At 59.1% G+C, this 57,671-nt stretch carries 45 protein-coding genes and 1 pseudogene (2 of these 46 cut by a window edge); 36 read left to right on the top strand and 10 right to left on the bottom strand.

The window, feature by feature from the left end; all coding sequences use genetic code 11:
• The 14 genes and pseudogenes from GT003_RS26715 to GT003_RS26650 all read left to right on the top strand — a co-directional run.
• Positions 1-1,237, top strand: the 3' portion of a protein-coding gene (locus tag GT003_RS26715) for a DUF4091 domain-containing protein (RefSeq protein WP_161703763.1). 431 nt of this gene lie to the left of the window's left edge; 1,237 of the gene's 1,668 nt are visible here — the last part of the coding sequence; its start codon lies beyond the left edge, outside the window; its stop codon occupies positions 1,235-1,237.
• 220 nt (positions 1,238-1,457) lie between these two features.
• Positions 1,458-3,695: an AraC family transcriptional regulator gene (locus tag GT003_RS26710; RefSeq protein ID WP_161703761.1), complete on the top strand. Its 2,238-nt coding sequence runs from the start codon at positions 1,458-1,460 to the stop codon at positions 3,693-3,695.
• Between the two features lie 242 nt (positions 3,696-3,937).
• Positions 3,938-4,861 carry an ABC transporter permease gene (locus tag GT003_RS26705; RefSeq protein ID WP_239566130.1) on the top strand — a complete coding sequence of 308 codons (924 nt, stop codon included), beginning with the start codon at positions 3,938-3,940 and terminating at the stop codon, positions 4,859-4,861.
• A 28-nt stretch (positions 4,862-4,889) separates the two neighbouring features.
• Positions 4,890-5,774 (top strand): carbohydrate ABC transporter permease, encoded by an 885-nt coding sequence (locus tag GT003_RS26700; RefSeq protein WP_161703759.1) that lies wholly within the window; start codon positions 4,890-4,892, stop codon positions 5,772-5,774.
• A gap of 115 nt (positions 5,775-5,889) precedes the next feature.
• On the top strand, positions 5,890-7,467 hold the full coding sequence (locus GT003_RS26695) for an ABC transporter substrate-binding protein (RefSeq protein ID WP_161703757.1): 1,578 nt from the start codon (positions 5,890-5,892) through the stop codon (positions 7,465-7,467).
• 145 nt (positions 7,468-7,612) lie between these two features.
• Positions 7,613-9,751 (top strand): beta-galactosidase trimerization domain-containing protein, encoded by a 2,139-nt coding sequence (locus tag GT003_RS26690; protein ID WP_161703755.1) that lies wholly within the window; start codon positions 7,613-7,615, stop codon positions 9,749-9,751.
• A 257-nt stretch (positions 9,752-10,008) separates the two neighbouring features.
• Complete coding sequence (locus GT003_RS26685; RefSeq protein ID WP_161703753.1) at positions 10,009-10,950, top strand: methylenetetrahydrofolate reductase; 942 nt, start codon at positions 10,009-10,011, stop codon at positions 10,948-10,950.
• 56 nt (positions 10,951-11,006) lie between these two features.
• Positions 11,007-11,615 (top strand): hypothetical protein, encoded by a 609-nt coding sequence (locus tag GT003_RS26680; protein WP_204798987.1) that lies wholly within the window; start codon positions 11,007-11,009, stop codon positions 11,613-11,615.
• A 211-nt stretch (positions 11,616-11,826) separates the two neighbouring features.
• Positions 11,827-13,366: pseudogene (locus tag GT003_RS26675) on the top strand (spore germination protein).
• A gap of 37 nt (positions 13,367-13,403) precedes the next feature.
• Positions 13,404-14,612 (top strand): Ger(x)C family spore germination protein, encoded by a 1,209-nt coding sequence (locus GT003_RS26670; RefSeq protein WP_161703749.1) that lies wholly within the window; start codon positions 13,404-13,406, stop codon positions 14,610-14,612.
• A gap of 1 nt (position 14,613) precedes the next feature.
• Complete coding sequence (locus tag GT003_RS26665) at positions 14,614-14,841, top strand: hypothetical protein (protein ID WP_161703747.1); 228 nt, start codon at positions 14,614-14,616, stop codon at positions 14,839-14,841.
• 26 nt (positions 14,842-14,867) lie between these two features.
• Positions 14,868-15,965 carry a GerAB/ArcD/ProY family transporter gene (locus tag GT003_RS26660; protein ID WP_161703745.1) on the top strand — a complete coding sequence of 366 codons (1,098 nt, stop codon included), beginning with the start codon at positions 14,868-14,870 and terminating at the stop codon, positions 15,963-15,965.
• 282 nt (positions 15,966-16,247) lie between these two features.
• On the top strand, positions 16,248-18,122 hold the full coding sequence (locus GT003_RS26655; RefSeq protein ID WP_161703743.1) for a glycoside hydrolase family protein: 1,875 nt from the start codon (positions 16,248-16,250) through the stop codon (positions 18,120-18,122).
• A gap of 108 nt (positions 18,123-18,230) precedes the next feature.
• Complete coding sequence (locus tag GT003_RS26650) at positions 18,231-19,229, top strand: type I glyceraldehyde-3-phosphate dehydrogenase (RefSeq protein ID WP_161703741.1); 999 nt, start codon at positions 18,231-18,233, stop codon at positions 19,227-19,229.
• 731 nt (positions 19,230-19,960) lie between these two features.
• Here the strand turns inward: GT003_RS26650 and GT003_RS26645 are convergent.
• Positions 19,961-20,596 carry a carbohydrate-binding family 9-like protein gene (locus GT003_RS26645; protein ID WP_161703739.1) on the bottom strand — a complete coding sequence of 212 codons (636 nt, stop codon included), beginning with the start codon at positions 20,594-20,596 and terminating at the stop codon, positions 19,961-19,963.
• A gap of 388 nt (positions 20,597-20,984) precedes the next feature.
• Between GT003_RS26645 and GT003_RS26640 the strand changes: the two genes are divergently transcribed.
• From GT003_RS26640 to GT003_RS26625, 4 genes are all read left to right on the top strand, one after another.
• Positions 20,985-21,785: a ChbG/HpnK family deacetylase gene (locus GT003_RS26640; protein WP_161703737.1), complete on the top strand. Its 801-nt coding sequence runs from the start codon at positions 20,985-20,987 to the stop codon at positions 21,783-21,785.
• A gap of 35 nt (positions 21,786-21,820) precedes the next feature.
• Positions 21,821-23,257, top strand: coding sequence for a glycosyl hydrolase family 28 protein (locus tag GT003_RS26635; RefSeq protein ID WP_161703735.1), 1,437 nt, complete (start codon positions 21,821-21,823; stop codon positions 23,255-23,257).
• A 98-nt stretch (positions 23,258-23,355) separates the two neighbouring features.
• The gene (locus tag GT003_RS26630) at positions 23,356-24,603 is read left to right on the top strand and encodes an MFS transporter (protein ID WP_161703733.1); all 1,248 of its coding nucleotides are present in this window, start codon (positions 23,356-23,358) and stop codon (positions 24,601-24,603) included.
• A gap of 1,005 nt (positions 24,604-25,608) precedes the next feature.
• Positions 25,609-27,129, top strand: a complete 1,521-nt coding sequence (locus GT003_RS26625) for a stalk domain-containing protein (RefSeq protein ID WP_161703731.1) — start codon at positions 25,609-25,611, stop codon at positions 27,127-27,129.
• Positions 27,130-27,348: 219 nt separating this feature from the next.
• On the opposite strand, the gene GT003_RS26620 is transcribed toward GT003_RS26625, so the two are convergent.
• Together GT003_RS26620 and GT003_RS26615 are read right to left on the bottom strand one after the other, a co-directional pair.
• A complete protein-coding gene (locus GT003_RS26620) occupies positions 27,349-28,941 on the bottom strand; it encodes a response regulator (protein ID WP_161703729.1) in 1,593 nt (530 codons plus the stop codon).
• Positions 28,942-28,947: 6 nt separating this feature from the next.
• Positions 28,948-30,687: a sensor histidine kinase gene (locus GT003_RS26615; RefSeq protein ID WP_161703727.1), complete on the bottom strand. Its 1,740-nt coding sequence runs from the start codon at positions 30,685-30,687 to the stop codon at positions 28,948-28,950.
• A gap of 327 nt (positions 30,688-31,014) precedes the next feature.
• Between GT003_RS26615 and GT003_RS26610 the strand changes: the two genes are divergently transcribed.
• The 7 genes from GT003_RS26610 to GT003_RS26580 all read left to right on the top strand — a co-directional run bounded on the left by GT003_RS26610 (position 31,015) and on the right by GT003_RS26580 (position 39,687).
• On the top strand, positions 31,015-31,944 hold the full coding sequence (locus GT003_RS26610; protein WP_161703725.1) for an ABC transporter permease: 930 nt from the start codon (positions 31,015-31,017) through the stop codon (positions 31,942-31,944).
• 22 nt (positions 31,945-31,966) lie between these two features.
• On the top strand, positions 31,967-32,881 hold the full coding sequence (locus tag GT003_RS26605; protein WP_161703723.1) for a carbohydrate ABC transporter permease: 915 nt from the start codon (positions 31,967-31,969) through the stop codon (positions 32,879-32,881).
• Between the two features lie 76 nt (positions 32,882-32,957).
• Positions 32,958-34,607, top strand: a complete 1,650-nt coding sequence (locus GT003_RS26600; RefSeq protein WP_204798986.1) for an extracellular solute-binding protein — start codon at positions 32,958-32,960, stop codon at positions 34,605-34,607.
• 118 nt (positions 34,608-34,725) lie between these two features.
• The gene (locus GT003_RS26595; protein ID WP_161703721.1) at positions 34,726-35,553 is read left to right on the top strand and encodes a ThuA domain-containing protein; all 828 of its coding nucleotides are present in this window, start codon (positions 34,726-34,728) and stop codon (positions 35,551-35,553) included.
• Positions 35,550-36,674: a Gfo/Idh/MocA family protein gene (locus GT003_RS26590; RefSeq protein ID WP_161703719.1), complete on the top strand. Its 1,125-nt coding sequence runs from the start codon at positions 35,550-35,552 to the stop codon at positions 36,672-36,674. Before GT003_RS26595 ends, GT003_RS26590 begins: the two co-directional genes overlap by 4 nt.
• Before the next feature lie 261 nt (positions 36,675-36,935).
• Entirely contained in the window at positions 36,936-37,517 is a 582-nt protein-coding gene (locus GT003_RS26585; RefSeq protein ID WP_161703717.1) for a hypothetical protein, read from the top strand.
• 304 nt (positions 37,518-37,821) lie between these two features.
• Positions 37,822-39,687 (top strand): RICIN domain-containing protein, encoded by a 1,866-nt coding sequence (locus tag GT003_RS26580; protein WP_161703715.1) that lies wholly within the window; start codon positions 37,822-37,824, stop codon positions 39,685-39,687.
• Positions 39,688-39,784: 97 nt separating this feature from the next.
• Here the strand turns inward: GT003_RS26580 and hxlR are convergent, their stop codons facing one another.
• Complete coding sequence (hxlR, locus tag GT003_RS26575; protein ID WP_161703713.1) at positions 39,785-40,153, bottom strand: transcriptional activator HxlR; 369 nt, start codon at positions 40,151-40,153, stop codon at positions 39,785-39,787.
• A gap of 153 nt (positions 40,154-40,306) precedes the next feature.
• Here hxlR and hxlA point away from each other — a divergent pair, with 153 nt between their 5' ends.
• The 5 genes from hxlA to GT003_RS26550 all read left to right on the top strand — a co-directional run bounded on the left by hxlA (position 40,307) and on the right by GT003_RS26550 (position 43,389).
• Positions 40,307-40,939: a 3-hexulose-6-phosphate synthase gene (gene hxlA, locus GT003_RS26570; RefSeq protein ID WP_161703711.1), complete on the top strand. Its 633-nt coding sequence runs from the start codon at positions 40,307-40,309 to the stop codon at positions 40,937-40,939.
• 6 nt (positions 40,940-40,945) lie between these two features.
• Positions 40,946-41,512, top strand: a complete 567-nt coding sequence (hxlB, locus tag GT003_RS26565) for a 6-phospho-3-hexuloisomerase (protein ID WP_161703709.1) — start codon at positions 40,946-40,948, stop codon at positions 41,510-41,512.
• Between the two features lie 314 nt (positions 41,513-41,826).
• Positions 41,827-42,378, top strand: coding sequence for a glutathione peroxidase (locus GT003_RS26560; protein WP_161703707.1), 552 nt, complete (start codon positions 41,827-41,829; stop codon positions 42,376-42,378).
• Positions 42,379-42,556: 178 nt separating this feature from the next.
• Positions 42,557-42,784 carry a hypothetical protein gene (locus GT003_RS26555; protein WP_161703705.1) on the top strand — a complete coding sequence of 76 codons (228 nt, stop codon included), beginning with the start codon at positions 42,557-42,559 and terminating at the stop codon, positions 42,782-42,784.
• Between the two features lie 83 nt (positions 42,785-42,867).
• Positions 42,868-43,389, top strand: coding sequence for a hypothetical protein (locus GT003_RS26550; protein WP_161703703.1), 522 nt, complete (start codon positions 42,868-42,870; stop codon positions 43,387-43,389).
• A 125-nt stretch (positions 43,390-43,514) separates the two neighbouring features.
• Here the strand turns inward: GT003_RS26550 and GT003_RS26545 are convergent, their stop codons facing one another.
• Positions 43,515-43,994, bottom strand: coding sequence for an NTTRR-F1 domain (locus GT003_RS26545; protein WP_161703702.1), 480 nt, complete (start codon positions 43,992-43,994; stop codon positions 43,515-43,517).
• A gap of 400 nt (positions 43,995-44,394) precedes the next feature.
• On the opposite strand from GT003_RS26545, the gene GT003_RS26540 reads away from it, so the two are divergent.
• The 5 genes from GT003_RS26540 to GT003_RS26520 all read left to right on the top strand — a co-directional run bounded on the left by GT003_RS26540 (position 44,395) and on the right by GT003_RS26520 (position 49,213).
• Positions 44,395-45,579 carry a GntR family transcriptional regulator gene (locus GT003_RS26540; protein WP_161703700.1) on the top strand — a complete coding sequence of 395 codons (1,185 nt, stop codon included), beginning with the start codon at positions 44,395-44,397 and terminating at the stop codon, positions 45,577-45,579.
• A 74-nt stretch (positions 45,580-45,653) separates the two neighbouring features.
• Positions 45,654-46,418, top strand: a complete 765-nt coding sequence (locus GT003_RS26535; protein ID WP_161703698.1) for an SDR family NAD(P)-dependent oxidoreductase — start codon at positions 45,654-45,656, stop codon at positions 46,416-46,418.
• Positions 46,415-47,404: a C-terminal binding protein gene (locus GT003_RS26530; protein ID WP_161703696.1), complete on the top strand. Its 990-nt coding sequence runs from the start codon at positions 46,415-46,417 to the stop codon at positions 47,402-47,404. Before GT003_RS26535 ends, GT003_RS26530 begins: the two co-directional genes overlap by 4 nt.
• A gap of 26 nt (positions 47,405-47,430) precedes the next feature.
• Positions 47,431-48,432, top strand: coding sequence for a zinc-dependent alcohol dehydrogenase (locus GT003_RS26525; protein WP_161703694.1), 1,002 nt, complete (start codon positions 47,431-47,433; stop codon positions 48,430-48,432).
• 136 nt (positions 48,433-48,568) lie between these two features.
• Positions 48,569-49,213, top strand: a complete 645-nt coding sequence (locus tag GT003_RS26520) for a cyclase family protein (RefSeq protein WP_161703692.1) — start codon at positions 48,569-48,571, stop codon at positions 49,211-49,213.
• A gap of 79 nt (positions 49,214-49,292) precedes the next feature.
• Here the strand turns inward: GT003_RS26520 and GT003_RS26515 are convergent, their stop codons facing one another.
• Together GT003_RS26515 and GT003_RS26510 are read right to left on the bottom strand one after the other, a co-directional pair.
• Positions 49,293-51,467, bottom strand: coding sequence for a glycoside hydrolase family 36 protein (locus GT003_RS26515; protein ID WP_161703690.1), 2,175 nt, complete (start codon positions 51,465-51,467; stop codon positions 49,293-49,295).
• 195 nt (positions 51,468-51,662) lie between these two features.
• Positions 51,663-52,529, bottom strand: a complete 867-nt coding sequence (locus GT003_RS26510) for an AraC family transcriptional regulator (protein WP_161703688.1) — start codon at positions 52,527-52,529, stop codon at positions 51,663-51,665.
• A 142-nt stretch (positions 52,530-52,671) separates the two neighbouring features.
• Between GT003_RS26510 and GT003_RS26505 the strand changes: the two genes are divergently transcribed.
• The gene (locus tag GT003_RS26505; protein ID WP_161703686.1) at positions 52,672-55,407 is read left to right on the top strand and encodes an alpha-L-rhamnosidase; all 2,736 of its coding nucleotides are present in this window, start codon (positions 52,672-52,674) and stop codon (positions 55,405-55,407) included.
• Positions 55,408-55,860: 453 nt separating this feature from the next.
• On the opposite strand, the gene GT003_RS26500 is transcribed toward GT003_RS26505, so the two are convergent.
• The 3 genes from GT003_RS26500 to GT003_RS26490 form a co-directional block, all read right to left on the bottom strand.
• The gene (locus tag GT003_RS26500; protein WP_161703684.1) at positions 55,861-56,646 is read right to left on the bottom strand and encodes an SDR family oxidoreductase; all 786 of its coding nucleotides are present in this window, start codon (positions 56,644-56,646) and stop codon (positions 55,861-55,863) included.
• A gap of 157 nt (positions 56,647-56,803) precedes the next feature.
• The gene (locus GT003_RS26495) at positions 56,804-57,289 is read right to left on the bottom strand and encodes a DinB family protein (protein ID WP_161703682.1); all 486 of its coding nucleotides are present in this window, start codon (positions 57,287-57,289) and stop codon (positions 56,804-56,806) included.
• 111 nt (positions 57,290-57,400) lie between these two features.
• Positions 57,401-57,671: the 3' end of an HD domain-containing protein gene (locus tag GT003_RS26490; RefSeq protein WP_161703680.1), read on the bottom strand. Its footprint extends 323 nt past the window's final position; the window shows 271 of its 594 coding nt (coding positions 324-594); the start codon falls outside the window, past its right edge; the stop codon is at positions 57,401-57,403.

Here is a 57,671-nt window from a genome sequence, read left to right as displayed (position 1 = left end):
GGCGAACGGCGAGCATCTGGGCGAAGAACGCTTCGAGCTCGACCTTCTTCCGATGTCGCTGCCGGAGCAGCAGCTGATTCATACCGAGTGGTTTCATACGGACTGCTTGGCGACGTATTACAGGGTCGACGTGTTCAGCGAAGCGCATTGGAGCCTCATCGAGAGCTACGCCCGGACGGCCGCCAAGCACGGCATTAACATGCTGCTGACGCCGCTCTTCACGCCGCCGCTGGATACGCAGGTCGGCGGGGAGCGCCCGACCGTCCAGCTCGTGGACGTGCATCGCATCGGCGACGGCGCGTACCGGTTCGGCTTCGATCGGCTGAGCAGATGGGTGGAGCTCTGCCGGCGGCAGGGAATCGCGTATTTCGAATTTTCGCATCTCTTCACCCAATGGGGCGCCCAGCATGCACCCAAAATCATGGCCGTTGTCGAAGACGGGACGACCAAGCGAATCTTCGGCTGGGAGACGGATGCCGGCGGCGAGGAATACCGCGCGTTCATCGGCCAGTTTCTGCCCGAACTGACGGGCTGGATCAAAGCGAACGGCTTGGAACGATGCAGCTACTTCCATATCTCCGACGAGCCTTCGATCGACCATTTGGATTCCTACGCCAGCGCAAGCGGGATGGTAGAGGAACTGCTTCAGGGTTTCCCGGTCATCGATGCGCTCTCGGATTACGCATTCTATGAGAAGGGGCTGGTCAAGAATCCGATTCCGGCGAGCGACCATATCGAGCCGTTTCTGGCGCATGGCGTCGAGCCGCTGTGGACCTATTATTGCTGCGGCCAATACAAGCAGGTGGCCAATCGATTCTTCAGCATGCCCTCGGCGCGCAACCGGATCCTGGGCATTCAGCTGTACAAGTTCAATCTGACGGGTTTCCTCCAATGGGGCTATAACTTCTGGTACTCCCAACATTCCCGCAGCGAAATCGACCCTTACCGGGTTACGGACGCCGTGCATGCCTTTCCTTCCGGCGATGCCTTCCTCGTCTATCCGGGAGACGGCAAGCCCGTCGAGTCGATTCGGCTGGAGGTGCTTCGCGAGGCGCTGCAGGACTTGCGGGCGCTCCGATTGCTGGAGGAACGTTACGGCAGGGACTTCGTGCTATCGGGCTTGGAGGAAGGGCTTGATCGGCCCATCAGCTTCAGCTGCTATCCGCGGGATGCGGAATGGCTGCTGGCCAAGCGCGAATGGGTGAACGCGAAGCTGCAAGAACAGGGGCAGGGTTAACCGGCGTTAACCAAGCGGAAGCGCGAATCGCGCTTCCGCTTCTTCGTCGTGCGGCCTATTGCATGGCATCGATCCGTGGCCCCGCCTGTCACGCTGCGGCTGTTGTCGAACGGCGGCATTCAGCGGCGAGGCGTGACAATCTTTTACAGGATTCTCCATTACTTTCGGAGGGGAGATATGGTACATTTTGGGGAAGGCACATCTACATCGGGGGGTCCCAATGGTTACCAAGCACCTCAGATTCCAGAGCGGCTACGCGAAAGTCTATGCATCGATCGCCGTCGTTATCGTATCGATCGGTCTCATTCTATCCACCGCGCTTTATTACAACTTCAACAACACCGCGTCAAGAATCATTCAAACCTACACCAAAGATCAGCTCTCGCTAATCAAATACAGCACGAATCTCATGTTCGACAATGCTCGGTACACGCTCATGCAGTACAACACGAACCCGGCGGCGCTCAAGCTGCTGAACTACGAGAACATGGATCAAATCGAAATCAACGAGCTGCAGCGCCAAATTCAAGCGGTCAACATCAATATGCCGTACGAAACCAACATTTACATCTATAACCGCAAGGCGAACGCGTTCTACTATAACCGCCTGGTCTACCGCGCCGATGAATTTCCCGACCAGGACATCGTGAACCGGCTGAACGGCAAAGTTAAAAAGCTCGCGCCGATCGCCAGGAGCATGCCGACCTACGAGGCGTTCAAGAAGGAAACGAACCGGACGGAAGACGTCTACACGTTCGTGTACTACGAGGGCAACCCGGAGGTCATCCCGAACGCGATTATCTTGAACCTCTCGAACAACTGGCTGAAGGACACGATCCGATCGATGGATTCGTCCATCAGCAAGGAAGTCATCGTCACGGATGCGAGCGGCGAGGTGATTCTGGGCAACGAAACGTACCGGTACCTGGACAGGGTCGACCGGAATCCCGCGTTCGGGGCGATCTTCGGCGGGACGAACCGGGCGGCCAGCGGCTACTGGATCGGCAAGCTGGACGGCCGGAAGGTGCTGATCTCCTATGCGACCTCCGACGTGCTCGATTGGAAATACATCCGCATCACACCGTACGGACAGATTACGGACCGGATCAAGAGCGACCTGCTGGCGACGTCGCTGATCGTCATCGGCGTCGTCTTGCTCTTCCTGCTGATCGCCTACCTGATCGCGAACAACCTGTTCGGCGCGTTTCGCAAATACGTGGCCGAACTGGAGCGGCGGTTCACGTCCGACAAAAACAAGCGCTACGAGGCGAAGCAGGCCTTCCTGCGAAGGCTGACCGAGCCGGACGGCCGAGGCGCGGCGACGCAGGCGCAGTTCGACGCGCACGGCATCCCGTTCCGGACGGAGGACAGCTTCGAGCTCGTCCTCGTCCGAATCGACCGGTTCCGAGAGCAGGACGCGCCGTACACGTCGCGGGACAAGGAGCTGTTCGCCTACGGCCTGATTAACCTGATGAACGAGCTCGCCGCGGCTTCCCCCTTCCGGGGGGAAGCGTTCGCGCTCGGGGAGCATCGGATCGCCCTGCTGCTGAACGGGAAGTTCGACGACTTCGAGTCCTCCTCGGCCGCGGCGGCGGACCTGATCCGGAGCATCCTGGAGCAGGCCGAACGCGTGCTGCGGCTGAAGCTGTCGGCAGCCGCCGGCGACATCCTCGAGGACGTATCCGAGATCCCGTACAGCGTGGCGGAATGCGCCGACGCCATGAATTACCGCATCTTCGACGGACCCGGTTCCGTCTTGTACGTCTCGCGGCTGCGGGAGCTGAACAAGGAAGCCTTCAAGGTGCCCGAAGCCGAGGTCGATCGTTTGACCAGCCTGCTGCTCCTGGGCAAGCGGGAGGAGGCGATCATGCAGATCCGGGGGCTGCTGGACGGCGCGCGCCTGTATCCGTTCGCGTACCTGCAGCTGACCGTCCTGCAGATCGCGATTTCGCTGAAGGAGGGGCTTGACCGGAAGAACGGCAACCCGTCGCTCGTCAAGATGGACCATTTCTTCGATATCGCGCAGCATCTGTCGCGCTACGAGAGCCTAGGCGTACTCGCGGACGAGCTCGTCATGCTCGGCGACGCCCTGATGGCGGAAATCCAGCACCTGCAGGACAAGAAGACCGACCGGACGAGCCAGCGTCTAAGCGAGATCCTCGCGCTTGTCGAGCAGGAGTACGCCAAGCCGGGCATCAATCCGGACGAAATCGCGCAGCGCTTCGACATCAGCGCGGAGTACTTGCGCAAGCTGTTCAAGAGCGCCACGGGCGAATCTCTGAGCGAGCATATCAACAAGGTGCGGCTCGACAAGGCCAAGGAGCTGCTCGCGAACACGGACGAGTCCATCCAGGAGATCGCGGTCCGGACCGGGTTCAGCAACACCAATTATTTCTACAGCCTGTTCAAGAAGCACAGCGGCATTACGCCGAGCGAGTACCGCAACCTCAACAAGTAGCCGGGATGAGGCGCTGCGCGGAAGTCGCGGCCGCGCAGCGGCAGTCAGACACATCCGCATGATTCACTTCAAAATCGGGATATCGCACTTTGATATCCCGATTTTTGCGTTCGTTTCGGCGTTATTGAAGTGGTTTTGCGGGAATTTGAAGTATACGGCCCCGCTCCGGCGGGGCTATGCTTGCGTTGTGGCCCGGCGAACCGTCCGGCGCCATGCAGCTCATAGAAACGAGGGATCACGCAATGACATCCAGAAGCGGGCGATTCAAACACCTGAAACAGAACGGCGAGATGCTGCTGATGACGCTTCCCGCCTTGCTGAAAATTTTCATCTTCTCGTACATCCCGATCGTGGGCGTCATTATCGCCTTCAAACGATTCGTGCCGTCGAAGGGCATCTTCCACAGCCCGTGGAACGGTCTCGATAACTTCGAATTCTTCTTCAAGTCCCAGGCGGCATGGACCGTCCTGCGCAATACGATTGGACTGAACCTGCTGATGATCCTGATCGGCACGGTAGTCAACGTGGCGCTGGCCTTCCTGCTCTACGAGGTCGTCAACCGGACGAGGCTGAAGGCGTACCAAACGGTCCTCTTCATCCCGTACTTCTTCTCCTGGGTGCTGGTCGGACTGATGCTGACCTCGCTGCTGAGCCCGACGTCGGGCCTGCTGACAGATCTGCTCCACCGCGTGTTCGGCATGGAGATCAACTTCTACGCGAATCCGAGCTCCTGGATCTGGATCCTCACGGTCGTGTCCGTATGGAAAGGCGCCGGCTTCGGCAGCCTGATCTACTATTCGGTGCTCATGAACATCGACCGCGAGCTGTTCGAAGCCGCCGAGATCGACGGCGCGAGCCGGCTCCAGACGATCTGGCGCGTCATGCTGCCGTTCCTGATCCCGATGATCTCCGTGCTCACGATTCTGGCGCTCGGCAACATCATCCGCGCGGACTTCGGCCTGTTCTACTTCGTGCCGCAGAACCAGAGCCAGCTCTACCCCGTCACCGACGTCATCGACACGTACGTATACCGGGCGCTGGCCAAGAACGGCGATTTCTCGATGAGCGCGGCGATCGGACTTTTCCAATCCGTCGTCGGCCTCGTATTGATCCTATGCACGAACAAAGTCGCCAAGAGCGTCAACAAAGACTACAGCTTGTTCTAGACAAGCCGCACCGGAGAGGAGTAATCGCATGCCGCAGCCGAAAGCCTACGCCTTTATCGTCAACGCCATCCTGACCGTCATCTGCTTCATCTCGCTCTTTCCGCTCGTGATGACGATCATGATTTCCATAACGGATACCAAGGACCTCGCGTCCTTCGGGTATTCCTTGATTCCCCGGCATTTCTCCCTGGATGCCTACGTCTACCTGTTCAAGGTGCCGACCGACATTATCAACGGCTACCGGAATTCCCTGATCATTACGGTCGTCGGCACCGTGGTCAATCTATTCATTACGGCGCTCGTCGCCTACCCGTTGTCCCGCAGGGATTTTCGCTACAGGGGCATCGTCTCGGGTTTCATCTTCCTGACGATGATCTTCAACGGCGGCCTGGTGCCGCTCTACATTCTGATCGTGAAATACCTGGAATGGAAAAACACGCTGACGGCGATCATCGTGCCGGCCCTCGCGCTGCCCTTTAATATCTTCCTGCTGCGGGTGCTGTTCCAGGACATTCCGCCCGCGCTGACCGAAGCGGCCAAGATCGACGGCTCCTCCGACTGGGGCACGTTCTTCCGCATCATCCTGCCGCTGTCGAAGCCGGCCATGGCGACGCTGGCGCTGATCTCGGCGCTCGGCTACTGGAACGAGGCGTTCGCGCCGATTCTCTTCATCGACGAGACGAAGAAGTATCCGATTCAGCTGGTGCTGAACAACATCGTCTCCGCGGTCAATTTCATCAAGAAGGGCAACGTCATGCCAGGCAGCGTGCAGGCGATCGACCCGAACTCCGTGCCGTCGGATTCGATCATGTTCGCCATGATGGTCATCGCGACCCTGCCGATGGTGTTCCTGTTCACCTACCTGCAGAAGTACTTCATCAAAGGGCTGACCGTCGGCGCGATCAAGGGCTGATCCGGGGCTGGCATCCGAGGAAGGATGCAAGGCATGGTATAATGGACATTTCTGATGATGGAAATGCGCCTTATGCATAGCATGACAACATGATAAAAAAGGGAGAGTTCAGCAAATGAAAAAAGCAAAGAAATGGGTGGTCGCCCCGGTGATGCTGGCCGCGATGTCCTCGATGCTCCTCAGCGCCTGCGGCAGCAACGGGAACGACAACGCAAACACGAACGCAAATGCCAACGCCAACGCTAACGCAGGCTCGGGCAATGCGGATTCCGCATCCGGCGATACGAGCAATGCGCCTGCGAATACAACGGCGGATCTGGAGCCTGTCACGTTGAAGTATTACTACCCTGCCGCGCCGCAGCCGGACCAACAAGCGGTGCAGGATGCGATGAACAAGATCCTGAAGGAAAAAATCAACGCCGAAATCGAGCTGTATCCGATTCCGTTCGAAAACTACGAGCAAAAAATGAAAGTCATGATCAATACGCAGGAAGAATTCGACCTCGCTTTCACGGCGCCATGGGTATTGAACTACAATGCCAACGCGACGAACGGCGCCTACGCGGACCTGACGGACATCCTGCCGAAGTACGCGCCGAACCTTTACGCGTCGTTGAAGCCGGAGCTGTGGAACGCGGCGAAGGTGAACGGCAAGCTCTACGCGTCGATTAACCAGCAGATCTTTGCGCGCCAGTTCGGCTTCTGGTACAACAAGGAGTTCACGGATAAATACAACGTCGACTATACCAAGATCGAGACGCTCAAGGACTTCTCCGATTACCTGCTGAAGGTCAAAGCCGGCGAGCCGGCCGACCGGACGGACCGGATGACGTGGAAGGCCGATTGGCTCGACCGCATCAAGGAAATGAAGGGCTGGGAAAGCGTGGGCGGCTCGGATACGCCGGGAGCGATCGTGTCCTCGGAGGCGAATCCGAAGGTGTTCAACGAATACGATACGCCGGAGTACAAGGAAACGATCGAGCTTGCTAAAGAGCTGCAAACCGCGGGCGTCATTCCGAAGGACGTGTTGACAGCCGCGAACTGGGACCGTTCCAAAATGTTCGGCGCCGTCACGAGCGTCGCGCCGGGCGCCGAGCAGGCAGAAGCGCAGTCCAACAGCATGAAGGAAGTCGTCATGCACGGCGTAGGCAGCCCGACGCTGACGACCAATAACGTCACCGCGACGATGACGGCCGTGTCCGCCACGTCCAAAAATCCGGAGCGCGCGGCCATGTTCCTCGAGCTGATCAATACGGATAAAGACCTGTACAACCTGCTCTGCCACGGCATCGAAGGCACGCACTACACGAAGGTGGGCGACAACAAGTACGAGAACATCAAGGATTCCAAATATTCGCCGGGCTCGGACTGGATGTTCGGCAACCAGTTTAACGGCTTGATTCCGGTAGCAAGCCCTGACGACGTATGGGAGCAAACGAAGAAATTGAACGAAAGCGCGACGGCCTCCGTCCTCCTCGGCTTCGTCTACGACGATTCCAACATCAAGACCGAAGCGGCGAACTGCGCGGCCGTCATCGCCCAGTACAAAGACGTCTTCGCGGCGGGCCTATACGGCGGCGACACGGACAAGAAATACGAGCAATTCCTGTCGGATCTGAAAAAAGCCGGCTTGGACAAAATCCTGGCCGACAAGCAGGCGCAAGTCGACAAGTTCATCGCGGGCAAGGCGTAAGTCGGGCAAACCGCAGAGGCATCGACATGGCGAGCAATACAGTAATACAGTAATGCGGTAATACAGGGACTAGGCAAGAAAGGCAGGCGTTCCCCGTCCGGGAAAGTAGCCTGCCTTTTCCTATGTCCGCCTAAGAAGGGGAGAGATGAAGATGACATACGAGGCGCCGATCATGCTGCTGCTCGATACGGATACGGTGCTGGACCACGGGCGAATCCGCAGGTCCGTCGCCGATATTCGCGAGAAAGGCTTCGATACGGTCTGCATAGAGTTCCGAAACTGCTTATACGACGCGTTCGATCCGCAGGGCTATGGAGCGTTCGAGGCGGCTGCGCGGGAGGCGGACGCACTTGGGCTGAAGGTCGTCCAGATCGTCCCGAGCCCGGGACAGCAGGGCGTGAAGGACCGGCCGGAGGAGCGCCAGCGCTGGCTGGTCGAGCATGCCGCGGTCGTCTCCGGCGGACGCTTCGAGGCGATGATCGAGGAGCCGGGGTTCGGCGGCTCCGGGGCGACGCGGCCGAGGCTGATCGGGCTCCGGCAGGCGTTTCTCGTCGAGCGGAACGGCGAAGAAACACGCATGATCCGGTTCGCGGACGTCACCGGGGAGCTGGACTGGCGGCTCGAGCTGGACGCGCTGCCGCGCGTCGTCGGGACGTGCGCAGCCTGTCCCGGGGACGGCGAGCTGTTACTGTACGCGGAGTACGGCGTGGACGTCCTGGACTTCGACTCGCCGTCCGCGTACGCGGAGCTGGACCGTCAGGCGGCGGTCTTCGCGGGGCTGCCCGTCGCGGGTTTCGCGATGGACGAGTTCGGCACGGGCACGCGGGCGAAGGACGTCTATCACGCGGGGCCGCATTTCCTGGCGGCCTTCCGCGCGCGGTACGGCTACGAGCTGACGGACAAGCTGCCGCTGCTGCTTCATGAAGACGTAGAAGGCGGAGCGGGCAAGGTTCGCTTCGACTACTACAATCTGACGATGGAGCTGACCTACGCGCTGCAGAAGCATGCCCGCGAGGCGTTCGCGCGCACGCACGGGACGGGCTTGTTCGCCGGCTTCCACCATACGTGGTGGGGCGAGGGCAATTCGGGTGATCTGTGGGCGGGGAACCTCGACTATTTCCGGCTAACGGATAATCTGAGCGGAGGCTTCGTAGATGCCCAGTACGACGCGGAGCGCACGATGACGTCCATGACGCTGCTTGCCGAATCGATCGCCAAATATTCGTCGACGGGCATTCCGTACAATATGTGCTGGGACCGCTACCCGACGCCGGAGAAGATGGACGCGTACCATCGCCTGCTCGCCGTGCGCGGCGTCCGCTGGATCGCGCATACGTACGGGCGATCGGGCGAATTCGGCCCCGGCTATCCGGAGCATCGGACATGGCCGCTGACGGAAGCGTGCACGCGGCTGGAGAAGGAATTCCAGCGCTTCATCGGCCGGGCGGTCAGCAGGCCGAAGGTCGCCATGCTGTATCTATGGGAATCCGTTGCGGGGATGAACGACGAGAATATGCATTATCATCGGATGAGCATGAAGGCGCTGCTCGATAAGCTGCTGCTGCGGCATATCGAAGTCGATGTCGCTCCTTCGTTCGAGACGGCGTACGGCAAGTACGACACGCTGCTCGTTCCTTGGCCGGTCATGCTGCCGGAAGCGGCTTGGAACGCGCTGCAGTCGTATGCCGCTGAAGGCGGCAAGGTGATCTTCATGGGACCGCCTGCGAATTGTACGACGGAGGGCCGGGATATCCGCGAAGAATTCGAGCAATTGACGGGGGCGCGGGTTGTTCCGTACATGGCAGGCATACCTTACGAGGGCGAGCATGAATACGTGGCTTGGGATATGTGGTTTACGGACAAGCGGATCCCGATGCGATGCTATCCGCTGACCTTGCAGGACGGCGAGCCGATCATGGAAGCCGGCGGACGCGTATTGGGGGTTCGGAAAGGGAGCGTCGAATACTTCGCGTTCGAGCTGCCGTTGACCGCGGCATTCGACGAGGTGCTGGATCGGTTGGCGGCCTATCGGGAGCTGGACTTGCCGGAAGGAATGTACTGCAAGACGGCCTATGAAGGGGAAGATACGGCCGTCTTGACATTAACGGGACGCTGGGATGCGAAGCTTCATGCGGCGTTTCGCTTTCGGGGCAACGAAATCGACATTCGGGACGGGAGCATCGCGGGCATCAAATTCCGAGGGGACCGCGTCATCGCGATCATCGGCGATACGGGCGGGTCCGTGTATGTGAACGGCCGGCCGTTCGAGGGCGGGGCAGACTGACCGCCTTAGGGGATAACGTTGACGGGCCGGCGTGGTTAAAAGAGTGATGTGGTTTACAGGGGGATGCCGAAGCGCGGCTGCATCGGACTGACGCAAGGGCCGCCGGACGCCGGCGGCCTCTTTGCCCTTGGATTGTTTCATGCACGAAGGATTTACCCATGCTGTGGTCGAATTCATACGAAGGTGGCAAGTATTCCTCCCGGAGTTGTATAGTAGAGATAGACTAATGACAACACAGCAAGGATGTGACGCAAGCAATGCTGAGCGAGAAAATACGCAACCGGGAAACCGGTATTATAACCTACGGCATGACGCCGCCGAAGGAATCCCATTCGCCCGATAAGATCGCCGAGATCGCGCAGCGGCAATGCGAGCGGCTGGAGGGACTGCCGATCGACGGCTTGATCTTGTACGACGTGCAGGAGGAAAGCGACCGCGTCGATCTGGACAGGCCCTTCCCTTATCTTCGGACGGTCGAGCCCATGGCCTACAGCAGCGAATATTTAAGCCGGTTAAACGTACCCAAGATCATCTACCGCTGCGTGGGCGGGCATTCGGAGTCCGAGCTGGCGGAATGGCTGCAGGCGGATCCCGGACAGGACCGTTTCTCCGTCTTCGTCGGGGCTTCTTCCAGCAAGCAGGCGGTCAACCTTGACCTGCCGTCGGCCTATGAGCTGAGCAGGCGGATCAATCCGAAGCTGGCGTTCGGCGGCGTGGTCATTCCCGAGCGGCATGCCAAGAAGCATGACGAGCATATTCGCATCGCGGACAAAATCAGGCGCGGCTGCGGGTTCTTCATCTCGCAGGCGGCGTACAACGTCGAGGCGGCGAAGGATTTTCTGTCGGACTACTATTACTACTGCCGGGATCACGAGATCGACATGGTGCCGATCTTGATCAATCTCGCGCCCTGCGGCTCCGCCAAGACCCTCGACTTCATGAAGTGGCTCGGCATCAGCATTCCGAAGTGGCTGGAGAACGATCTGAAATATTCCAACGACGTCTTGGACAAGTCCATTACGCTGTCGCACAAGATTTTCGAGGAGATCTTCGACTTCGGGCTGGAGAAAGGCATTCCGCTCGGCTGCAGCGTAGAGAGCGTATCGACGCGGAAGGTCGAGATCGAGGCATCCGTTCAGCTCGTGCGCGATATCAAGTCGACGATCGAGAAGCGCATGCGGCCGGCAATCGCGATTTGACGCATCGGGGCGAAGGAGCAACGATGAAGCAAAGATGAAGGAAGGAGGCGTAACGGATGAAACGAATGCCTTTCGAGCGTCCTGCGGAACACTACGATGAGCGAATCTATCCGATCGACGAACGGATCTGCGAGCTGCTGGGGCAGCGGAAGGATATCGCGCGCGATGATCCGGGCTACCCGCCGTTCGCGTACATTGCGAAATGGGCCGAAGAGCACGGTCTCTTCGAGGATTATCTGAAAGCGGTATTCGGCGTCCTCGGAACGGAGCGGCATTTCAAGCCGCAGGCGGTGCCGACGGGGTTCCGCAAGCATATTCCCGTCCTTCGCTCGGCCGAGCATGGCGGCATGTTCTACGCCGTCAACGCCGTCCGGCAGTATGCCAATGCCAGCGTCGTGACGCTCCATATCGAATGGGACAGCATTGAAGAGACTTTGTCCTCGGCGGATCGGTCGCGTCTTCACTTCGAGCTCTGCGTCGGCGAGGGCTACGACTGCCGTTTCGAAAGCGGAGGGAGCCATGGCGGGAGTTCTTCGTCCTGCTACGTGGTATCGCCCCCGCTGCCGGACGACTTGTCGGGCATCGTCTTCGACTTCCGCGAACGCGCCGGCGCGTATAGGCCCGATTCGAACGACGCGGAGTTCGTCATCCGGTTGGCGGAGTAGCGGAGCGGGTACTTGCTCGGCGAATGGGCGCAATAGCTCCCCGATGATGATGGCATTCATACGAATCTAGAATGTTAGCAGAACGTTTCCAAAAGGCTGCCGGTCACGCAATCCGGCGGCTTTTTTTGCGTTGATACGCAAGCGGATCGCTGTTCGGGAACGGTTGAAACTCCTTTTCCATGGAAATAATGGTAAAAAGTAAACGTACGGGGTGGCAGCCTTGCAGCAGAACGACGAGACGACGACTACGTACGAATTGAAATCCGAGTTAGAGGATACGCTGCGCATCGTGAGAGCCAAGCTGGGGAATAGCACGGATCTTATCATTCGCAGCTTCACGGTCATAACGAATCGGCAGCCCCATGCCGCGGCGATCGTCTATATCGACGGATTGGCCAGCGTGAAGGATTTGCTGGAGTCGCTGCTTGCGGACAGCGGCGATACGCAGGCATTCCTCGAGCTCTCCGACGACAAGGAGCCCTTGCAGCTGATCTGGTCGTACATGCTCAAGATCGGCGAGCTCAAGCGGGTGCTTGATTTCGACGGGCTTTGCCATGCCGTCTTATCGGGCGATACCGTCGTTTTGCTGGACGGCTTTCGGGAGGGCATCGCGGCCAGCACGAGCGATTGGAAGGACAGGGGCGTGACGGAGCCGACGTCCCAATCGGTCGTGAGGGGACCGAGGGAAGGATTCTCCGAAGCCTTGCGCACGAATACCGCCTTGATCCGGCGCAAGATCAAAGATCCGCGCCTGTGGCTGGAAACGAGGCAGATCGGCTCGGTTACGCACACGGACGTAGCGATTATGTACATCGACGGGATCGTGGACGACAAGGTCGTGGAAGAAGTCCGCCTCCGTCTGGACCGCATCGATATCGATGCGATTCTGGAGAGCGGCTATATCGAGGAATTGATCCAAGACGAGACGTATACGCCGTTCCCGACGGTCTACAACACGGAACGCCCCGATACGGTCGCCGGCGGTCTCTTGGAGGGACGCGTGGCCATTATCGTGGACGGAACCCCCTTCGTGCTGCTCGTGCCGGCCTTATTTACCCATTTTCTGCAAACGGCGGAAGACTACTATCAACGCGCGGACATCGGGACGCTGCTTCGGATGCTCCGTTACGTCTGCACGTTCATCGCGCTGTTCGGACCTGCCGCGTATATCGCGATCACGACGTTCCACCAGGAGATGATTCCGACTTCGCTCTTGATCAACATCGTGGCGCAGCGGGAGGGCATTCCGTTCCCCGCGTTCATCGAAGCCGTTCTGATGGAGATCACGTTCGAGATCCTCCGGGAAGCCGGCGTTCGCATGCCTCGGACGGTCGGACAGGCCGTCTCGATCGTCGGGGCGCTCGTCATCGGCCAAGCGGCGGTCGACGCGGGCCTGGTCGGTCCGGCGATGGTCATCGTCGTTTCCATTACGGCAATCTCGAATTTCGTGATTCCTTCGTACAACATGGGCATATCCATTCGGATGATTCGCTTTCTGTTCATGATGCTTGCCGCGACCTTCGGGCTGTACGGCATCCTGGTCGGCACTATTATCATGGTGCTCCATTTATGCAGCCTGCGTTCGTTCGGCGTTCCGTATATGGCGCCATTCGCGCCGTTCATCCTGCAGGATCAGAAGGACAACATCTTCCGCCTGCCCCAATGGACGTTCCTGACGCGCCAGCACATGATCAGTCCCGAATAACCGGAAACGGCAAAAGAAGCGCCCTCCGCGCAAGCCCGCACCATAGAAGCAGTTCACAGATTCGGAAAGGCGATGATCAAGTCATGCTGCTGCGCAAATGGCTGCTGTCCGTGCTTCTTATCCTGACGGCCGCGGCGTTGACCGGCTGTTGGAACCGCAAGGAGCTCAACGAGATCTCCATCGCGACGGCCTTCGGCTTCGATAAGGACAGCGAACAGTACAACGTGTCGGTTCAGCTGATCAACGCGACGGAGATTTCCGCTTCGAACAGCGGCGGCGGACGGGTGCCCGTCATTACGGTGCAGAAATCCAAGGGACGCACGATATTTGAATCGGTCCGGGCGATGACCACGACGACGCCCAGAAAGATCTACTCGTCCCATTTGCGCATCCTCGTCATCGGGGAGGATTTGGCGCGGGAAGGCATCGGAAAGGTGCTGGACTCCCTCTCCCGCGACCACGAATTGCGGACGGATTTCTACATCATCGTAGCCAAGGGCGGATCCGCGAGCGACGTGTTGAAGATCTTGACGCCGCTCGAGAAGCTCCCGACCGACAAAATGTTCTCCTCGCTCAAGGCCTCCCAGAAAAGCTGGGGCGTGACGGCCAAGGTCGACCTGCACCAGCTGATCTATGATTTGGTCGACCAAGGCAAGGATCCCGTGCTCTCCGGCATTCGAATCATCGGCGACGTCAAGGAGGGCGAGTCCAGGGCCAATCTGAGCAGCGCGAGTCCGGGAACGATGCTCAAGTACGAGAGCCTTGCCGTGTTCCGCAAAGACAAGCTCGCCGGGTGGCTGAATGCCAGGCAAAGCAAAGGCTACAATTATATCCGGGGGAACATCAGCAGCACGATCATCCGTCTTCCGTGTCCGAAAGGCGACGATCTGGCTGTTGAGTTGATTCACGCCAGCCACAAAATCAAAGCGAAAATCGTGAACGGAAAGCCTGAAATTCAAGTGACCGTCAGAGCGGAAGGGAATGTCGGGGAGGTGGAGTGCGCCATGGATCTAGGCACGAACGAAGCGATCGCGCTGCTGGAGAAAGAATTGAACGGCGAAATCAAGGCGACCATGGAATCGGCAATCGCGCGGGCCAAGGGGTACAAAGCGGATATCTTCGGATTCGGAGATGCCGTTCACCGGGCGGATTACAGACTCTGGAATCGTCTCAAGGACCATTGGACGGACGAGTTCGTCCGGCTTCCCGTGCATATCACCGTCAAAGCCGATATCAGGCGCACCGGTTCGGTCGTCGAGTCCTTCCTGGAACGAATGGAGGAGGAAGAATAAGGTGGCATGGATCGTGCTGGTTCTCTCCGTTATTGCCGTGGTGTACGAATATCCGCGGCTCAGGCGCGCCAAGCAGTTCAAGGAGCTGTGGCTGTTCATGATCCTGCTGGCGGTAGGCGTGCTGCTCAGCGTCGCCGAAGAGCTGCATCTGCCGATCCCCGACCCGTTGAACTGGCTGACCGCCATCTACAAGCCGATGAGCAGAATCGTTCTATCCGCTCTGAATTAATCCCGCGAAAGAAGGACGTACCGACGATGGGCGAGATCGAGAAAGGCAAAATCAACCCGCGGCAATTTTCGGTGCTGACGCTGTTGTTTTCATTGGGGAGCAGCATCCTGATCGTGCCGTCCGCGCTGACCTCCATCGCCAAGCAGGACGGCTGGCTCGCCGCCATCGCCGGGGTTGCGGGCGGCATGCTGCTCCTGCTCCTCTATCACGCACTCGGCTCGAGATACCCGGGTCAGTCGCTGATCCAGTATTCGGAGACGATCCTCGGGCGATGGCTGGGCAAGCTTGCGGCCGTGCTCTTCCTGGGGTATTTTTTTCTGTTATCGGCTTTGGTGCTTCGAAACGTAGGCGACTTTATTACGACGATCGTCATGCCGGAGACGCCGATTCAAGTGGTGCATACCTTGTTCCTGCTGGCCATCGTCATCGGCGTGGGGCTGGGCTTGGAAGTGATCGCGCGCTCGTCGGAGATTTTCCTGCCATGCATTGTCCTGTTGATCGTCGTGCTCATCGTATTTCTGATCCCGCAGATTCAATTCGACCGCATTGAGCCCGTATTCGAAACCGGCGCGAAAGGCATCATCCATGGCAGCCTGTCGGTGCTCAGCATCCCCTACTTGGAGCTCGTCGTCTTCCTTATGATCTTCCCTTACGTCAATCGTCCGAACAAGATTCGCCCGGCTTTCATGAAAGGCGCGGTGCTTGGCGGTCTGGTCATCGTCGTCGTGACGATGTTCTGCGTGTTCGTCCTCGGCTGGGACTTCACGGCCCGCCATACGTTCCCGAGCTATACGCTGGCCAAGAAGATCCAAGTCGGCGAGTTTCTGCAGCGGATCGAGGTTCTCGTGGCGGTCATTTGGTTTCTGACGATATTCTACAAGCTGGCCATTTGCTTCTATGCCTCGATGCTGGGGATGGCCCAGCTGTTCCGCATGCGCACGTACCGGCCGTTAATCGTGCCGAGCGGCATCATTCTCTGCGTGCTCTCCATCGTCGTCTACCCGAATATCGTGTATTTCAGAGTGTTCGCGGCCGAGATTTGGCCGTTCTACGCGCTTACGATGGGATTCGCCCTGCCAGGCCTGCTGCTGACGGTGTCCGTGTTGAAGTCGGCGTTCAAGTAGCGTCCGGAAGACCGGCTGTTCCCGATCAAGGGGAGTCTGGCTGGAGACGGATCCGAGGGCGCCGGCCTGGGCGAACCGAACCGACAGGCGCGAACGGCGCAGCTGATGAAAGGCCTTGCTCCCGATAGGGAGCGGGGCCTTTTTCGGTCTCCGGCCGTTGTTCCGCGATCTTGTGCGGGCGGGCCGCGATGCATTGCTTTTCTATACTTGATCTACTATGATCTGTATATCTTTTCCCCCGCTGCTGGGCCAATAATCGAAGAAGAACGGAGTGTCGTTGTCATGAGCCAACCATCGAAGGCAAGCGAGCCATCGCAGCTAAGCCGACAATCGCAAACGGCGCCAGCGCTTATCGCCCGGCAGGGCGAAGAGGCCTTAACGCTCGACTGGGGACGCGTGCAGCAATTTTCGGCAGCGTTCGAAACCGCCGGCGTGCCGGAAGGCGAACTGGTCGTCATCGGATCGTCGTCGGCCGTTCCCGGCGTACGTATCTACGTCGGAACTACGACTGATATGAAAGCGCTATCCTTGATCGCGGAGATCTATACGGATGCCAGGGAGCAGCCGCTTTCGCTGTCTATTCCGTGGGCGCGGCTTGGAGACGGCGAGCACCGGGTACTGCTGCAATATGCCGGCTGCGCGGTACGGTTATACGTGGACGGCATCCTCGTGGACGAGGACTGGCCGATGGGCGCAGTCAACCTCGACGGGGCTGCGGTGCATCTGAAGGGTGCCGTCAGCGCTGCCCTCTGGAAGGAAGCAGTCAAGCCTGAGGAGGGCAGGGCGGATCTAGTGGACCGGTACTTGGGCGAGGAACCGGCTACCGTGCAATATTGGCGGCCGCGCGGATTCAATACGGGCGTCGGCGACTGCATGCCGTATTTCGACGGAACGACGTTCCGGCTCTATTATCTCTACGACCGCCGCGGGCATGCCAGCAAATGGGGTCTCGGCGCGCATCAATGGGCGCAGATCGCGACGAAGGATTTTCGGAATTGGGAGCATCATCCCATCGCGGTCGGCATTACGGATCCAGGCGAAGGCTCGATTTGCACCGGTTCCGTATTTCTGAAGGACGGCCTCTATTATGCATTCTACGCCGTTCGCGCGGTCGACGGTTCTCCGGCTCGCCTCACCTACGCGGTCAGCGAAGACGGTATCCGGTTCGAGAAGACCGAAGCCGACATCAAGCTGCCGGATCGCTACACGCTTGCTTCCGTGCGGGACCCGCATGTGTTTGAAGATGCTCACGGAACCTACCATATGCTCGTTACGACGAGCCTTGCGGATCGGATAAAGCCGAAGGGCTGCCTCGTGCACCTCGTGTCTGGCAACCTGACCGACTGGGAGGAAGCGGGGCCGTTCATCGTTCCCGGCTATCACGACGAGCCGGAATGCTCGGATTTCTTCGAATGGAACGGCTGGCATTATCTTCTCTTCAGCAACGACGGGCTGGCCCGCTACCGCTATGCCCGCACGATGGAAGGGCCTTGGCTGCGCCCGGAGATGGACGTGCTCGACTGCGTGCAGTGGCGCGTGCCCAAGACGGCACCGTTCCCGGAGGGCAGGCGCATCGCCGCGGGCTTCCTGTCGTCGCCCGGCGTGTACGCCGGAGAGCTTGTATTCCGCGAGCTGGTACAGCATCCGAACGGAACGCTTGGACTGGCATTCGTGCCGGAGCTGAGAGAAACGGCCGGGCCGGAGCAAACATATGAAGCCGTAACGCTGGAGGACTTCAATGGCTTCCTCTCTCGCGGTATCGGGGCGTTCGGGCCGGATTACGTGCTGACCTTCGACGTCACGCCGCATTATCCGAATATGTACGTCGGCTTCTCCGTCTCCGGGTCGGACGACTTCGCGGACGGTTATGATGTCCGGTTCGAGCCGTCGGCCCGCGAGGCCGGCGTCCATCGCATTCATGCGCGTTCGCTGCAGGAGGACGAATCGTCGTCGATTTATCGGGTGTCCGGTTTGACGGAGACCTTCTCTGTCGAAGCGGTCGTCAAGAAGGGCTGGATCGACCTATGCGTGGGCGGCAGCCGGACGCTGATCTCCAGAATCGAAGGGGAGGGCGGCCATCTGCGATTATTTGCCCAGTTCGGCTCGGCGACGTTCGCTAATCTTGTCGTGCGGAAAGCATTGGTAACGTTTACGTAAACTTTATCGGTTATAAATGGATAAATATGGAATATACCAGTAGACTTGCCTCCAAAAGTGGCGTACACTATCCCCGTCGTCACTTCATTTGCTTAGGAGGCTGAAAGTATGGGAAACATCGCGATTTTCGGATTTGGACGCATCGGCAGGCAGCTGCTGCGCGTCGCGTTGCAAGAGGAGCTTTTCGTGCCTTATTCCATTTCGGATATCAAGGACGAGGCCACGTTGGCCGCATTGTTCGAGGTGGATACCAACTATAAGCGTTGGCATGAGGACGTTGCTTCCCGGGAGGGCGCGATGGTCATCGGCGGACGCGAGATTCGCTACATCAACTCGTCGAGCGAAGTACCGGACTGGGGCGCGCTCGGCGTAGAGCTCGTCATCGATTGCACGGGCAGAGCCGTCACCCGCGGAGTCGCGCAGGTTCATCTCGACCGCGGCGCGAAGCGCGTGCTGGTCAGCGGACCGAGCAAGTCGCTGGACGACTGCGATGCGGTCCTGCTGAAAGGAATTAACCTGGACAGCTTCGACCCCGAGAAGCACCGGATTATCAGCATGGCAAGCTGCACCACCAATGCATTGGCGCCGGTCGTCAAACTGGTGAGGGAGAATTTCGGCATCCAGTACGGCCTCTTCTCCACGATCCATTCCTATACCAATACCCAGTCGCTGACGGATCAGCCGATGAGGGACCGCCGGGATTCATGGGCAGCCGCCGAGAATATTATTCCTTCCTCGTCGGGCGCGGCCAAGGCGCTGAAGTTTATCTGGAACGACCTGCAGATTACGGGCAGAGCATACCGCATTCCGACACGCACCGGCAGTATCGCCGAGCTGAACCTGATCACGGAGAAGCCGACTTCCGTGCAGGAGATCAATGACATGTTCCGGGCAGCCGCCAAAGAAGGCGAACTGAAGGGCGTGTTGGATGTTCTCGAAGGCGAATGGGCTTCTTCGCGGATCGTCGGCGATTCGCATTCCTCGATCATCGACCTGCCGCTTACCCAAGTGCAGGGCGGGCTTCTGTCCATCGCGGCCTGGTACGACAACGAATGGGGCTATGCTTCGCGGTTGGCCGAGGTTGCTGCGTATTTGGCTAAGGCTTAAGGTTTTAAACTTGGATCAAGGCTTCCGAGCAAACAGCTTCCGAGCAAAAAAGCATCCGAGCAAACAGCTTCCGAGCAAACATGCTCGGAGGCTTTTTTTATGCGTGCGAATTAGTTGATCAACACGCAATGCTGCCATCGGCAGGTGCATTTGCGGAATGTAAAATTGTGGCCCGGGATGCTGAGGACAACCAAGGATTTATGAGGACTGAAGAGGACTGAAGAGGACTGCGAGGATTGCTGCGGACTACTACTGCTTACTGCGGAGGGCTGCGAGGGGCTCGCTATGTGAGTTTTATGTACGTTCTACAACAATTCCAGTATGGATTGCGACGTTGAAGGGGTTTTGTTGTACGAAATACATAAATTTTTGCGAAAAGTGGGCTTTCTTGCCCGTATTTGATCGGATTGTTGCATTTCATGCATAAATCCCGATTTTATAGCAAATTATGGGATGATTTGTTTGCAGATTGTGCAAGTTTCTTCAATGACTCAAGGTAATCCAACAAAGATGAGCAAGGTGACCATGGTTGGTGTGAGATGAACTGGCGAGTGTTAGCCATGCATAAAGGCCGATTGAAATGTGCGGTTGCCGCTGCCGGACGCTATTCTATAGCGTTTCAAGCTACCGCAAGATGAAGAGGACCGCAGACGAGACAGTCCTCGCTTCGGTCCTCTTCTCATACAAGGCGTTAGTCGCCCCTATATTGCAGCTTCGTTTCCGAGCAATTCCTATTCCTCCGTAAACCGCAGCCCGCCGAACGACAGCGGTTTGTGGAATTGAGGCTCGCCGGGCGGCGACCAGGCGGAGAACTCGATCGAGCCGTCGCGCGGCCGGTCGATCCGGTACAGGTTGAACCGCCATTCGTCCCCGGGGAGGGGCGGGCAGTGCTGCGCGGTGACGAATTCCGTTAACGGGATGGCCAACTCCGCCGTCCACGCCGAACGTTCCGTGTCGTGACGCACGGCCGTGACGAGGTTCATTTCCGTTCTGGCATACGTCAGGATTCGGCCGCGCAGCGGGTTGTGAACGGAATAGTGAAGACAGGCGTTCAGCGGATTCAGCTCGATCTCGATATACGTGCGGGGGTCGCCGTCATCGTCGATGAAGATCTCGACGACTTCTTCCTCGTACAGCTTGTCGTTGAATCCCTGCATCGTCGCGCGCACGTAGTCGTCCTGGCATTCGAAGGCGACGTAGAGGTAGCGGTCGTTCCAAAGCAGCTTCGCTTCGGTACGTTGAATCGGGGACGCTCCCGTCGCCGCGTCCGTCAGCTGTACCCGCTCGGCCAGCTGCCACTCGGCTTTGTCGAGATCTCCGTCGATTTGCAGATCGGCGTTTATTTTACGGCATGAATAATGGGGCATGCTTGCAGCTCCTCTCGAATGCATAACCGGTAATCGTAAAAATCGATTTGAGCATATCGCTCGCCGATTGCGGCGTCAAGGGTTGTTTTGGGCGCAGCTAACTCGGCGGTTTGTTGCGGGAGGTTTCGGATTGGCGAAGAGCGCGTTCGGCAATAGCGTTGGCGCCCCAAAGCTGCGGACGGGAATCCCCCCGCATCGGACAGCTTTCTCTCCCTTTCGGCGGAATGACCGCCGTATAATTGGGAGGGACCTACCTTGGACAGACCCAAGCTGCCGCGACAGCCTAGCCGCAATAGATTCCCATAATAGGCAGCCGTGGCGATGACAAGGCACTCGCAGTCTCATTCTCATATCAACCCATCCATGTATGTATAGGGAGGATCCGAAAATGAATCCGACGCACGATAGGATACGGCTCATTACGAGAGCCGATGATGCCGGCAGCGCCCGGACCGCGGACCGCGCCATTCTGGAGACGGTCGAGCATGGCATCGTCCGCAACGTCTCGCTCATGGCCGTCGGGCCGAGCATCGCGCACGCGGCGGAATTACTGGCTGGCAGGAAAGACGTCTGCTTCGGCATCCATGCCACCTTGAACGCGGAATGGAGCGGCGTCCGCTGGGGCCCCGTCTCGCCGGCTCGCAATGTTCCATCGCTGGCGGAACCGGACAGCGGCTTCTTCAAGCCTTCGCCGCAGGCATTCCTCCAGCATCCCCCGGCTATAGAGGAAGTGCTGACCGAGCTGCAAGCGCAGCTTGACCGGGTCAGAGGCCTCGGATTCGAGATCGGCTACGCGGATACGCATATGGTGTTCGAATGGGCGATGCCGCAGATCGAGGAGCCGTTCGACCGGTGGTGCGAGCGCGAAGGCATCCGCAGCTACAAACGGTACAGCCGGCAGCTGCCCCAAGCGGCAAGCGCGGACAGCGAGGAGCTGCAGCGGCGCGACCCTGTCGCCGCGCTCGTCGCGCGGCTGGAGAATGCCACGCCCGGCCAGTATCTGATCGTCGGCCATCCCGGCGGCGACGACGCGGAGATGCGCCTGCTGGGCTCGCCGGACTATCCGTCCGTACGGGTCGTGGCGGACCGGATCGCCGAGCGCCTGCTCTTTACGCATGCGGACGTGCTCGCCTGCTGCGAGAGGCTCGGCATCCTGCCGATTCGGTACGATGAGGCGCTGCCTCTCTGAAGCGGAACAGATCGACTAAGAAGGAAGTGAGCCTAATGAGCAGCCTGAATGACCGTACGAACACGACGCAATCTGATACAACGCAATCGAACATGGAGCAATCGAACACGGTGCAATCGAACATGACGCAATCAAACACGAACCATTCGAACGCGTTGCTTCCGAATGCGATGCATACGAAGGATTGGAAGCGTTCGGCCGACTACCGCGTCTATGCGGATGGCAGCGAAACGCTCGTTCATTACGGCGAAGGAACGAGCTTCGCGATTATCGTCTGCCCGGCAGACCGTCCGGAGCTTAGCATCGAGGTGGAAGCGGCCGCCTCGTTCGATAGCGCTGTCGTTCGTCCGCTGAGCGCGGGCATCACGCCTGCCGCAGCCGGCGGCAGGCTCCGGTTCGGCGTCAGGGCCGGCCACAGGCTGAGCGTGGAGCTGGACGGCAATACGAACCGCCCGCTGCTGCTCTTCGTGCAGGTAGAGGACTCGGACAAGCCGGACGCGAACGACCCGCTCGTTCGGTATTTTGGCGGCGGGAGGGTCCATGATGCCGGGGAAATCGCGCTGCGCCCGAACGAAACGGTATACATCGAGGAAGGCGCGGTCGTCCGCGGGACGATCACGGCGGAAGGCGCATCCGGCATTACGGTTCGGGGCAGGGGCGTTCTTGACGGCTCCGGATGGAGAGGCACAAGAATTTCGGAGGATGCACGGCGCAACATGATGAAGTTCGTTGCCTGCGAGCGCGTTACGCTGGAGGGCATTACGGTACTGGATGGCGACAGCTGGCATGTGATTCCGATCGCCTGCCGCGACGTCAAGATTAACGGCCTTAACATCATCACGTTCGAAGGCACGGGCGACGGCATCGACATCGTCGGCAGCGAGGACGTGACGGTGAGCGGCTGCTTCATCCGGGCCAACGACGACTGCATTGCGGTCAAAGCCGTCGATTATCAACACCCGGCGGGCTGCAAGGACGTCCGGAACGTACATGTCTCGGGCTGCGTCCTGTGGAACGCCGCATGGGGCAACGCCATCGAGATCGGCTACGAAACCCGGTGCGAGACGATCGAGCATATCGTCTTCGAGGACTGCGACATCATCCGCAGCGAATTCGAAGGCTGGCAGTCCGGCGGCACGTTCACGATTCATAACGGAGACCGGGCCGTCGTCCGGAACGTACGGTACGACAATATTCGTATCGAAGACTCGCAGGAAAAGCTGGTCGATATCAAAGTGCTGCATTCCAAATATTCGAAGGACGCCGAGCGTGGATACGTCCGCGATATCCGCTTCAACAGCATTCATATCGTGGACGGACCATTCCCGGTCTCCATCATCCGCGGCTTCGACGAGGCGCATCTCATCGAGGATGTTTCCTTCTCGAACCTGACCGCCTTCGGGCAGCGGCTTCACAGCGCGAACGAGGCGCGAATGGTCGTCGAGCTCGCCAGGCGAATCACGTTCGAATAGCTGCCTGCATTGACAAAACCGACCAATGAATGGAATATGAAGAGGGCTCCCGGAACGGTCCGGGGGCCCAAATTCAATTTAACGAGGCTAAACTAACGATGCGCAAAATCAAACTTTCGCTCAACGACATGCTCTTGCTGCTCGTCGTCTTCGGCGGCTTCCTCGTCTTCGGCTTCTCCGAGAATATCAAGGGGCCGGCCATTCCCCGCATGCAGGCGGATTTTCATCTGGACGAGGGACAGCTCGGCCTGCTGCTGGCACTTAATTCGCTCGGCTATCTCGTTGCCTGCTCGTTCACGTCTGCTTTGTCCAGACGGATCGGCATCAAATGGACGGGAGTCGCGGCATTCGGATCGATGGCGATCTCCGGTGTTCTGATGCACGTCGCTTCCGGGTACGGCGCGCTGTCGGCCTCTTATTTCCTCATGTACATCGGGAACGGCATGCTGGAGATCGGGCTTGCCATCATGGCCGCGCGGATCTTCACCCGCAACACGGGGACGATGATGAACGTGGCGCATTTCTTCTACGGGCTCAGTTCCATCGTCGCGCCGCTCATCGCCGCGTCCATGATGGGCTGGCATGCGCCGGGCGGCGGCGAATTGGGCTGGCGCGGCATGTATCTGATCATGCTGTCGCTTGCCGTGCTGCCGATTCTCCCCTCGCTGTGGGGCAAGTTTCCGGAGGAGGAGCTGCAGACGTCGGAGGCTCAGGCATCGTACCATGCGCTGCTGCGCGATCCAATCGCCTGGCTGATCGTCGCGATCCTCTCGTTCGGCGTCATCTCGGAGCTTGCGGTAGGCAGCTGGCTGGTTAATTTTCTGGAAAAAGCGTACGGCTGGAGCATGGGCGATGCGTCCGGCATGCTGTCCGTCTTCTTCCTCTTCTTCACGCTGGCGCGGCTGTTCCTCGGCCCCGTAACGGACCGGATCGGCTATACGCTGTCGGTGATGATCTTCTCCGCTTTCTCCGGGCTTTGCAGCCTGGCTGCGGTGCTGATCGGGGAGTCGGGCGCGATTCTGTTCGCGATCGCCGGCGCCGGCATCGCGCCGATCTATCCGACCGTCATGGCGATGGTCGCGAAGCGATATCCGCGCGGGACGGATACGGCGATCACGTTCACCGTAACGTTGATGGGCATCGCCAGCGTGCTGGGCAATCTCTTCATCGGGTATATCATCGAGTTCGTCCGCGGCATGTTCGACGATAGCGAAGGGGGTTCGGCTCCCGGTCAGCTCATCGGCCTGCAGGCGGGGTATGTCTTCATTGCCGGCATGGCCCTCCTTTGCTCGGTCTGCTGCATCATGCTGTACGCCGTGCTCCGCAGACGGGGCGAAACGGTATGAGGGAGGATCGGTTCTAGCGGCGCGCATCGCCGCAGGGATTGGAATGTGTAGGTCGCCGAAAAACCGGCGGCCTCTTTTTATTGCGGAGCAAGGTGCGACGGCCGCGGGCATCCTTGAGGGCAGGCGGACTTGCGAACGCGGCCGATTGCCTCGGCATCGGCAAGCGTCTCGCAACCGCCGCGGACCGCACTAGCAGCTGTGATAGTCTGGCGAACACAGGCGAACACAGGCGGACACAGCCGGACGCATCGGCATGGGCGAAGGTCTCGCAATGGCCGCGGACCGGACGAGCAGCTGTGAAAGTCTGGTGAAAAAAGACGGACACAGCGGGACGCATCCGCATGAGCGAGGGTCTCTCCTCGGCGTATGTACCAGACTATCCGGCGCGGAGGATAGCGGCAGCTGCGTGTACGGCCTCACTTATTTTTGAAATGCCATCCCTTGGCGTTCGAGCTAACTATTTGATGCGGGGAACGGCGGTAGCACATGCGCGGTTCGGCAAACTCGGCATTGCCGCAGCTGCACTTCGCGGGTAGTGTTCGAAGAGGGATATCCCGTCTCGCAAAAACACTTGTAGATAAGATAAGTGCAATTATGCAACTAATTTATACCATTTAAGCTTCCAATCATTAAATAAGTGCAAACAAGCACTTATTTAGCCTGCAAAAGCGATATTGGAGGGTAAGCGTGCGGAATAGATGCTTAACTGCACTTATTTTTTTGCGGAGGACCAATTTTTAATTATTAAGTGCATAATTGCACTTATTTTTCGTGGAGAGCGAATTCTCAGGTCCTAAGTGCTTATCGATGCTTATTTTCGTAGTGATCGATTTGCGAGCCATGAATGAACATGTGCACCGATATAATCAGCCTTCTCTCGCCTTGCCAAGCACAATGAACGGGAGGCCTGACGACAGCTTGCAACTATTCCCAAATTCGGCGCGTTATAACAGTGGCTGACAAGCACCGTCATCTCATTCCGTAAAGGAATAAAGGAGCGACCCTATGATGAGAAAACGTTACTATTTATTGCTAATGGCGATCTGTACGATCGCATCTTCGGTCTTCGTCGCCGGCCCGTCTGCCGCGGAGGCAGCGACCGCCTCCAAGATCGCGGACTTCGATTCCGCCTCGCTCATTCGCGCGGACGGCACGTATTGGGTGTGGGGAAACAACCGCCCGGTACCGACGCAAATTCAGGCCTTATCCGATGTAGAGGCTGCCTTTCCAGGGAATTTAGTCATGAAAAAGGACGGAAGCGTATGGAACTGGCTCCCGATTTCCACCGGGTTTCGCGTAGATCCCGTGAAGGGGGTCGAGCGGCTGTCCTCGGTTCAGGATGAATGGAATTACATCATTGCCGTGGAAGAGAGCGGCGACGTGGCGGTTATCCCCCGGGATACGGGCTTCGTGGTTCCGGATGCGACGATAGCAGTGGACGGAATCGATAACGTGGAGAAAGTCAGCGGTTACTACGAGCGTCCGGAGTACAAGCGTTATTTGTTATTTCTGAAGAAGGACGGCACCTTGTGGGGCAGCGCCCCGTCGGAGGATAACATGCTGTCAGGCTTAGAGTCCGTCGCAGGCATGGATCACGTCGTCGATATCGCGGGCAATCTCGCCTTGAAGAATGACGGGTCGGTATGGGCGATGTCGGCGCCCGAATCGGCGGGGGCATCCGCTGCAGGAGCTTCGCCGCGGCTGATCGCCACCAAGATGCGAGAGCTGGCCGGCATCGTCCGGATCGCGACGAACGACAGGTCCAATCTTGCGGTCGATAAGCTGGGGCATGTATGGTTCTGGGGAGAAACCTTGACGGGCATGACCGACGGCACGGTTACGTACGAGCACCCGGTTCCGACGGAACTAACGACGGTCAAAGATGCACGGGACGTCGCCATCGTCGAGCGTTCGCTCATCGTCTTGACCGCGGACGGTACCGTAACGGGGACGTCGATCGACCGCGAAACGATGCCGGCCAATCCGGTCTTCCGAAAGATGGCGACCGGGATGGTCCGCTTGGAGCCCGGCATGCGGCACTTGATCATGCAGAAGGCCGACGGATCCTTGTGGGGTTGGGGCATCAACAAGCAGGCGGAGCTCGGCTATGGGGATTACGAGTTCTCGCACGACGTCCCGGTGCCCGTTCAGAAAGCCGTGACCGTAACCGTCAACGGCGAGCGCGTCGCGTTAATGAACGGCGTTATTATTCGCAGCGACCAAGCGTTTATTCCCCTGCGCTCCGTATTCGAGAAGCTCGGCGCGGCGGTGACCTGGGACTTCAATTTGAAAATCGCGGCGATCAAGCGGCCCGCGGGCCAGCCTGCCGGCAGCGCCGCGACGACGATTACGATGAACTTTCAAACCGGCGCGCTGATGCTGAACGGCGCGAAGATTACGCTGAAGCAGACGCCTTTCATCGAGAACGGCACGACGTATCCCCCGCTGCGCTTCATCAGCGAATCGCTGGGCGCGCAGGTCGCGTGGGACGCGAACGCCGACCTGATCACGATTCAAGAACAATAGGCGCGAAGAGCAGGCACAGCAGCAGTCCCATCCGATAGCGAGCGGGGATGCCATGTAACGAACGCGCCCCATCGCAGCCCCAAACCAAACCGAATAGGCTCCCCTCGGCGCAGTCAGGCGAATTCCGATGACCGCTGCTCCGAGGGGAGCCTTTAGTATGTCCATTCAACGCCGCCGCGCGACAGGCGGGTTCGAGACAAGGCCGGCGCGTCACGGCCGCTACTTCGATTGCTTAAACTCGTTCGGCGTCACGCCCGTCTCCTGTTTGAACACCTTGGCGAAATACGAATAGTTGGCATAGCCGACCTTCTTGGCCACGGAGAAGACCGACAGGTCCGTCGTGCGGAGCTGCTGCTTGGCGGCCGCGATCCGCGCTTGAATGATGTAGGTGCCTAGCGAGACGCCGGTCTCCTTCTTGAACAAGCGGGCCAGATAGTCCGGATGGAGGTAGACGACGTCGGCGAGGCTGTTGCGCGTCAGATCTTCGCCGCAGTGGGCATGAATGTATTGTTTGATCTCGTCCGCGACGGACTTGGGCTGCTCCGCGAACCTGCGGTACTCCATGGCCGTATTCACCAAGCTTCTCAAGTAGGCCTCCATATCTTCGCAGGAATGCAGCGAATGAGCCAGCAGCTGCTCGTTCGCCCTGCCGGTGTACAGCTGATGCGCCTGGATGCCCTTCGACTTGAGGAAGGCATAGACGAGCTGCATCATGTCGAGCCGGAACAGGCTGAGCACGGAGGTGGTGAATTCGGGCCGCCGCGAGCGTTCGTCCAAATACCGCGTCGTCTCCTCCAGAAACTCGGCCGATCGGCCTTGATCCAGCAGCTCCTCGAGGCGAGCCAGATCCGGCGGGGCGTAGTGACCCTCGGCCGGACGGCGGTACTGCCCCGCGAAGAACACGCCTCCGCGGCGCTTGACCAGCTCCTCGTTCAGCTGAAGCAGCTGTCGGAGAATCGCGCTTACGTCCTCGAGCGTGCCGGAGAGGGCGACGATGCAGCAGGCATCGCTCTTCAGCGAGCGGCATGCTTCATCGATGAACGATGCGCACAGATCAGCCAGCGTTCCGTCATCGGGAGTCCGGTTCCATCGCAGCACGGCGATCCACTGATGCGTCCGATATTCCAAAACCGTCTCCACGGTAAACGCCTCGTCGCCGAACAGCTCGTACAGGACGTTCAGCAGCGCGAAATCGAACAGATTCTTCTCGTCCCTCCCCATACTGCCGTCATGGGGGAAGAGGCTGAACAGCACGGGCTGCACGGTGTCGTCCATGGCATAGCCGAGATGCTGCTCGTCGACGGCGCCGGCGATCTCGGCAGGCTTGATGGGAGAGGAGGCGCTGCCGCTGATCAGCTTCCGCCAGAAATGCTCCAGAATCTTCGCTTGATTCCGCTGCCAATAACGACCCTCCTGGATCGCCCGGTCGTTCTGCTGCTGCTCCTTCGCGCGTTCGACGGCTTTGCGAATAATAAGCATCAGCTTATCGAACTGGATCGGCTTGAGGAAATACTCGAAGCTCCTGAGTTCGATCGCCTTCTGCGCATAATTGAAATCGGCGTAGTTCGTCAGGAAGATGGCCTGCACGTTGTATTGCTCCTCGCGAATCCAAGCCAGCAGCTCGAGGCCGCTGCCCTGCGGCATTTCGATATCGGAGACGAGAATCTGAATATCATGGTGCTTCAGAATCTCGCGCGCCTGAGCGACATTGTTGGCGGTATGCACGTTCTCGATGTCCAGGGAGGCCCAGTCGATCTTCTTCTCCAATGCGGTCACGACGAAGTAATCGTCATCCACGAGCAGTACGTTCATCGGTCGCTACACTCCTTTCCCGGTCTGGTCCGCCGGGGGCTCCGGCAAATACAGGATAATGCAGGCGCCGCCGTTCTCCCCGTTGGCGAAGCGAACGGCGGCTTGTTCGTCGTATAAATAATCCAACCGCTGCACGGTGTTCATGATGCCGATCTGCGTCCCGCCCGCCTGATCGAGCGGTTCCCGCTGCTGCAGCTTCGCCAGAATGTCCGTCGCGAAGCCGGGGCCGGTGTCGGCGATGCGGATCGCGGTCACTTCCGCATCCCCTCGCATCTCGCGAGTCACGTCGATCGCGATCAGCGCCTCGTTCTCGCGCGACACCGCGTACTTGATGGCGTTCTCGACGAACGTCTGCAGCACGAGCGGCGGTATCGGCGCGCCAAGCGTCCGCTCGTCCTGCGAGATGCGATAAACGAAGGAGTTGCGGTAACGGTTCTTCTGAATCTCGAGATAGATCCGCACATGCTCGAGCTCGTCCTCGAGGCGTACGAAGTTCTGGCCATGCTGAAAAATATACCGGAAATAAGCCGACGTGGACAACGCCATCTGCTGGATCTCCTCGTCCATGCCCATTTGCGCCATGCTGTGAATGGTCGTCAGGCAGTTCAGGAAGAAATGCGGTTTGATCTGCAGCTTCATATAATCCAGCTGAATCCGCTGCTTCTCGATCTCCCGTTCGTAGATGTCGATCTTGTAAGCCTTGATCTGCTTCACGAGCGTGCGGAATTGCTTGTTCGCCTTCTCCAGCTCGACGATCTTGCTGCTCTGGATGTCGATCGGTTCGCCTTCCGCGGTCCACAGGTTCAAGTTGTAGGAGAAGCTCTTGATCGGCTGCAGCACGTTGTTCTTGAAGTAGAGCAGCAGGAAGCACAGGCTGGAGGCGATGATGACGGCCAAGAGCACGATAAGCAGCTGGGCGATCATGATTTTCTCGAAGGCGCCGAATTGGATGACGAGCTGCACGTTGAAGGACGCGTTCGTGAAGTCGCCCGTTACCGTCGTCTTGGCTTGGAGCAGATTCGGCAGCAGCGGATGCTTCGGTCGAAGATCCAGCAGCTTGCCTTTGTTCGAGATCGGATTGGTGATGCGCTCGCCGTCCTCGCTCGTGAGGGAGGCGTACCCCTTCTCGCCCAGATTGGTCTGGCGCAGCGGCCGGATCAGATCGTCCGCCGAGATCAGGCAGATCAGATAGCTGTCATGGTAAGGCACGATGTTCATGATGTAGGATTTGCCCGCCAGCTGGACGGTCGACCACCAGGAGTAGAGCTTCTCGTAATACACTTTGTCCTTGATGTAGAGGCCGACCTGCTCCTGCAGCGCTTGGTATTCCATATACGTCATGCCCATGGGGGCGATGTTCTGCAAGTAATTCTTCTTATCGAAGTAGAGGAAGAAGTTGTACTGTTCGCCGTGGCCTTTCTGCAGCTCGACGAACCGCCGGTACAGCGTCCGGTTCGCTTTCAGAAATTCCGCCTCGTCTGGCGTATGCGCATTCATGATCGTGACGTTCTCGTCGTTGGCCAGCGTCCAGCCCATGAAGTGGTTGATGTACGAGAAGTCGCTGTTGATCCGGTTGATGTAGAGATACGCCGTATCCCGCAAATCCCGGGCCGATTGCTGCTTGACGATCGTAATCGACGCGAAGCTGAGGATGAAATCCAAGATCAGCGCGGAGAACGAGATAATCAGGATGATTCTGACATAATGCTGGATCGGTTGCAGCTTGTCCTCCGTTTGTCGTGCCATAATGCCCCCGAGCTTCCCCTCTCAGCCGGCCTGGAGCCGCCGAATTCCACTAGCTTCGTCTGACTATTATAATGCCGATGGCCTAAAATACAAGCCGGAAACCGCCGCCAAATGCCGAATGTCCGGAATGTGCAGGCAAAAAGTCTGGATTCGAATGCGAACGCCCGCGTATTCGTCCGCGGAGGTCCGGATGCTGCCTCGCCGTCCGCGGAAAAGTCCGTTTTGCGTCCGAATGAGGTCCAGCGGGTAACAGGATGCCCCGCGTATACTGAGGACATCGGAACGAAGCGGCATGCTCGTTCATAGCGCAAAAGGGGGCTTCACGCATTGATCAACACGCAACCAAGCGGAAATCTGCAGCGGACATACGCGCGGATCAGCCGGAACTGGGGGTTATACGTCCTGCTGCTGCCGGCCGTCGTGCTGCTGCTGTGCTTCACGTATAAGCCGATGTACGGCGTCATCATCGCGTTCAAGGATTTCAATCCCGTAGCGGGTATCATGGGCAGTCCGTGGGCGGGCTTCAAGTATTTCGAGAAATATTTTCACTCCTACCAATTCTCCGTCACGATCAAGAACACGCTCATCATTAGTCTGTACAGCTTCGCGACGTTTCCGATTCCGATCTTGTTCGCGCTCCTGGTGAACCAGCTGCGGGCAGGCAAGTTCAAACGGGTCTTCCAGACGGTGACGTACATGCCGCATTTCATCTCCACGGTGGTGGTCGTCGGCTTGATGATGATGCTGCTCTCGCCCGGCAACGGGCTGATCGGCAGCATTTACCGCTTGTTCGGCGCCGAGGCGCCTAATCTGATGGGCTCCGCGGGGCTGTTCAGCAGCGTCTACGTCTGGTCGGACGTCTGGCAGCACATGGGCTGGGACAGCATCATCTACATCGCGGCGCTGTCCTCGGTCGATCCGAGCTTGTACGAGGCGGCGACGGTAGACGGGGCGGGGCGCTGGCATAAGGTCCGTTACATTGACATTCCGATGCTGATTCCGACGGCGATTACGCTGCTCATCCTGCGGGTCGGCGGGCTGCTCGGCGTCGGTTTCGAGAAAGTGTATCTCATGCAAAACAACCTGAACATCTCCGGCAGCGAGGTCATCTCGACGTACGTGTACAAGATCGGCCTCATCAGCTCGCAGTACAGCTTCTCGGCGGCGATCAATCTGTTCAACACGGTCATTAATTTCGCGCTGCTGCTGCTGGTCAACTGGGTATCCAGAAAATATTCCGAGCACAGTCTCTGGTAAACGGGAGGGGGGCACGAACGAGATGGACGCATCAACGAAAATAACCGTGCGGCAGTCCGGAAAACCGGTTTCAAGCGACAAGGCGCTGGAGACGCTGCTGTACATTTGGGCCGCCTTCGTGCTATTGATTGTGGTATACCCGCTTTATTTTATCGTCATCGCGTCCTTCAGCGATCCGTCCGCGGTCGGGAACGGCAAGGTGTGGCTGCTTCCGAGCGGCTTCACGCTCGACGGGTACAAGGAATTGCTGAAGCACAGCAATATATGGGTCGGCTATCGCAATACGATCCTGTACACGGTGGTCGGTACCGCGATCGGACTGGCCGTCAACATCTCGGCCGGGTACGCGCTGTCGCGGCGGGATCTGGTCGGCCGCAAGGCGCTTTCCCTATTCTTCATCTTCACGATGTTTTTTAACGGCGGACTGATTCCGACGTTTCTGACCATTCGCGATTTTCATCTGTACGATACCTTTCTCGTCATGGTGCTGCCGTTCTCGGTCGCGGTGTTCGACATTATCGTAGCCCGCACGTTCTTCCGTACGAGCATCCCGGCCGAGTTGTGGGAAGCGGCGCAAATCGACGGCTGCGGCAATCTGCGTTTCTACGTGCAGGTCGTCCTGCCGCTGTCCAAGGCGGTCATCTCCGTGCTGGCGCTGTGGTTCGCGGTGGGCCAGTGGAATGCGTATTTCAACGCGCTGATCTACTTGCAGGATAAGAACCTGTTCCCGCTGCAGCTCATCCTCCGGGATATTCTGATCACGAACCAAATGCAGAACGCCCTGGGTACCGGGGAAGCAGCGCAGATCGCGCTGCGGCTGGCCAATTTGCTTCGCTACTCCGTGATCATCGTCTCCACGCTGCCGATCATCTGCTTCTACCCGTTCGTGCAGAAGTATTTTAACAAGGGGGTGATGATCGGCGCGGTGAAGGAATAAGGTCCTGCGCGATGGTCAAGGAATGAAGGCAAGGGAACGCAATCTAACCAATTCATTCATAGGGGGATTCAAAGAAATGGCAAACGCATCGAAGCGCGGCACATTCCGCATGCTGTCCAGCCTGGCCTTGGTGTCCGTGCTCGGCACGACCGTATTGGCAGGCTGCGGCAACAACAGCGATAACGGCAATGCAGGCGGCAATACAGGCTCGGCGAACGGCGGCAGCAAGACGGAGGACAGCAATTTCCACCAAGAAGGACTTCCGATCGTCGATCAGCCGATCACCCTGAACGTGCTGACGATCCGGTGGGGAAGCATGGGCGATACGTTCACGAAGAATGCCTGGCTGCAGGAGCTCGAGAAACAGACGAACGTCAAGATCAACTGGCAGGTCGTCTCGTCCAATGATTGGGGCGATCAGAAATCCGTCATGCTGGCGAGCGGCAAGCTGCCGGACGTCATTATCGGCGACATCGCGTTCACGAATGCCGATATCGTCAACAACCTGGGCATCTTCCGTCCGCTGGACGAGTACATCGAGAAAGACATGCCGAACCTGAAGGCCGCCATGGCGGAGTCGCCGGAGCTGAAGAAGCTGAGCACGTTCCCGGATGGCAAGATTTACTCGATGCCCGCGCGTCTGCCGTCCCGTCCGGTATCTTCCGTGCAGCCGGTCATCAACAAGCAGTGGCTGGATAAGCTGGGACTGAAGGAGCCGACGACGATCGACGAGCTGTACACCGTGCTGAAAGCGTTCAAGGAGCAGGATCCGAACGGCAACGGCAAAGCGGACGAAATTCCGTACAGCGATTCGGGCGATCTGGACATGAACTTCCTCGCGCCGTTCGGCATCACGGATCTCCGCGCGAACCATATGGTCGTCAAGGACGGCAAGACCGAGTACTTCCCGACGTCCGAAGCGTACAAGGCCGGCATGGAATGGGCGCATAAGCTGTATGCCGAAGGCTTGATCGACAAAGAAACGTTCACGCAGGACAACACGATGCTGACGGCGAAACGCCAAAATCCGGATGCGTCGCTGATCGGCTTCACGTACCAATGGACGCCGGACGCCGTGTTCGGTCCATGGAGCAAGGAGTACGAGGCCATCGCGCCGATCGCCGGCCCGGACGGCAAGAAGTACCAGCTCGGCGAACCGAACGGCATGAGCTACCGCCGCAACGAAGTGCTGATCACGACGACGAACAAATATCCGGACGTGACTGCCCGCTGGGCGGACCAGTTCTATACGGGCGAAGCGAGCATCCAGAACTTCTGGGGCGCGATCGGCACGACGATCAAGAAAGAAAGCGACGGCACGTATACGCTGATGGATCCACCGGACGGCACGAGCGCGGACGCTTGGTACTGGGACGGTTCGCTGCGCGACTTCGGACCGAAATACGCGAGCCCCGAGTTCGAGAAGAACATCAAGCTTGATCCGACCAGCGGCGACGGCCTGAAGCTGCAGCTCGACAACCTGGGCAAGGAATTCGTGACGGAGCCGTTCCCGGACGTCATGTACACCTCCGAGGAATACGCGGACCTACCGACGCTTACGACGGATATCGACAGCTACATCGCGAGCACCCGCGCCAAGTGGATCACCAAAGGCGGCATCGCCGAAGAGTGGGACGGCTACGTCAAGAAGCTGAACGAAATGGGCCTCGAGAAGCTGGTCAAAATCTACAACGACGCCTTCGCGCGTTACCAAGAATTGAAATAGGCATGCCTGCTGCCCCGCAGACTTTCTGCGGGGCAGATTTATGGGACGATGCGGCATGGGCATGCGCGTGACGGGCAGTTCCGACTAGCATCATCGGGAGACGGGGAGGACGAAGATTATGAATAAGACAGCGACGAGCGAGACACCGGGAGCTGCGGCAAGCGCGAATGAGGCAAGCGGAGTTACGGCCCCGGCCTTGCGGGTGACCGTTTGGAACGAGAACCGCCATGAGAAGCAGAATCCGAAAGTAAGCGAAATTTACCCGGACGGGATTCATGCCGCGATCGCTGGCTTCCTGACCGAAGCGGGCATGCTTGCCGGGACGGCGACGCTGGATGAGCCGGAGCACGGACTGACGGACGAGGTGCTGGATACGACGGATGTGCTGATCTGGTGGGGACACTTGGCGCACGGCGAAGTAAGGGACGATATCGTGGCGAAGGTACAGCGGCGCGTCTTGGACGGCATGGGTCTCATCGTGCTTCACTCGGGGCATTATTCGAAAATTTTCCAAGCGCTCATGGGCACGAGCTGCGCCTTGAAGTGGCGCGAGGCGGACGAGAAGGAGCGTCTGTGGGTGGTCGCGCCCGCGCATCCGATTGCGGCGGGCATTGGGGAATTCATCGAGCTGGAGCGCGAGGAAATGTACGGCGAGCATTTCGATATCCCGGCGCCGGATGAGCTGGTGTTCGCCAGCTGGTTCGAGGGCGGGGAGGTGTTCCGCAGCGGCTGCGCGTATGCGAGGGGCGGCGGCAAAGTCTTTTATTTCCGCCCGGGGCACGAGACGTATCCGACGTATTGGCACAAGGACATTCAGCGCGTCATCGTCAATGCGGCGAACTGGGCGCGTCCCGTGAAGCGGGAACGTCCGTACCGGGGCAACGCGCAGCCGCTGGAGAAGCTGGCAGCCGGCAGGCAGGTCACGAAGGGAGAGGGACAACAATGAACAAATTTCGTATTGGCTTGATCGGGCTCGGCGGCATGGTGCAGTCGCATATTCGGTGGATTGCCGCCGAAGGGCGATTCGACGTGGTGGCGGTGAGCGACGTGAACGAATCGGCACTGTCGGCCGTCGGCGATCAGCTCGGCATTCCGGCGGAACGGCGGTATGCGGACTTTGCGCGGTTGATCGCCGATCCGGACGTCGACGCGATTTTATCCGTGACGCCGAACCATGTCCACGCGGATATTATGCGGGCATGCCTGGAGGCCGGCAAGCCGTTCCTCGGCGAGAAGCCGTTTACCCGCGTCTTCGAAGAAGCCCCGCCTCTGCTCGCGTTGTATGAGCAGCAGCCGGTTGCGGGCATGATCGGCTTCAGCTACCGGTATACGCCGGCGTTCCGCTACGCGCGGGAGCTGCTGCGGGAAGGGAAGCTGGGCGCCGTGCGGAGCTTCTCGGTCCAATATTTGCAGGACTGGGGATCCGCGTCCCGGGGAACGCCGTATATTTGGCGGTTCAACAAGGACATCACCGGGACCGGTACGCTCGGCGACCTGGGATCGCATATGATCGACTTGGCCCGGTTTCTGTTCGGGGAATTCGCCGAGCTCTCGGCGCAGCTGCAGACGCTCATTCCCGAGCGTCCGGATCCGGCGACCGGCGGGATGGTGAAGATCGAAGTCGACGACTTCGTCAGCTTCCAAGCGCGTATGGCGGGCGGGGAGGTCGGTATCTTCCACTCCTCGCGCAACGCGATCGGTTCCGGCAACCAGCACGAGGTGTCGGTCTACGGCGACGCGGGAACGCTTCACGCCTCGACGCTGAACCCCGACCAGCTGATCTGGATCCGCGAGGAGGCGCCGGGACAGCTCGCGCGGACGGTTCTCGACGTCCCGGCACGCTGCAAGGTGACGCAATACGGGGATTTCCTGGCCATGCTGGACGGCGCCGCGACCGATGGGCTGCCGGATTTCATGGACGGCTACCGCAATCAAGAGGTGTTGGATGCCGTCATCCGCTCGAATGCGGAGAAGCGTACGGTGAGCTTGAGCGGCGAGGCGGCGGAAGCGCCGGCCGGCGCGTCGCTGGATGCGCAGGCGCCGCAGGGTGCCGCGGCGGGAAGCTGAACGCGCCGAGAACGACATGGATGCGAGGTGCGCCGAGAAGCGAACAATGGATGCGAGTTGCGCCGCTGGATGATGGCGCTGGCTCGCGCGAGCTGGCAATTCTGGCTGGCTGGGAAGCGGAAGAACGGAGCAGGTAAGGCTGCTTCGTTCTTTTTTTGTCGTAGAAGAGATGAGGGGAAGTTAGCCCGAAATTGTGCGGTAGAGCAGCTTTTGGAGTCGGGAGAGCCGGAGTTAGCTTGAAATTGTGCAGTAGAGCAGCTTTTGGAAGTAGTAGAGCCGGAGTTAGCCCGAAATTGTGCAATGGTGCAGCTTTTGAAGGTGGAAGAGCCGGAGTTAGCCCGCAATTGTGCAGTAGAGCAGCTTTTGGTGGTGGAAGAGTTTGGGTTAGCTCGAAATTGTGCAGTAGAGCAGCTTTTGGAGGTAAGAGAGGTGAAGTTAGCTAGAAATTGTGCAGTAGAGCAGCTTTTGGAGTCGGGAGAGCCGGAGTTAGCTCGAAATTGTGCAGGAGAGCAGCTTTTGGAAGTAGTAGAGGGGAAGTTAGCCTGCAATTGTGCGGTAGAGCAGCTTTTGGAGGTAGAAGAGCCGGAGTTAGCTCGAAATTGTGCGGTAGAGCAGCTTTTGGAGGTAGAAGAGCCGGAGTTAGCTCGAAATTGTGCAGTAGAGCAGCTTTTGGAGTCGGGAGAGCCGGAGTTAGCTCGAAATTGTGCAGTAGAGCAGCTTTTGGTGGTGGAAGAGTTTGGGTTAGCTCGAAATTGTGCGGTAGAGCAGTTTTTGGAAGAGGTAGTAGAGTCGAAATTGCCGTCCCCGGTTGGCCTACGGCGGGGATTGTCGACTGCTGCTTGATTGTGCATGGTCTCCGCCCGCGGGGGCTTTTTTTAAGTTTGCATGAATGAATCGGGAAACGCTTGCATTTATTGGTATCACGGAGCGGAGGAAGCGGGCCGCGCGAGGGGGAGGCTCCTGCGGATTTATGTAATGGGTTTCACTCCGAATTGGGGCGCCCATAGGGAGCGAAAGCCGCGCCGTTCCTAACGTTGCGCCGGTTGGCGTCGAATGAAACAAAATCCGTCTGCATTTTTTATCCGGATAGGAGGGGTGCCGCATAGTATTGGCAACGTATTTAAGCTAAGAGAGGAACGGTGAATTCATGCGGTTAAGAATCGGAAAGAAAACAGCGGTCACGGCTGCGCTAATCGCCTTCGTCGGAGGCAATTCGCTGTTCGCGCCGTCCGCGCACGCAAGCAACTACACGGCGGTGGTGAACCCCGGCACGCAATTCCAAACCTTCGAAGGCTGGGGGACGTCGCTCGCCTGGTTCGCCAATCGGATCGGCGGCGCGCCGGATGCGGTTCGCAACAGCTACGCGGATAAGCTGTTCGCCAGCAGCGGGCTGAACATGAACATCGTGCGGTACAACATCGGGGGCGGCGAGAATCCCGCGTATCCCAATAACATGGAGCTGCGGGCGCGCGTGCCCGGTTTTCAGCCGACGCAGGGCACCTACGATTGGACGGCGGACGCCAACCAGCGCTGGTTCCTGCAGGCGGCGAAGTCGCGGATCTCTTCTAGCGAGTTCATTGCGGAGTCGTTCTCGAATTCGCCGCCGTGGTGGATGACGCAGAGCGGCAGCGTGACGGGGAATTATGGCGCAGCGAACAATTTGCGGGACGATATGTACGATGCCTTCGCGGACTATCTCGTGACGGTGAACAAGCATTTCAAGGATTACTGGGGCGTGACCTTCCGGACGCTGGAGCCGCTGAACGAGCCGAACGCGAACTGGTGGACGTACGGCAACCGGCAGGAGGGGGCGCATTTTGACCGGAACAAGCAGGAGATCATCATCCAGAAAGTCGCGAATCTGCTCACGACGCAAGGCTCGCCGACCAAGGTAAGCGCTTCGGACGAGACGAGTATCGATGACGGGCGCGACACGATCAACAGCTTCTCCGCGACGACCAAGAACGCGATCTGGCAGTACAACGTGCATACGTACGGCGGCAGCGATCGGGTCGGTTTCAATACGGCGGCGGCCGGCAAGAACATCTGGATGTCCGAGCACGGCGACGGCGACGCCTCCGGCATGGAGATGGCACGCTCCATCGTGTACGACCTGCGCTACATGAAGAATACGGGCTGGGTCTACTGGCAGGCGGTCGACGGCGGCGGCTGGGGACTGATGGACGTGAACGACCTGAACGATCCGAGCTCGAATTTCACGGCGGTGACCAATAAGAAATACTACGCGCTGGCGCAGTGGAGCAAGTTCATCCGCCCAGGCTACAAGATCATCGACATCGGAGACGGCAACTCCATCGCCGCGTACGACACGGTATCCAAGAACCTCGTCATCGTCACGTTGAACGATTCCAGCAGCTCCAATACGGTGACCTATGATCTGTCGGCGTTCTCCTCCATCACGGGGTCGGTGACTGGCTACCAGACGGTCACGTCCACGAGCGATAATTTGGCGCCGATCTCGGGGCTGACGCTGACCAACAAAACGTTCCAACGTACGATTCCGGCGCAGTCCACGGCCACGTTCGTCATTTCGGGCGCGAACTATACGCCGCAGCAGCCGATCGACACGTCGGCGTATTACAAAATCGTCAACCGCAACAGCGGCAAGCTTCTCGATGTGACGGGCAGCTCGACGGCGCTAGGAGCAGCGCTCGTACAGAATACGGGAGGCAGCAATTACAGCCAGCAATGGCAGTTCGTCGATGCGGGGAGCGGCTATTACAAGCTGAAGAACCGCGGCAGCGGGCAGCTCGCGGACGTCAATAATGCCTCGCAGAACGACGGGATGCAGATCATCCAGTATTCGGACAATGGCGGCGCGAATCAGCAGTGGAAAATAACCGATGCCGGCGGCGGGTACGTGAAGCTCTTCAACAAGAACAGCAATAAGCTAATGGACGTAAGCTCGGAATCGACCGCGGACGGGGCCGCGATCATTCAGTATACGGATCATGGCGGGAATAATCAGCAGTGGCAGCTGGTGAAGCAGTAACGGGGTAGATATCTTTCCTCGATAAGAAGGCCCGGCAGTCATTGACTGCCGGGCCGACTTGTTTTGCGTATTTTCCGTATTTGCGTATGCAGCCGTTCTACAGCGTAAAGTCACCCTTGATCTCCACTTTATCTTTGACGACCGTTTCCATATAGGTTTTGCCCCAGCTGTACATCGCCTCGAGAATCGGCATAAGGCTCGTCCCAAGCTCGGTCAACGAGTATTCGACTTTAGGCGGCACGACGGGATAGACGTTCCGGTGCACGATGAGGTCGTCCTCCAGCTCGCGCAGCTGGCTGACGAGCATGCGCTGCGTAATGTCCGGGATCAGCGTCTTCAGCTCGCCGAAACGCTTGGTGCCTTCTTTGCCGAGATGCCAGAGAATCAGCATTTTCCATTTGCCGCCGATGACGGACAGCGTCAGTTCCTTCTCGCAGTTGAACGATTTTTCATCCAGATGTCCCATGATCGCAACCTCCTCCGACCCTCATTATAGTTCACGGTATACTTTTAAGCACTAGATAAGAAAAAAGTGCGTACTACCCTTCTTGCAGGCATGGGGCTATACTAGCACCGAACCGGAAATGCATGCAAACATGGAGAAGGAGCGGATAAAATAATGAAACTTCAATTGGCTTTGGACTTGGTGGACATTCCGGGCGCGAAGGCGCTGGTGAAGGAAGTCGAGTCGTTTATCGATATCGTGGAAATCGGAACGCCGGTCGTCATTAACGAAGGACTGCGCGCCGTAAAGGAGATCAAGGAGGCTTTTCCGTCTTTGACGGTGCTGGCCGATCTTAAAATCATGGATGCGGGCGACTATGAAGTGATGAAAGCGGCCGAGGCCGGCGCGGACATCATTACGGTGCTGGGCGCTTCCAATGACCGCACGATCGCGGGGGCCGTAAGCGAAGCCCGCAAAACGAACCGTCAGATCATGGTCGACATGATCAACGTCCAGGACATCGAGACGCGGGCCAAGGAAATCGATGCGCTCGGCGTGGACTATATCTGCGTACATACGGGCTACGATCTGCAGGCTGTCGGCCAAAACTCGTTCGCCGATCTGCAGACGATCAAGCGCGTCGTCAAACATGCGAAGGTCGCGATCGCGGGCGGCATCAAGCTGAATACGCTGCAGCAGGTAATCGACGCAAAGCCTGATCTCATCATCGTAGGCGGCGGCATTACCGGCCAGGAAGACCGCCGTGCGGCGGCGTCCGGCATTCGCGAGCTGATCGCGCAAGGGTAACCGGCCATGGGGACGATTCCGACGTATACGACGATGCTGCTGGAGGAGCTGACTGCGGCCTTGAACGGTATTTCGGAGGAGCAGGCCGAAGCATTCATGGAACTGCTGCTCGGCGCGCGGAGAATCTATACGGCGGGCGCGGGGCGCTCCGGCTTCATGACCCGCGCGTTCGCCATGCGGCTGATGCATCTAGGTCTGCCCGCGTATGTGGTAGGCGAGGCAGTAACGCCCGCTCTGGGCGCCGGCGATCTGCTCGTCATCGGTTCGGGATCCGGAGAGACGGGCAGCCTGGCGGCGATGGCAGAGAAGGCGAAGCAGCTAGGAGCTTCGGTGGCGCTCGTGACGGTCGAGCCTTCATCGCGGATTGGCAAACTGGCGGATGCCGTCGTACGGATTCCCGGAGCGACGAAGGCGCTGGCCGACCACGAGGCGAAATCCATCTCGGTCCAGCCGATGGGGTCGCTGTTCGAGCAGGCGCTGCTGCTTTTCCTCGACTCGCTCGTGCTGCGTCTGATGGAGAAGCTTGATTTGACCGCGGAGTCGATGAAGCTTCGGCATGCGAATTTGGAGTAGGATGCAAGGTGCCGGCTACGGGATTGTCGAATAGCGAATAGCCAACCAATAACAATAGCAATTGCATAAGTAATAGCAATAACCAACTGAAATAGCCAACAGCAATAACAGTAACCAATAGCAATGACCAAGGCCGCATTCCCCCTTCGGGGCAAGAAATGCGGCCTTTTTGCATACGCGGAAAGCGGCCGCAGCCGTAATATTGGCGCAGGCTATAGCGTCTATTTGAAACCGATATTAGACCCGCCGCGGCTGCCGGGCTTAAGATGAGTATCACATTTCGGATACAAGACCCGATCGAGGAGGCAGAGTACATGTCCATTTATTCGTATGAGGTCGAAAGCGCGGATCACGGCATAATCCCATTGTCCGATTATCGCGGCAAGGTGCTGCTCATCGTCAATACGGCCAGCCGCTGCGGCTATTCCAAGCATTTCGCAGGTCTTCAGAGGTTGTACGATACCTATCGGGAGCAAGGTTTTGAACTGCTCGGCTTCCCTTGCAACCAATTCAACGCCAAGGAGCCGGACAGCGACGCGGAGCTGCGCGCGTATTGCGAGGACACCTTCGGGATCACGTTCCCGTTTGCGGCGAAGACGGAAGTAACCGGTCCGCGCGCGCATCCGTTGTTCGCTTACCTGACCGGGGAGCTGCCGTTCGAAGGCTTCGATCTGTCGACCGAGAACGGGCGGTGGATGGATTCGTTCGTGCAGACGAAGTACCCGGAGCTGTACGGCGGCAACTGCATCAAGTGGAATTTCACGAAGCTTCTTATCGGCCGCGATGGCCGCCCGGCAGCTAGGTTCGAGACGCCTGTCGAGCCGGAGGAGCTGGCGCCTGCGATCGAAACGTTTTTGAAAAAATAGCTGGAAGAAGCATATTTAAGGATAAGGAATACGCATGGATGGCAATAGATATGCCGTAAATCCGCAAGGAAGCCACGATGATAAACGGTGGCCTCCGCTTCCGAATCAAGGCCCGTTTGTTTGATGTTCGTCCCGAACAGGTAAATAAGAGTACGACATACTTGACGGGGTGATAGGCATGAACGAGTTCGAACGGAACGGGAAATCGATTCGCCAGCAGGGGAAACGCGACAATCCGGAAGGGATTCCGACCGACAAGGAGAGCTTGTTCGACCGCTTCAAGAGCGAACGGACGGTGGACCCGATTCCGGTGGAGGATCTGACGATCGGGCAGCAGGACGAGAAGCGGAAGGATCAGACGAAACAAGATTCCTCCAGCGAACGTAAATATCGTACGGGGATATAGGGAATCTCTTTCGAGCAGGCATGAAGCGCGCCGCCTCGGAACGAGAGAACGACATCCGCCGACAGGTCGAAGGGGGAATCGCAATGCTTCCACGGACGATGCAAGAGCTGGAGCAGGTTCGCAAGTCATGCAAAAAGCTGGTCACCAGAAGGGCGATGCTGTCGGGGACGGCGGCCATGGTGCCGATTCCGGGCACGGACATGCTGGCGGACGTCGGCATGCTGATGCGTCTCATTCCGGATATCAATAAACGGTTCGGTCTCTCGGAGGAGCAGCTGGATGGTCTGGACACGCGGCGCAAGGCCGTCGTTTACAGCATGATCACGTCGGTCGGCAGCCAGCTGATCGGCCATGCGGTAACGCGCAGATTGGTCTTCGCGCTGCTGAAGAAAGCCGCCGCCCGCATCGTGACCAAGAGCACGACGAAGTTCGTACCCGTCATCGGCACGGCGGTCGCCGGCGCGCTCAGCTTCAGCGCGATGAAATACGTCGGGAACAAACAAGTCGACGACTGTTATCGGGTGGCGAAGCGTATGCTCGAGGAGCAGGAGCGCGGGCAGCTTGGCGAACCGATGCTGACGATTGACAGTAAGATCGCAACCTAGCGGCAAAGCAACCCCAAACCCGCTAGCCTTGCTGATCAGGCAATAGAAAAGGGAAGAACAGGACGCGCCTGTTGCTTCCCTTTTTCGCGTGCACGGACCTGTTACCGGCCAGCTGGTGCCAATCATTAGCCAAGATCTAAAGCGGCGTTAAGCAGTTGGACATCATCGACGAACAAGTCTACCGAATTCGCCAGCGAATTGTTCATTATGAAGATTTGCGCCATGGTTGCGCCCGAGAAAGCAGGTTCTACGTTGAAATAAGCCGTTTTCCAGTTGTTCGCCGTGCCATCCGGCAGCCGGGAAGGAATCGCAGCTATGAGTCCCGTGTTCTGATAGACGAAGCCTGTCGTGTAATAGAATACGCAGACAATAACGGACGGCCCAAGACCGGTACCGTTCTTGGACAAAGCGACCATCAACTCGAAGCTGTTGCTGTCCGGCACGCTGACGAACTTGTAGATATAAGAGCCGGATGTTCCGGCGGCAACTTGGGCGGAATTCGAACCTGTATGGCTGTAGGTCGTGTTGAGCGTCGCGCCGGAGTAGGTCCAGCCCGTGAGACCGGATTCGAAACCGCTGTTGGTGACATAATTAACGATGCTCATCGTTATTCCCCCTCATAGTTTTGAATGTGTAGCTACCTCATTCTATGAAGGCTTGTACGGCTGTGTTCTTCCAAAAGACTATGCAAACGGCCCAATTGATAGAGTGTCCTACGACGGAAAGCAAGAAGAACCCAAGGCGAACGTAAGTGGAATGCAAGCTGATAGCCATATCAAAAGCAAGCCAAAAGCAAGCCAAAAGCAAGCCAAAAGCAAGCCAAAAGCAAGCCAAAAGCAAGCCGAAAGCACCGGACCGACTTCCGTTAAGAAGCGTTTCTCGTCGCGGGCGGCGACGTCGGGGATGATCGCGGGGGATCATGGATCGTTTGTCAGTTTATATCCAATATACTATACTCAATATATCCATTATTTAATGCCGTTATCATTCGGGAGGTTCCGTTTCGTGAAAGCTCAAATTCCGTTATACAGCCAAATTCAACAGTACGTGCTGGAGCAGATCCAGACCGGCGCGCTCCGGCCGGGCGATCAGGTGCCGCCGGAGAGGAAGCTGGCGGACCTGTTCAACGTCAGCCGAATCACGGCGAAGAATGCCATTATCGGACTGGTCGCCGAAGGGTATTTGTTCCGCCACCGCGGCAAAGGAACGTTCGTCTCGGATCAAGAGGCGCCTGCGCAAGCGGCGCAGAACGCTTACGCTTCCGGTATTGGCGCTGCTGCAGTTGGAAGCGAAGCAAGGGCGGCCATCGTAGCGGCGGCCGGCGCGCTGCGTGCGGAAGCGCGGTCCGGAAAGCCCCGGAGAGTCGGGATGATCATGCCCTGGATGGAGTTCCGTTATCAGTCCCTGCTCGTCTCCGGCGTGGAATACGAGCTCAGCCGGCGAGACTGCCATCTCGTCTTCAAGCGGGTGGACGAACAGAACGGGGAAGAGCAATCGACGCTGCAGCAGCTGCTCGAACTGCCGGTCGACGGGCTGATTATCGTCGCGAGCCGCAGCGATTTCATTCACGACGCCCTGCTGCGGCTGCTGCTGGAGAAGTTTCCGATCGTTTTCGTGGAGAAGTATTTTCGCGACTACAAGGTCCATGCGGTTCATTGCGATACGGAGAAAGTGGGGTACATGATGGGCGAGTACTTGATTCGCGCAGGCAAACGCAAGGTCGGTTACGTGAGCTATCCCGCGGATTATACGGCCGGGGTCAAGGAGCGGCTGTTCGGATTCCAGTCGGCGGCGATGGCGGAGGGAATACCGCTCGTGCATTTGAGCCTGTCGCTGTCCGTATCTCCTGCCATCGTGACGGGCATGAACCAGCTGCATCATCAGCCGGTTCCGGCGGAAATTTTCGACTTTCTCGACAGCCATCCCGATCTGGAAGCGATCGCCACCGTCGATGCGCATATCGCCCAGTTCGTGGGCAGGGCGTGCCGGCAGCGGGGGAGGCAGATGACGATCGTCAGCTGCGACGAGCCGAGCTTTGCCGCGGAATGCGTCATGCCGGAGGCATACGTCGACCAGTCTCCGGTAGAGATGGGCATCGCCGCGGCCGAGCTTATTCTTGATGTGATGGAGCAGCGGCAATCGGAGGCGTCGATTCGGAGAGTCGAACCTAAACTGGTGACGCTGAAGTAAAAATTGGATATATTGACGTAACCAATATGCGTTTCTATAATGGGGGAGTAATGAATCCCATTCGAGGTGATCGCATGCGAGGATTAGCAGGCAAAATCGCCGTCGTGACCGGCGGCGCGCAAGGGCTCGGCAAGGCCATCTCCGAGCGGCTGAGCGAAGAGGGCTGCGAGGTGTGGATGCTGGATCTCAATCCCTTGGGAGAGGAGACCGCCCGCGCCATTGAAGGCAAGACGGGCGGCGCCGTGCATTTCGAGCTGGTGGATATACGGGACGAGGAGACGCTGCGCGATGTCTTCCGGAAGATCGAAGCGCACTCCGCGCGCGTCGATCTTCTGGTCAACAACGCGGCCCGCTTCGTGTTCAAGGGGCTGGAAGCCAGCGCGCAGGATTGGAACGAGACGCTCGGGGTCAATGTCGTCGGCACGTCGCTCGTGACGCAGCATTGCGTACCGCTGATGAAGAAGGTCGGCCGGGGCGCCATTGTTAACATGTCTTCTGTAAGCGGTTTCATCGGACAGCCGAATTTCGCTACGTACAACGCGACCAAATTCGCCATCCGCGCGCTGACGAAATGCTGGGCGATCGAGCTGAGCCCGCATCGCATACGCGTGAACAGCGTTTGCCCCGGCTACATTCGGACGGAAGCCTTCGAGAACAGCTGCCGGCAGCTCGGCATCGACGCGGAGGAAGAAGATCGCCGGGTATCCCGCCTTCATATTTTGGGGCGGCAGGGCTTGGCGGAAGAAGTTGCGGGTGCGGTCGCATTCGCGGCTTCGGACGACGCGTCGTTCATGACGGGAGAAGACTTGGTCATCGACGGGGGGTATTTGGCCATATGAGTACGAGCAACCGATGGACCGCAGCCGTGACGGATCATGCTTTTCCGGATCTGCGGCAGGAGGAAGCCATATTGCGGCCGATGGGATTCGATTTTCGCGTCGGTCAGTGCAGGACGCCAGAGGAGACGGCAGCGTTCTGCGCCGACGCCGACGCGATTCTGACCCAGTGGGCGCCGATCACGGCTGAGGTCATCGAAGGACTGAGCCGCTGCAAGATTATCGTCCGCTATGGAATCGGCGTCGACAACGTCGATCTCGAAGCCGCGAAGCGGCGGGGCATTCCCGTCGTCAACGTGCCGGATTATGCGGTGCAGGAGGTCGCGGATCACACGCTCGCGCTGATGCTTGGCGTCGTGCGCAAGATTCCGCAGGTTGTGTCCCAAGTGAGGCACGGCGTATGGGAAATCGCTCCATGCCGCCCGATCATGGGTTTGGCCGGCCGCGTGCTCGGCACCGCCGGCTTCGGCAATATCGCCCGTGCCGTCATCCGGCGGGCGCAAGCCTTCGGCATGAAGACGATTGCTTACGATCCGTATGTGCCGGAGCATGTATTCGCCGAGCATGGCGTCGAGCGCGTGGATTGGGAAGGGCTGCTGGGCCAAAGCGATATTCTGTCGCCTCATCTTCCGCTGACCGAGAAGACCCGTCATGCTATCAATCGCGATGCGTTCGCTCGCATGAAGCCCGAAGCTTACCTGGTGAACACGTCGCGCGGCGGCATCGTGAACGCGGACGATCTGGCGGAGGCGCTTCAGGAAGGCATGATCGCGGGCGCGGCGCTGGACGTGCTGGAGGTCGAGCCGATCTTGCCCGACAGTCCGCTGCTGCAGCTGGATCAGTGTCTTGTGACCAGCCATTGCGCCTGGTATTCGGAGGATTCCCTGCTGCTGCTTCAGAAGTATGCCGCGCTTGAGATTGCGCGCTTGTTCGAAGGCGGCCGGCCGCTTCATATCGTCAATCAAGTAGAGCCGCGGCCGATCGCGTAGCCGCAATCAACAGAGGAGGAAGGCTTATGCAAGCGCTGGTCTACAAAGGTCCGCAGATCGTGGAGATCGAGGAAATGGCGGTGCCGGCATGCGGAGCTCATGAAGTGTTGATCCGGGTTGAGAGCGTCGGCGTCTGCGGCAGCGAGCTGGAGGGATACCTCGGCCATAGCGGCATTCGGAAGCCGCCGCTCGTGATGGGGCATGAATTCGCCGGACGCGTTGAATCGCTGGGGGCGCAGGTTGTCGGTTTGGCCGCTGGGGACAAGGTTGTCGTCAACCCGCTGATCGCATGCGGCACCTGTACCAACTGCTCGGCAGGCAGGACGAATATATGTCTCTCGCGGCAGATCGTAGGCATCCACCGTCCGGGTGCGTTCGCCGACTGCGTCGCGGTCCCGGCCGCCAACGTGCACAAGCTTCCCGATACGATGGATGCGCGGCTGGCCTCCTTGGCTGAACCGCTCGCCGTGGCCGTTCATGCCGTAAAGCTGGGCATGCGTTCGCTGGAAGACCTGCTGATCTACGGGGCGGGGCCGATCGGATTGCTGTGCCTGCAGGCGGCGCGGCAGATGGGAGCAGGCAGGATCGCGATCGCCGACATCCAGCCGGGCAGGCTGCGGCTCGCCGAGCAATGGGGCGCCGCGGCGATCGATGCCAGGGACTTCAAGCAGGCGTACAAGCGGACGTTCCCGGACGGGGTGTCCTGCGTCATCGACTGCGCGGGGGTGCAGGCGACCCGGGAAGGCGCGCTCGCGGCCGTCCGATCCGGCGGCACGATCGTGATGGTCGGCCTTGGCCAGGATCGCTCCCATCTGGACGTGAACGACCTCGTGCGCCGGGAGATCGCGCTCGTCGGGTCGTATACGTATTCGCCGGCGGACTTCGAGCAGGCAATCGAGCTCTTGAAGCAGGGCCGCATCGATATAGCCGGCTGGACCGAGGCGCGTCCGCTGGCCGAAGCGCCGAACGCCTTCCGCGAGCTGGTCGAGGGACGCAGCGCATCCGCGAAGATTTTCCTGACCCCATGACGCCGGGAGCCCGCGAATTCCTTCTGATTGCCTGAACGATTCGCGCCATTCCATGATCTTCGCATGCCTGCCGCCGTGAATGAACCTGCCGGCGGCAGCCTTTCTTCGTCAATCCAAACCGAGAGGATCGAAGCCCATGCCTGTCAGAATGATCGACTTATCGCTGGAGATCTACCACGGCGCGCCGACGTTTGCCTGGGATCCGAAATGCGCCGTAATCGTGCACAATACGACCGAATCCATCGGGTACAACATTACGCAGTTTTCGATGAGCTCGCACCAAGGGACGCATCTCGACGCGCCGTTCCATTTCCTCGACAACGGCAGGACGGTGGAGCAATTAACGCTCGCGCAGTGCGTCGGGGAAGCGCTCCTGATCGATCTGTCGCATAAGAAGCCGAGAGAGCCCATCACCGTCGACGATTTCGAGGCGTACGCATCCCGCATCACGGAGGGCGCCAAGGTCATCTATCGCACGGACTGGTGCAGCCAGTTCCCGGCCAAGCACTACTTCTCGGATTTCCCGTATATGACGATCGAACTGGCCGAGTGGCTGGCGGCGCGCAGGATCGGCATGATCGGCATGGACGTCCCGACGCCGAACCCGACGGACTACGATCCCGTCCATAAAGTGCTGCTCGGAGCCGAGATCGTCATCGTGGAGGGCTTGCAGGGGTTGCGCCAGATCAATGCCGAGACCTTCTTCTTCTCCGCCGCGCCGCTCAAGCTTGTCGGACGCGACGGCGCGCCAGTCCGGGCATATGGCATGCTGACGGAATAGAAGCGGCTCTGCACGGAAAAGCGGCAATCCGGAATGCTCCGGAATTGCCGCTCTTTAACGCTCTTAACAAAATCCCGTTCTACACCAACACCTCGAACAACCGCGCCGTAAACCGCCCCTCGAGCCGGACGGTCAGCGTGCCCTGCGATTCGTTCAGGCTTGCCCCGGCCTGTTTATCCGCATGCGCCGCGGAAGGATAGATCTGGCGCGCCTGCGCCTCGCGTCCCCGCAGGAAGGCGAGCGGCAGCGTCAAGCACTCGTCTCCGCTGTCCAGGCGCCATACGGCGATGACGGCCCTGCCCTGCTCCTCGTTCCACAATCCCGCGCTGCCGAAAGCCTGCTTGTCCCCGATGCGCATCATGCCGGTCGGCCATATGCCGGAAGACTGCCGGATGAAGCCGCGCAGCTCCTTGAAGAGCGCGATCCCTTCCTGCACCAGCGCGAAGTTGCGCTCGTCCGCGCGATCGATTCTTCCGGACATGTACAGGTTCGCGAGCAGGCCGTTCACCATGTTAAAGACCGTTTGCTCGCCGTCCTGCATCCGAGCGGCGTCGCGCTCGAGCGCGGCATCCGCCTGCTCCCTGTCCGGGAACAGCACGGGCATCGGATACGCCCAGACGCCGGCATGCTCGGGAGCCAGCGTCGCGAGCGCTCCCGATACGATAGCCGGGTACTTCCAATAGATTTCCTGGTCGGAGGTGCTTTGCACGTCGAAGCGCTGAAGGATCCCGTAGTCCTGCCGCATGGCGCCCGAACCGCAATTCTCCCAAATGACGTTCGGATGCCGCTCGCGAACCTCGTCCATGAACTGATAAAACGCGTCTACGTAATCGAGCAGACCGGCTGCTTCCGACCCGCTTGGTTCATCGACGCCGGTGCTGACGCATTGGTTGTAGTCGTTCTTGATATAGCGGACGCCCATGGCCGCCAGCCGGTCGATAACGCCGTGAACGTACGCACGAACGTCGGGGTTCCGGTAGTCCAAGTAGACGCGGTCCGAAGCGCCGATCCGCCGGCCGCCGCGGAGGAGGAACCAGTCGTCGGGCTTGCTGAAGAGCCCCGCCTCTTCGCCGCATACCTCGATCTCGAGCCACAGTCCGGGGAGCATGCCCTTGGCGCGAATCAGGCCGAGGATACCCGGCAGTCCTTCCTGCCCGAACCGGTCGCCGCTCGGGTTCCAGTCGCCGAGCCCTTGGCCCCAGTTCGCCGTTCGCGAGCCGAACCAGCCCGCATCGATCATGAATACTTCCGCGCCGGCCCGCGAAGCCGCCTCGATGAGCGGGACCAGCGATTCCTCTGTGGGATTGCCCCATAGGCAGTTCATGTAGTCGTTGAAAATAACGGGATACGCGCTGCCTGGCGTAGGCAACTCCCGAAGAAGCGTTCGGCGGTACCGCGTCAGCTCCCGGATAGCTTCTTGGAAGCCGCCTTTGGCGCAGCCGAAGGCGGCCGTCGGCGCCTGGAATGTCTCGCCGGGGGCCAGCGATTTCCACCAGCCGCCATGGCGTTCGCTTGCGGCGTCGAGCTGCACGTATAAGCTGCCGGCTTGGCTCGTGCCGCCGAGGCTTCTCCGGCCGATTTCCATATGCCAATGCGAGGAGGTTTCGATCTGGCCGTACCAGACCTGTCCGCATTCCACGTCCTCGATGACGATCATCGGCACGAAGCGCCCCGTGCTCCACGTGCCGACGGACGAGAAATGCACGGCCGCGAAGTCCGGATGCACCGCCACCGGAAATACGCCAAGCTCCTCGAGGCCGGCGCTGCGCCACTGTCCTTCGCCTTCCCAGGTTTGGAGGCAGTAGTGGACGCGGATCTTGGCGGGATCGTTCCAATCGCGGATGCCCTCCGCGCCCATTCCCTGCACGAAGAGGGAAGACACGTGATCGAGCGCGATCGGCTCGCTGCCTTCGTTGGTAACGCTTACGTTTTGGCGATACGCCGAAGCGCCGGATACCCACTCATAGGCGACGGTAACGGCGATATGGTGCTCCGGATGGCGGTACAGCAGCCTGAATCCGTCCGCGCGGTCGACGATCTCGTGCAGCACGAGTCCTTCCGTGACGCTCGAATAGCCGTCGTTCAGCGCCGCGTAGCGCCCGAACGTACGAGGGCGAACGCCGAGCTGCACCGGCGCGAGGGCAAGCGGCTCCAGCGCGGCTGCGCCCGCTCCGGTCGTGCCCAGGTAGGCTTGGCCGAGCTTTTGCCCGTGAGTTTTGAAAATCATCTGCATCTGTTCATGCTTCTTGTTCATGGTCGACGCCCTTCCTTATGAACGGAGATAATGGCAGCGGGAGCAGCCGAAGACAACTCGGGCACGGCCGCTGTCTCGCTTCAGTGTATGCCGGGTGGAGGAGGGAAACAATATCGAATCTTGCGGCGGAAGCTATCGGATCTTGCGGACGGGGAGAGTCATTCGTTCCTGCCCTGCAGGAGGCGATGCCGTCCGCTAACTCTCCGCCCGGCTGCGGTACTCCCGCGGAGATACCCCATTCTTCCTCTTGAACAGCTCGTTGAAATAGGTGATATCCTGATAGCCGACGGCCGAAGCGATATCGCTGATTTTGCGGTCGGTATCCCGCAGCAGGCGGCAGGCTTCGCGAATGCGGACGTTCTGATGATAGGCTTTCAGCGGCATGCCGGCATGCTTCTTGAACATGCGATGCAGCTGGCGTTCGCCGACGCCGGCGATGGCGGCCATCTGCTTGGCGGGCAGCTCCTGCTCGAAGCGGCCGTGCACGGCCGCAATGACCGCCTCGACGCCGTCGGGAACGAGGACGGCCGCGCCTGAGGCATCGCTTCGGCTATCCATTCGGAACAGGTAGAGCAGCAGGCCCAGAACGCCTTGATAGAGCGCGGCTTCGCGGCCGGGGCGGTCTGTCTGGTACTCGTCGTGAAGCCGCTGGAACATCCAGTGGAAATCCCCGTTCGAATCGCGGAACCGGCGGTACTGCTGCGACTCCAGCAAAGGCCGCAGCACCGCGCCGCCCGGCACGGCCCCGACGAGACGAAGCGCGGCCTCCGGCGCGATGACGCAATTGTAGACGATGAGAGGATGCTTGGGAGCGGCAGCGGAAGGCCGGAACACATGGGATACGCCTACAGGCAGGAAGAATATGTCGCCTTGCGCGACAGGGAACCCTTCTTCGCCGATATGATGCGTGCCCGCCCCCTCGCCGACGAAGCTGATCTCCAGAAAGTCATGCCGATGCTCCGTAAGCTCATAATTCTCCGCTACCCGATTGACGTAGACCGGCAAAGCGGGATCGAAGAACGTTTCCCCGGTATAGAGGAGGATCGGACGGCGGAGCGTCATGGCGGATTCCCCCTTTGCGCGAATGTCTGATTAACCCTGAATAGAAGTCTGTTTTGCCCTGAAAATAATTCGTGCTTCCATCTTATACTGAGGGAACGGAACGATACAAGACATCAATTCTCAATAGAATGGAGCGTGCAAGATGAGGGGGATAACCGTTACGTCGCTTACTAGCGAGTACCGTACGGAGCTGCTCGGGACGGACGTCCGGGCGCCGCGGTTCGGCTGGCAGCTGGGGTCGGATCGCAGAGGCACGGTTCAGGAAGCCTACCGGCTTCAAGTCGCGGAGGCGGACGGGGATTATTCGGCGCCGTTGTGGGATTCCGGCCGCGTGCTGGCGGACGCTTCGATCCAGATCGTATATGCCGGACCGGCACTGCGATCTCGGACGCGCTACAAGGCGCGGGTTCAGGTGCGGGACAACTTCGGCCGCGAGTCGGATTGGAGCGACTCCGTCTGGTGGGAAACGGCGTTCTTCTCCCCGGATGAGTGGCAGGCCCAGTGGATCACGCCGGCTGCATCGGCGATTGATCCGCAGGCAGCGCCGGCGTTCTTGCTGGCCAAGCGGTTTGCGGTTCGATCCGGCGTGGTTTCCGCGCGCGTGTATGCGACGGCCGCTGGCGTGTACGAGCTGTACCTGAACGGGGAGAAGGTCGGCGACGAGCTGCTCTCGCCCGGCTGGACCAGCTACCGTTACCGCCAGCAGTACCAGACGTACGACGTGACGAGCCTGCTGGCCGCCGGGGGCTCGAACGGCATCGGCGCCATACTGGGCAACGGCTGGTACAAAGGCCGGCTGGGCTGGGAAGCGAACAAAGTCAATCACTACGGCGACCGCCGCGCGCTGCTGCTGCAGCTGCATGTCGTCTATGCGGACGGCACGGAGGAGGTCGTGGGCAGCGACGCGTCGTGGAGAGCGGCCGAAGGTCCGATCCGGCTGTCGGACATTTACGACGGCGAGACGTACGACGCGAGTATGGAACAGAGCGGCTGGAGCACGGCGGAGTTCGACGATTCGGCCTGGAGCGGTACGGAAACGATCGATCTGCCCGTGACGCAGCTGAAGGCGCAGGAGCATCAGCCGATTCGCGTGACGGAGGTCATCAAGCCGAAGAGCCTCATCCTTACCCCGAGAGGCGAGACCGTGCTAGATATGGGACAGAACATGGTCGGCCGTATTCGGCTCTCGCTGGATGTGCCTGCGGGTACGACGATCACGATCCGGCATGCGGAGGTGCTGGATAAGGACGGTAATTTCTACATCGGCAATCTGCGTACGGCGAAGCAAACGATCGTGTATACGGCGGCAGGCATCCCGGGCGAAACGTACGCTCCGACCTTCACGTTCATGGGATTTCAGTATTTGAGCTTCGAAGGACTTCCGGAAGGGGCTGCGGACGGACTGCTGACGGCCGTGATTGGCGAAGTCATTCATTCCGACATGATGCCGACGGGCGAGTTCGACTGTTCGAGCGACATGGTGAATCGGCTCCAGCATAATATCCGGTGGGGGCAGCGGGGGAATTTCGTCGATTTGCCTACGGACTGCCCGCAGCGCGACGAGCGTCTCGGCTGGACGGGAGACGCGCAAGTATTCGTTCGGACGGCCGCGTTCAACTATGACGTCGCCTCGTTCTTCACCAAATGGCTGCGGGACTTAAAGGCCGATCAGCGTCCGAACGGCAGCGTGCCGTTCGTCATCCCGAATGCGCTCAGCTCCTCCGGATTGCCGCCCGCGGACGAGGATATTCCGACGTCGGCCGCCTGGGGAGACGCAGCGGTGATCTGCCCGTGGACGATCTACCTCTGCTATGGCGACGTTCGCTTGCTGTCGGAGCAGTACGAGAGCATGCGCGCATGGGTCGAATATATTCGCGGCCAAGGCAAGAACGAGCACTTGTGGAACACCGGCTTCCACTTCGGCGACTGGCTGGGGCTCGATGCCAAGGAAAACAGCTATATCGGCGCGACACCGCGGGACTTAATCGCAACGGCTTACTTCGCTTACTCGGCGCGCCTGCTGCGGGAAACCGCGGTCGTGCTCGGCAAGGCGGCGGACGTTCGCGCGTACGGCGAGCTGTACGAACGGATCAAGGCGGAATTCCGCCGCGAATTCTTGACGCCGAACGGCCGGCTGGCCGCCCCGACGCAGACCGCGCATGTGCTGGCGCTCGTGTTCGGGCTCGTCGAAGGCGACGCCAAGAAGCGGATCGCGCGCGAGCTGAACCAGATGGTTGCGGAGAACGGCCATCACCTGACGACGGGCTTCGTCGGCACGCCGTATCTGTGCTTCGCGCTGTCGGATAACGGCTATCACGCGACGGCGGTGAAGCTGCTCATGCAGGAGACGTATCCATCGTGGCTGTACTCCGTATCGAAAGGCGCGACGACGATCTGGGAGCACTGGGACGGCATCAAGCCGGACGGCTCGTTCTGGAGCGACGACATGAACTCCTACAACCACTACGCTTACGGCGCGGTCGGCGAGTGGATGTATCGCTGCGTGGCCGGGCTCGATATGGATGAAGCGCAGGCGGCATACAAAAAAGTCCGCATTCGCCCTCGTTTTGCGGACGGCGCGCTGACGCATGCGCGCGCGGCGCTGGAATCGCCGTACGGCCGAATCGAATCGGGCTGGAAGCAGGAAGGCGGGGAGACGGTCGTGCGCATCGCCATTCCGGCGAACGCGACGGCCGACGTGATCTTGGAAGGCATCTCGCTGGCCGAGCTTCAGGAAAGCGGCAATGCTGCTGCAGCTGCCGACGGCGTGCTTACGGCGGCGGACACCGAAGGCGGCGTTCTCCTGACCGTCGGATCGGGCGAGTATGCGTTTCGTTACGCGGTGAAGGAGAAGGCGGAAGAGCCGGTGCTGGCGTAGCAGCAGAGATTGACCATACGCAGCGCGGGAGATGGAACGCTGCACGCGAGAAGCCCCGAAGGAGCCGATAGGCTCTTTCGGGGCTGTTGCTGTTGAGGATGGAGAGCTGCCCGAGCGGGACTCGAACAAATCAACAGTCCGACCCTCTCGAAATAGGTGCAAATCTGCACTTATTTTCGAGCGAAAACCACGTCAAAACGAAATAAGTGCAATCGTGCAACTATTCATCCGCTCAAGTGCTAGACTGACTCGAAATCAGCGAAATAGTTGCAGAATTGCACCTATTTCTAATTCCGGGCTTAATTGGCGGGAATAGTTGCAGAATTGCACCTATTTTCGATTTCCAGGCAGGCCTGATGAGCCGTGAGCGGCAATAGGTGCGGGATCCAACGATTCACAGGTATATCTCTTCGCCGCAAGTCCTCGAAGCAAACTCTCCAAGGCCAAACACGGCTAAATGCCCCGTACCAACCCGCCGTCCACCATCAAGCTCTGCCCGGTTACGTAGCTATTCGCGGGCGAGACCAAGAATGCCACGTAGCGGGCGAATTCTTCCGGCTGGCCGTAGCGTCCGATTCCGATTTCGCGCTCGGACCTTGCAACCTGCTCCTCGTACGAGATGTCCGTGCTTGCGGCACGCGCCTTGTCCAGCGTCCGGATGCGGTCCGTATCGAAACGGCCCGGCGCGGCGGAGTTAATCAGGATGTTCCGCGGCGCGTATTCGTCGGCGAGCGTCTTGATCAGCCCCTGCACGCCGAGGCGCAGCGCGTTGCTGAGCACGAGGCCCGGGATCGGCTGCTTGATCGACGTCGAGGAGACGTAGACGATCCGTCCGCCCTCCGCGGGAAAATGAGGCAGCGTCCGCCGGATCAGGCGCACGACGCTCATCACGTTCAATTGGAACGCCGACTCCCATTGCTCGTCCGTTATCGACGCGAACGGTCCGGAGGGCGGGCCGCCCGCGCTGCACACGAGCCCGTCGATGCGGCCGAATCGGTCCACGCTCGCCGCGACGAGCGATTCGATGTCCGAGGCAGAGGAGAGGTCGGCCCGCACGGCAAGCACGTCGCCGCCGGTCGCCGATCGGATGTCGGCTGCCGCCGCTTCGATCGTTTCCGCGTTTCGGCCGCAAACGACCACGTTGGCTCCCTCCTGCGAGATGCGCAGCGCGGCTGCTTTTCCGAGCCCTTTGCTGGCTGCCGTCACGATGACGTTACGTCCTTCGAGTTCCAAATCCATCCTTTTCGAACCTCCTCTGATAATGACGCATGTACCTATTGTGCGTAAGGGGCTGAGTTGTTGCTATTAGCAGCGATAGCCTGATTATACCTCATGGAAAAGCAGAAAGCCGAACGAAGCTCAGGCTTTGCCTGTTTCGTTCGGCGTTTACAGCGGATTAAGCTTTTCCTTCGGCTTCCCTGTTCGCGAAACGCAGCAGCAGGCCGATCGCATTATAATGCATCCCTTCGTGATAGAGGGTATAGCTCAGAAATTCGTGAACGGTGCGTAAAGTTAACCCGTTCTTTGTCGTGTAAGGGGCTTTTACTTCTTCGTATAAACGGTCTTGCAGCGACCGTTGAATGCGTACCTGCTGATCCGCAAGCAGCTTAATCAACGTCTCGGACGAGGGAGCCTCCCCGTTCCAATCGGCAGGTTTGGTGCCACTTGCGAACATGCGCTCGAAGTTGTCGGGCAACAGCATGGGCTCGCCGGCAAAATGAAAAGCAAACCTCTCCTGAACGTAGTAAATATGCCCCAAATTCCAACTGACATTGTTATTGAAGCCATTCGGAACGGCATTCAGCGCGCTCTCAGGCCGTCCTTCCACGGCACGGATCGTCAACTGACGGATAAATTCAAGCTGCTTGAATAAGGGGTTCATCGCATATCCCTCGCTTATTTTGAATTTGACCCAATAGGGACATGAAATGTCCCGTAGGGACGAAAAGTGTCCTTAATTGAATTTTAACATTCCTGGTAAGCCGCGGCAACCCTACGGCAGTAAATATCCTTTGGCTACCGCCTCTTCCAGCAGTTCATCCACGAAACGTCCCAAGGCGGGGGCGGCTTCGGCAATGACGGCCATTCTCTTCTTGACGGCCGCCACCGATACGTGGTGCGCTTTCCATGCCTTGCCCTCGGTATAGAAGTTGTGCAGCACCGGGTGAAGCCGATCGATCGCCGCGGCATACCGGGCTTCTGCCGTCTGCCCTTCCTCGAACTCGATCCACAACGCCATCCACGCCTCCCGCTGGTCCGCCGGC

The organism is Paenibacillus sacheonensis, from assembly GCF_009909195.1.
GTDB lineage: Bacteria > Bacillota > Bacilli > Paenibacillales > Paenibacillaceae > Paenibacillus_Z > Paenibacillus_Z sacheonensis.
The sequence above is the reverse complement of the archived record's forward strand: the minus strand, read 5'-3'. Positions and strand labels throughout refer to the sequence as shown.

Excerpts from the sequence above, each read along its gene's own strand:
- GT003_RS26550 (WP_161703703.1), top strand. The coding sequence starts at position 42,868 with ATGCTTCCACGGACGATGCAAGAGCTGGAGCAGGTTCGCAAGTCATGC.
- GT003_RS26710 (WP_161703761.1), top strand. The coding sequence starts at position 1,458 with ATGGTTACCAAGCACCTCAGATTCCAGAGCGGCTACGCGAAAGTCTAT.
- hxlB (WP_161703709.1), top strand. The coding sequence starts at position 40,946 with ATGGGGACGATTCCGACGTATACGACGATGCTGCTGGAGGAGCTGACT.
- GT003_RS26695 (WP_161703757.1), top strand. The coding sequence starts at position 5,890 with ATGAAAAAAGCAAAGAAATGGGTGGTCGCCCCGGTGATGCTGGCCGCG.
- GT003_RS26690 (WP_161703755.1), top strand. The coding sequence starts at position 7,613 with ATGAAGATGACATACGAGGCGCCGATCATGCTGCTGCTCGATACGGAT.
- GT003_RS26590 (WP_161703719.1), top strand. The coding sequence starts at position 35,550 with ATGAACAAATTTCGTATTGGCTTGATCGGGCTCGGCGGCATGGTGCAG.
- GT003_RS26505 (WP_161703686.1), top strand. The coding sequence starts at position 52,672 with ATGAGGGGGATAACCGTTACGTCGCTTACTAGCGAGTACCGTACGGAG.
- hxlA (WP_161703711.1), top strand. The coding sequence starts at position 40,307 with ATGAAACTTCAATTGGCTTTGGACTTGGTGGACATTCCGGGCGCGAAG.
- GT003_RS26530 (WP_161703696.1), top strand. The coding sequence starts at position 46,415 with ATGAGTACGAGCAACCGATGGACCGCAGCCGTGACGGATCATGCTTTT.
- GT003_RS26660 (WP_161703745.1), top strand. The coding sequence starts at position 14,868 with ATGGGCGAGATCGAGAAAGGCAAAATCAACCCGCGGCAATTTTCGGTG.
- GT003_RS26655 (WP_161703743.1), top strand. The coding sequence starts at position 16,248 with ATGAGCCAACCATCGAAGGCAAGCGAGCCATCGCAGCTAAGCCGACAA.
- GT003_RS26510 (WP_161703688.1), bottom strand. The coding sequence starts at position 52,529 with ATGACGCTCCGCCGTCCGATCCTCCTCTATACCGGGGAAACGTTCTTC.
- GT003_RS26680 (WP_204798987.1), top strand. The coding sequence starts at position 11,007 with ATGAAACGAATGCCTTTCGAGCGTCCTGCGGAACACTACGATGAGCGA.
- GT003_RS26580 (WP_161703715.1), top strand. The coding sequence starts at position 37,822 with ATGCGGTTAAGAATCGGAAAGAAAACAGCGGTCACGGCTGCGCTAATC.
- GT003_RS26705 (WP_239566130.1), top strand. The coding sequence starts at position 3,938 with ATGACATCCAGAAGCGGGCGATTCAAACACCTGAAACAGAACGGCGAG.
- GT003_RS26520 (WP_161703692.1), top strand. The coding sequence starts at position 48,569 with ATGCCTGTCAGAATGATCGACTTATCGCTGGAGATCTACCACGGCGCG.
- GT003_RS26515 (WP_161703690.1), bottom strand. The coding sequence starts at position 51,467 with ATGAACAAGAAGCATGAACAGATGCAGATGATTTTCAAAACTCACGGG.
- GT003_RS26595 (WP_161703721.1), top strand. The coding sequence starts at position 34,726 with ATGAATAAGACAGCGACGAGCGAGACACCGGGAGCTGCGGCAAGCGCG.
- GT003_RS26650 (WP_161703741.1), top strand. The coding sequence starts at position 18,231 with ATGGGAAACATCGCGATTTTCGGATTTGGACGCATCGGCAGGCAGCTG.
- GT003_RS26640 (WP_161703737.1), top strand. The coding sequence starts at position 20,985 with ATGAATCCGACGCACGATAGGATACGGCTCATTACGAGAGCCGATGAT.
- GT003_RS26535 (WP_161703698.1), top strand. The coding sequence starts at position 45,654 with ATGCGAGGATTAGCAGGCAAAATCGCCGTCGTGACCGGCGGCGCGCAA.
- GT003_RS26600 (WP_204798986.1), top strand. The coding sequence starts at position 32,958 with ATGGCAAACGCATCGAAGCGCGGCACATTCCGCATGCTGTCCAGCCTG.
- GT003_RS26670 (WP_161703749.1), top strand. The coding sequence starts at position 13,404 with ATGCTGCTGCGCAAATGGCTGCTGTCCGTGCTTCTTATCCTGACGGCC.
- GT003_RS26700 (WP_161703759.1), top strand. The coding sequence starts at position 4,890 with ATGCCGCAGCCGAAAGCCTACGCCTTTATCGTCAACGCCATCCTGACC.
- GT003_RS26635 (WP_161703735.1), top strand. The coding sequence starts at position 21,821 with ATGAGCAGCCTGAATGACCGTACGAACACGACGCAATCTGATACAACG.
- GT003_RS26605 (WP_161703723.1), top strand. The coding sequence starts at position 31,967 with ATGGACGCATCAACGAAAATAACCGTGCGGCAGTCCGGAAAACCGGTT.
- GT003_RS26500 (WP_161703684.1), bottom strand. The coding sequence starts at position 56,646 with ATGGATTTGGAACTCGAAGGACGTAACGTCATCGTGACGGCAGCCAGC.
- GT003_RS26615 (WP_161703727.1), bottom strand. The coding sequence starts at position 30,687 with ATGGCACGACAAACGGAGGACAAGCTGCAACCGATCCAGCATTATGTC.
- GT003_RS26525 (WP_161703694.1), top strand. The coding sequence starts at position 47,431 with ATGCAAGCGCTGGTCTACAAAGGTCCGCAGATCGTGGAGATCGAGGAA.
- GT003_RS26495 (WP_161703682.1), bottom strand. The coding sequence starts at position 57,289 with ATGAACCCCTTATTCAAGCAGCTTGAATTTATCCGTCAGTTGACGATC.
- GT003_RS26625 (WP_161703731.1), top strand. The coding sequence starts at position 25,609 with ATGATGAGAAAACGTTACTATTTATTGCTAATGGCGATCTGTACGATC.
- GT003_RS26620 (WP_161703729.1), bottom strand. The coding sequence starts at position 28,941 with ATGAACGTACTGCTCGTGGATGACGATTACTTCGTCGTGACCGCATTG.
- GT003_RS26555 (WP_161703705.1), top strand. The coding sequence starts at position 42,557 with ATGAACGAGTTCGAACGGAACGGGAAATCGATTCGCCAGCAGGGGAAA.
- GT003_RS26545 (WP_161703702.1), bottom strand. The coding sequence starts at position 43,994 with ATGAGCATCGTTAATTATGTCACCAACAGCGGTTTCGAATCCGGTCTC.
- GT003_RS26560 (WP_161703707.1), top strand. The coding sequence starts at position 41,827 with ATGTCCATTTATTCGTATGAGGTCGAAAGCGCGGATCACGGCATAATC.
- GT003_RS26685 (WP_161703753.1), top strand. The coding sequence starts at position 10,009 with ATGCTGAGCGAGAAAATACGCAACCGGGAAACCGGTATTATAACCTAC.
- GT003_RS26630 (WP_161703733.1), top strand. The coding sequence starts at position 23,356 with ATGCGCAAAATCAAACTTTCGCTCAACGACATGCTCTTGCTGCTCGTC.
- GT003_RS26645 (WP_161703739.1), bottom strand. The coding sequence starts at position 20,596 with ATGCCCCATTATTCATGCCGTAAAATAAACGCCGATCTGCAAATCGAC.
- hxlR (WP_161703713.1), bottom strand. The coding sequence starts at position 40,153 with ATGGGACATCTGGATGAAAAATCGTTCAACTGCGAGAAGGAACTGACG.